General features: G+C 47.0%; 48 protein-coding genes, 1 tRNA gene, 1 rRNA gene and 1 pseudogene (1 of these 51 running past the window's edge). 10 read left to right on the top strand and 41 right to left on the bottom strand.

The window, feature by feature from the left end:
- A protein-coding gene (locus tag HYX70_03715) for a hypothetical protein (protein ID MBI2798372.1) crosses the window boundary here: on the top strand, positions 1-8 show its 3' end. The gene continues 370 nt to the left of window position 1, outside the view; the window shows 8 of its 378 coding nt (coding positions 371-378); its start codon lies beyond the left edge, outside the window; the stop codon is at positions 6-8.
- A tRNA-Ala gene (locus tag HYX70_03710) sits at positions 8-83 on the top strand. Before HYX70_03715 ends, HYX70_03710 begins: the two co-directional genes overlap by 1 nt.
- Before the next feature lie 81 nt (positions 84-164).
- Here the strand turns inward: HYX70_03710 and HYX70_03705 are convergent.
- Positions 165-836: a hypothetical protein gene (locus HYX70_03705; protein MBI2798371.1), complete on the bottom strand. Its 672-nt coding sequence runs from the start codon at positions 834-836 to the stop codon at positions 165-167.
- 96 nt (positions 837-932) lie between these two features.
- Between HYX70_03705 and HYX70_03700 the strand changes: the two genes are divergently transcribed.
- The 3 genes from HYX70_03700 (at position 933) to HYX70_03690 (ending at position 1,937) form a co-directional block, all read left to right on the top strand.
- A complete protein-coding gene (locus HYX70_03700; protein MBI2798370.1) occupies positions 933-1,118 on the top strand; it encodes a hypothetical protein in 186 nt (61 codons plus the stop codon).
- 133 nt (positions 1,119-1,251) lie between these two features.
- Entirely contained in the window at positions 1,252-1,695 is a 444-nt protein-coding gene (locus HYX70_03695; protein MBI2798369.1) for a hypothetical protein, read from the top strand.
- Entirely contained in the window at positions 1,692-1,937 is a 246-nt protein-coding gene (locus HYX70_03690; protein ID MBI2798368.1) for a hypothetical protein, read from the top strand. The genes HYX70_03695 and HYX70_03690 overlap by 4 nt, the downstream gene beginning before the upstream one ends.
- A 67-nt stretch (positions 1,938-2,004) precedes the next feature.
- Here HYX70_03690 and HYX70_03685 read toward each other — a convergent pair whose 3' ends face one another.
- The gene (locus HYX70_03685; protein ID MBI2798367.1) at positions 2,005-2,406 is read right to left on the bottom strand and encodes a hypothetical protein; all 402 of its coding nucleotides are present in this window, start codon (positions 2,404-2,406) and stop codon (positions 2,005-2,007) included.
- 157 nt (positions 2,407-2,563) lie between these two features.
- On the opposite strand from HYX70_03685, the gene HYX70_03680 reads away from it, so the two are divergent.
- Entirely contained in the window at positions 2,564-2,737 is a 174-nt protein-coding gene (locus tag HYX70_03680; protein ID MBI2798366.1) for a hypothetical protein, read from the top strand.
- A 186-nt stretch (positions 2,738-2,923) separates the two neighbouring features.
- Here the strand turns inward: HYX70_03680 and HYX70_03675 are convergent.
- Positions 2,924-4,580 (bottom strand): 16S ribosomal RNA (locus HYX70_03675).
- A gap of 467 nt (positions 4,581-5,047) precedes the next feature.
- Complete coding sequence (locus HYX70_03670) at positions 5,048-5,449, bottom strand: hypothetical protein (protein MBI2798365.1); 402 nt, start codon at positions 5,447-5,449, stop codon at positions 5,048-5,050.
- A 79-nt stretch (positions 5,450-5,528) separates the two neighbouring features.
- Here HYX70_03670 and HYX70_03665 point away from each other — a divergent pair, with 79 nt between their 5' ends.
- Entirely contained in the window at positions 5,529-5,855 is a 327-nt protein-coding gene (locus tag HYX70_03665; GenBank protein MBI2798364.1) for a hypothetical protein, read from the top strand.
- Position 5,856: 1 nt separating this feature from the next.
- Here HYX70_03665 and ligD read toward each other — a convergent pair.
- The 33 genes and pseudogenes from ligD to HYX70_03500 all read right to left on the bottom strand — a co-directional run bounded on the left by ligD (position 5,857) and on the right by HYX70_03500 (position 49,621).
- Positions 5,857-8,284: pseudogene (ligD, locus tag HYX70_03660) on the bottom strand (DNA ligase D).
- 9 nt (positions 8,285-8,293) lie between these two features.
- A complete protein-coding gene (locus HYX70_03655; protein ID MBI2798363.1) occupies positions 8,294-9,061 on the bottom strand; it encodes a Ku protein in 768 nt (255 codons plus the stop codon).
- Between the two features lie 42 nt (positions 9,062-9,103).
- Positions 9,104-9,937, bottom strand: a complete 834-nt coding sequence (locus HYX70_03650; protein ID MBI2798362.1) for a divergent PAP2 family protein — start codon at positions 9,935-9,937, stop codon at positions 9,104-9,106.
- 51 nt (positions 9,938-9,988) lie between these two features.
- Complete coding sequence (locus HYX70_03645; GenBank protein MBI2798361.1) at positions 9,989-10,558, bottom strand: hypothetical protein; 570 nt, start codon at positions 10,556-10,558, stop codon at positions 9,989-9,991.
- Positions 10,559-10,636: 78 nt separating this feature from the next.
- Positions 10,637-12,802, bottom strand: coding sequence for a hypothetical protein (locus HYX70_03640; protein ID MBI2798360.1), 2,166 nt, complete (start codon positions 12,800-12,802; stop codon positions 10,637-10,639).
- Positions 12,803-12,925: 123 nt separating this feature from the next.
- On the bottom strand, positions 12,926-13,501 hold the full coding sequence (locus tag HYX70_03635) for a hypothetical protein (GenBank protein MBI2798359.1): 576 nt from the start codon (positions 13,499-13,501) through the stop codon (positions 12,926-12,928).
- Positions 13,502-13,614: 113 nt separating this feature from the next.
- Positions 13,615-14,229 carry a hypothetical protein gene (locus HYX70_03630; protein ID MBI2798358.1) on the bottom strand — a complete coding sequence of 205 codons (615 nt, stop codon included), beginning with the start codon at positions 14,227-14,229 and terminating at the stop codon, positions 13,615-13,617.
- Positions 14,226-15,149 (bottom strand): hypothetical protein, encoded by a 924-nt coding sequence (locus tag HYX70_03625; GenBank protein MBI2798357.1) that lies wholly within the window; start codon positions 15,147-15,149, stop codon positions 14,226-14,228. Before HYX70_03625 ends, HYX70_03630 begins: the two co-directional genes overlap by 4 nt.
- A gap of 335 nt (positions 15,150-15,484) precedes the next feature.
- Positions 15,485-16,066 carry a hypothetical protein gene (locus HYX70_03620; protein MBI2798356.1) on the bottom strand — a complete coding sequence of 194 codons (582 nt, stop codon included), beginning with the start codon at positions 16,064-16,066 and terminating at the stop codon, positions 15,485-15,487.
- A 105-nt stretch (positions 16,067-16,171) separates the two neighbouring features.
- Entirely contained in the window at positions 16,172-18,739 is a 2,568-nt protein-coding gene (gyrA, locus tag HYX70_03615) for a DNA gyrase subunit A (GenBank protein ID MBI2798355.1), read from the bottom strand.
- 138 nt (positions 18,740-18,877) lie between these two features.
- Positions 18,878-20,941 carry a DNA topoisomerase (ATP-hydrolyzing) subunit B gene (gene gyrB, locus HYX70_03610; protein ID MBI2798354.1) on the bottom strand — a complete coding sequence of 688 codons (2,064 nt, stop codon included), beginning with the start codon at positions 20,939-20,941 and terminating at the stop codon, positions 18,878-18,880.
- Between the two features lie 120 nt (positions 20,942-21,061).
- The gene (locus HYX70_03605) at positions 21,062-24,268 is read right to left on the bottom strand and encodes a tail fiber domain-containing protein (GenBank protein ID MBI2798353.1); all 3,207 of its coding nucleotides are present in this window, start codon (positions 24,266-24,268) and stop codon (positions 21,062-21,064) included.
- A gap of 87 nt (positions 24,269-24,355) precedes the next feature.
- Positions 24,356-24,841 (bottom strand): hypothetical protein, encoded by a 486-nt coding sequence (locus HYX70_03600; GenBank protein ID MBI2798352.1) that lies wholly within the window; start codon positions 24,839-24,841, stop codon positions 24,356-24,358.
- Positions 24,834-25,082: a F0F1 ATP synthase subunit epsilon gene (locus HYX70_03595; GenBank protein ID MBI2798351.1), complete on the bottom strand. Its 249-nt coding sequence runs from the start codon at positions 25,080-25,082 to the stop codon at positions 24,834-24,836. The genes HYX70_03600 and HYX70_03595 overlap by 8 nt, the downstream gene beginning before the upstream one ends.
- 2 nt (positions 25,083-25,084) lie before the next feature.
- Positions 25,085-26,392, bottom strand: a complete 1,308-nt coding sequence (locus HYX70_03590) for a F0F1 ATP synthase subunit beta (GenBank protein MBI2798350.1) — start codon at positions 26,390-26,392, stop codon at positions 25,085-25,087.
- Positions 26,389-27,231, bottom strand: coding sequence for a F0F1 ATP synthase subunit gamma (locus tag HYX70_03585; protein ID MBI2798349.1), 843 nt, complete (start codon positions 27,229-27,231; stop codon positions 26,389-26,391). The genes HYX70_03590 and HYX70_03585 overlap by 4 nt, the downstream gene beginning before the upstream one ends.
- Positions 27,231-28,631: a sodium-transporting two-sector ATPase gene (locus HYX70_03580; protein MBI2798348.1), complete on the bottom strand. Its 1,401-nt coding sequence runs from the start codon at positions 28,629-28,631 to the stop codon at positions 27,231-27,233. Before HYX70_03580 ends, HYX70_03585 begins: the two co-directional genes overlap by 1 nt.
- A 6-nt stretch (positions 28,632-28,637) precedes the next feature.
- Positions 28,638-29,477 (bottom strand): hypothetical protein, encoded by an 840-nt coding sequence (locus HYX70_03575; GenBank protein ID MBI2798347.1) that lies wholly within the window; start codon positions 29,475-29,477, stop codon positions 28,638-28,640.
- A gap of 96 nt (positions 29,478-29,573) precedes the next feature.
- Positions 29,574-30,191 carry a hypothetical protein gene (locus HYX70_03570; protein ID MBI2798346.1) on the bottom strand — a complete coding sequence of 206 codons (618 nt, stop codon included), beginning with the start codon at positions 30,189-30,191 and terminating at the stop codon, positions 29,574-29,576.
- Between the two features lies 1 nt (position 30,192).
- Positions 30,193-32,475 (bottom strand): PKD domain-containing protein, encoded by a 2,283-nt coding sequence (locus HYX70_03565; protein MBI2798345.1) that lies wholly within the window; start codon positions 32,473-32,475, stop codon positions 30,193-30,195.
- A gap of 76 nt (positions 32,476-32,551) precedes the next feature.
- Complete coding sequence (locus tag HYX70_03560) at positions 32,552-34,996, bottom strand: type IV secretion system DNA-binding domain-containing protein (protein ID MBI2798344.1); 2,445 nt, start codon at positions 34,994-34,996, stop codon at positions 32,552-32,554.
- 15 nt (positions 34,997-35,011) lie between these two features.
- A complete protein-coding gene (locus tag HYX70_03555) occupies positions 35,012-35,452 on the bottom strand; it encodes a hypothetical protein (GenBank protein ID MBI2798343.1) in 441 nt (146 codons plus the stop codon).
- 39 nt (positions 35,453-35,491) lie between these two features.
- A complete protein-coding gene (locus HYX70_03550; GenBank protein ID MBI2798342.1) occupies positions 35,492-36,964 on the bottom strand; it encodes a peptidoglycan binding domain-containing protein in 1,473 nt (490 codons plus the stop codon).
- 57 nt (positions 36,965-37,021) lie between these two features.
- Positions 37,022-39,646, bottom strand: coding sequence for a phenylalanine--tRNA ligase subunit beta (locus HYX70_03545; GenBank protein ID MBI2798341.1), 2,625 nt, complete (start codon positions 39,644-39,646; stop codon positions 37,022-37,024).
- A 1-nt stretch (position 39,647) separates the two neighbouring features.
- Entirely contained in the window at positions 39,648-40,640 is a 993-nt protein-coding gene (pheS, locus tag HYX70_03540) for a phenylalanine--tRNA ligase subunit alpha (protein ID MBI2798340.1), read from the bottom strand.
- Positions 40,637-41,107, bottom strand: a complete 471-nt coding sequence (locus tag HYX70_03535; protein ID MBI2798339.1) for a hypothetical protein — start codon at positions 41,105-41,107, stop codon at positions 40,637-40,639. Before HYX70_03535 ends, pheS begins: the two co-directional genes overlap by 4 nt.
- A 302-nt stretch (positions 41,108-41,409) precedes the next feature.
- Positions 41,410-42,171: a class I SAM-dependent methyltransferase gene (locus tag HYX70_03530; protein MBI2798338.1), complete on the bottom strand. Its 762-nt coding sequence runs from the start codon at positions 42,169-42,171 to the stop codon at positions 41,410-41,412.
- Positions 42,172-42,806: 635 nt separating this feature from the next.
- On the bottom strand, positions 42,807-43,805 hold the full coding sequence (trpS, locus tag HYX70_03525; protein ID MBI2798337.1) for a tryptophan--tRNA ligase: 999 nt from the start codon (positions 43,803-43,805) through the stop codon (positions 42,807-42,809).
- Positions 43,806-43,814: 9 nt separating this feature from the next.
- Positions 43,815-44,885 (bottom strand): DNA recombination protein RmuC, encoded by a 1,071-nt coding sequence (locus tag HYX70_03520; GenBank protein MBI2798336.1) that lies wholly within the window; start codon positions 44,883-44,885, stop codon positions 43,815-43,817.
- A gap of 52 nt (positions 44,886-44,937) precedes the next feature.
- Positions 44,938-45,786 (bottom strand): prephenate dehydratase, encoded by an 849-nt coding sequence (locus HYX70_03515; protein ID MBI2798335.1) that lies wholly within the window; start codon positions 45,784-45,786, stop codon positions 44,938-44,940.
- 21 nt (positions 45,787-45,807) lie between these two features.
- Positions 45,808-46,140, bottom strand: coding sequence for a hypothetical protein (locus HYX70_03510; GenBank protein ID MBI2798334.1), 333 nt, complete (start codon positions 46,138-46,140; stop codon positions 45,808-45,810).
- Positions 46,141-46,283: 143 nt separating this feature from the next.
- Positions 46,284-46,787, bottom strand: a complete 504-nt coding sequence (locus HYX70_03505) for a hypothetical protein (GenBank protein MBI2798333.1) — start codon at positions 46,785-46,787, stop codon at positions 46,284-46,286.
- The gene (locus tag HYX70_03500) at positions 46,784-49,621 is read right to left on the bottom strand and encodes an ATP-dependent helicase (GenBank protein MBI2798332.1); all 2,838 of its coding nucleotides are present in this window, start codon (positions 49,619-49,621) and stop codon (positions 46,784-46,786) included. The genes HYX70_03505 and HYX70_03500 overlap by 4 nt, the downstream gene beginning before the upstream one ends.
- Positions 49,622-49,703: 82 nt before the next feature.
- Here HYX70_03500 and HYX70_03495 point away from each other — a divergent pair, with 82 nt between their 5' ends.
- Positions 49,704-51,746 (top strand): hypothetical protein, encoded by a 2,043-nt coding sequence (locus HYX70_03495; GenBank protein ID MBI2798331.1) that lies wholly within the window; start codon positions 49,704-49,706, stop codon positions 51,744-51,746.
- Here the strand turns inward: HYX70_03495 and HYX70_03490 are convergent, their stop codons facing one another.
- Entirely contained in the window at positions 51,747-53,333 is a 1,587-nt protein-coding gene (locus HYX70_03490) for an arginine--tRNA ligase (GenBank protein ID MBI2798330.1), read from the bottom strand. It lies immediately after the preceding gene.
- Between the two features lie 176 nt (positions 53,334-53,509).
- On the opposite strand from HYX70_03490, the gene smpB reads away from it, so the two are divergent.
- Positions 53,510-53,959, top strand: a complete 450-nt coding sequence (gene smpB, locus HYX70_03485) for an SsrA-binding protein SmpB (protein MBI2798329.1) — start codon at positions 53,510-53,512, stop codon at positions 53,957-53,959.
- A 99-nt stretch (positions 53,960-54,058) separates the two neighbouring features.
- Complete coding sequence (locus tag HYX70_03480; GenBank protein MBI2798328.1) at positions 54,059-55,063, top strand: fructose-bisphosphate aldolase class I; 1,005 nt, start codon at positions 54,059-54,061, stop codon at positions 55,061-55,063.
- Positions 55,064-55,481: 418 nt separating this feature from the next.
- On the opposite strand, the gene HYX70_03475 is transcribed toward HYX70_03480, so the two are convergent.
- The 3 genes from HYX70_03475 to HYX70_03465 all read right to left on the bottom strand — a co-directional run bounded on the left by HYX70_03475 (position 55,482) and on the right by HYX70_03465 (position 57,616).
- Positions 55,482-56,375, bottom strand: a complete 894-nt coding sequence (locus HYX70_03475; GenBank protein ID MBI2798327.1) for a phosphoribosylaminoimidazolesuccinocarboxamide synthase — start codon at positions 56,373-56,375, stop codon at positions 55,482-55,484.
- A 30-nt stretch (positions 56,376-56,405) separates the two neighbouring features.
- Positions 56,406-56,864: a 5-(carboxyamino)imidazole ribonucleotide mutase gene (gene purE, locus HYX70_03470; protein ID MBI2798326.1), complete on the bottom strand. Its 459-nt coding sequence runs from the start codon at positions 56,862-56,864 to the stop codon at positions 56,406-56,408.
- Between the two features lie 182 nt (positions 56,865-57,046).
- Complete coding sequence (locus tag HYX70_03465) at positions 57,047-57,616, bottom strand: MOSC domain-containing protein (protein ID MBI2798325.1); 570 nt, start codon at positions 57,614-57,616, stop codon at positions 57,047-57,049.
- Positions 57,617-57,671: the final 55 nt, after the last annotated feature.

The following is a 57,671-nucleotide window of genomic DNA, read 5'->3' as shown; positions in this document are numbered from 1 at the left end:
ACATTTAGGGGCATTAGCTCAGTTGGCAGAGCGCCTGCTTTGCAAGCAGGAGGTCATCGGTTCGAACCCGATATGCTCCACCATTTTGTACAATCATGTATCCCAAACTACCACTATGTATAGGTGGTTTTTTGATACCTATATTCGATTTCGCATATAGCAAACTAATTGTCAATGCGTGACGGTAATGACATGTAGTCAGTATTGATAGAATTGATCTGCAGGCCTTCGTATGTGTTGAATATGGTCGATGAACTCTCAATCACGAGGCTGATGTTTAGAAAGCTAGCTACCGCGTGATGCGTCAAGCTGTATTCAGTGTACTGGTAACCGGGATCAACGTATCCGAACGAGAAGAAGGCTGGGCTTACGTGGGTGAAGTAAGAATAGTAGTCATAGAGGAATTTGGGTTTTTCACCGAGCACATCGATTCGATGCTGAATTTCTGACGAGGACCATTCGGCTTTCTTCTTAATGTCTACTGGTATATCTTGCAACAGTGTGGGGGCTGCTGTAGTCATGTGTTCCCCAAAGCTCTTTACCGATTTAATGTAAGCTAGCGCCCTATCAGACTTAGTATAGAGCCAGTTTGCGTCTGCCAAACACTCCAGGAGTGCACGGTTTATCATGCCACCAACACGATAGCGACCCAGCCTGGTCTCGCTCATGAAAGACCTAAAAAGCTCATGTGACGTTTCGTCGATTAGCAACATGGCCACAGACAGGTCGTCATATTTGGGTTGGGTCTTTAGCCGTCTTCGCCTGGCTGAGTGGTGCACTCGGTTGAGACGACGAGAGATAGCATTTAGCTTTATGATGTTGTGCTTGCTCTGCATGCTAGTTACATTTTCCTCCCAACTTTTCGCAGTCGTCAAGGACTTCACGCGGAAGTTGTTCGGCGCGATAATAGTCGCGTTAACGGAGAACGCGTCATGCCAAGTAAGAAGCCAAAGCGTAAGGTGGTTCAGGGAGCCAAGGTAAAGATCATTCCTCATTTGCGCAAAGAACCAGACCTCTACCATCTAGCCCAAGCAGCAATGCTTATGATGGAAGACGAAGAGCTTATGAAGCGACTGGCCAAAGAACAGAAGGCCAAGAACAAAGACAAAGCTGCGTAGTGCTCATGCTGTAAATATCTGTCGCTTTGTGGTATAAATAGGCCGTATTCCACCTCATAACTCTGCTCACGGTGGGCAGAACGGTGAGGTGGAAGGTTCCATCTCGCTCGCAATCTCCATAAGGAGGAGTGAGATGCAGCATTACAACAAATCGGCGGAGTTCCACCGCCAAAGAGCTGCGAGGTGGCGTGCGCTGCTTTACCTGGCAGCTGGATTTCTGGTCGTCAGTGCAGTGTGGTCATTCGTATCGCCAGTCACCCTGGTGGCTGCGATTGTCGCGGCACTGGTCGTTTTGGTGGCAGTGGTGGCTGCGTTGAGACTGATGCACCACAACACCAGGGCCAACGAGATACCGGAGGTTGATCCAGTCGTCGCTGCAGTTGACCGACGGATCATGAAGCGGGGTCTCAAGGAGTTCAAGGGGAATATCGACCACATGCGAGCCGATTCCTCGTGGGCACCTCGACCGATCGACCTGGATCAAGCGGGTGTCCCGGCCGAAGACCAAGAGGCCGACCTGTTCATCCCCGAGGACTTGAAGGGTCAACACTGGCCCGATGGCGGTGAGATCCGATGACCGGTGCGGCAGAGAACAAGCCTGACTACTGGCGGCTCTACTACGCCTTCGGCTGGACCGTTGCCATCGTATTTGGCGGATTCGGCCTCGGTGCAATCATCGGTGACATCATCGACGATCCAGGCTCACTATGGACACTGCTGCCACTCACGGTTGTGGTCGTGGCGTTCGTGATCTTCCACGCAGTCTTCTATGCACGGCACCCTCTGCGCCCGGCGGAAGACAACACGGAGAAGAACTGACAACACTTTCGGCAGGTCAATCGACTGAGCCCGGGGGATTCGTTCCCCGGGCTCACGCTCGTTTTAGCTAGCGACGTAGCTCTACGCTGACTCGTTTGAGCGCCCGACGAATGGTCGCGGCGTGTACCCCAAACTCACCAGCGATAACTTCGGTTGGCACTCGCTGCTCATACATCTCAGCAATTATCTTCACCTCATCGGCAGTCAGAGCTTGAGCCGTCTCACGCCTGGCGACGCCGCGTCGTTCCAAGTGAGCTCGAGCAGTTGCCCTGTTGATACCAAATTCTTCGGCAAGCTGAACTAGCGTGCTACCGCTCTTATAGCTGGCTACCAACAAATCGATCTCCGCAGGAGTTAGACGTCGTTGATGCTGTCGGACCCTCCTTGGGCCAAGGGCTTCCTGACCTGGGTGTTCGTCCAAAATACTTTCCACTGTGGGGTGTGAGTACTGCCCCGCAAGGACCACCATAAGGTCCTTATTCAAACCCCGCTCCCCATGAGCGGGGTTTGTGCTATAATTCCCCTGTTAATAAGTCCAGATCAATCGGCAATCTTCGCCTCGAGAATAAATTGCTACTGGCAAACGAACACGAGTAGAGGCTCATTATTAACAATAAGGAGCATCTATGGCTAAAAAGTACTCCGAAGAGGACTATCAGAAGTACCAAGAAATGAGCGATCGCCACTGGAGACGCTGGCGAGCTTGGGGTTCTTGGTTCAGCTGGGGGCCGCCCGTAGGTCTAGGATTATTTTTCCTGGCGCTAGCCGGAGCTATCTGGATCCTCACTAAAGCATTCTAGAACACCAAAAAGCACCCATTAACCCGGGTGCTTTTTGAATTGATATTGGCAAAATGTGCTAGTAAAATCCACTGACTCGACCTAGAAGTTCTGAATTTATCTCGGGAGCAACTTTTAAGGGTTGCTCAAACCTCGAAAAACTCATTCCAGCCTCATGTCTGGAAAACGCATTGCTGCGTCGACTACTCCCTAGAAAGGAGGTGATCCATCCGCACCTTCCGGTACGGATACCTTGTTACGACTTAACCCCAATCGCTGGATTTACCTTAGGACCAGAAACACTGATACTTTGGGTACTCCCAACTTTCGTGATTTGACGGGCGGTGTGTACAAGACCCGAGAACGTATTCACCCCGGTATGGCTGACCCGGGATTACTAGCAATTCCAGCTTCATGAGGGCGAGTTTCAGCCCTCAATCCGAACTGAGACAACCTTTGATGCGATTAGCTCCACCTTACGGTTTGGCAGCGCATTGTAGTTGCCATTGTAGCACGTGTGTAGCCCAAGACGTAAGGGCCATGCAGACCAGACTTCGACCCCACCTTCCTCCCGGTTGGCCCGGGCAGTCTCGCCTGAAAATACAACAGACGACAGGGGTTGCGCTCGTTGCGGGACTTAACCCAACATCTCACGACACGAGCTGACGACGGCCATGCAGCACCTGTTACCGCGTTCCCCGCTCCTATTTTTAATCTTAAGTTAGACGAGCAGACCTAACTGTGAATCTCTCACAATTATCATCTACAACAACTGGCAAAGCCAGCATAAAAATAGGGGCGGGGCACAGCTCCCTTTCGGGTGCCTTCGCGGAATGTCAAGTCTTGGTAAGGTTCTTCGCTTAGCCTCGAATTAAACCACATGCTCCACTGCTTGTGCGGGTCCCCGTCAATTCCTTTGAGTTTTAAGCTTGCGCTCGTACTCCCCAGGCGGATCACTTATCGCGTTAGCTTCACAGCACAAAGGGTCGAATCTCCATACTGTTAGTGATCATCGTTTACGGCGTGGACTACCGGGGTATCTAATCCCGTTCGCTCCCCACGCTTTCGTCTCTGAGCGTCAGGTGTGGCCCAGCAAGCTGCCTTCGCCATTGGTGTTCCTGGCGATATCTACACATGTCACTGTTACACCGCCAATTCCACTTGCCTCTACCAACCTCTAGCTAAACAGTTTTAAGCACAGTCCATACGGTTGAGCCGCAGGATTTCGCACCTAACTTGAATAGCCGCCTACAGACGCTTTACGCCCAGTAATTCCGGATAACGCTTGGACCTTACGTATTACCGCGGCTGCTGGCACGTAATTAGCCGGTCCTTATTCTTCACCTACCGTCATAATCTTCGGTGATAAAAGCAGTTTACACTCCGAAAAGCGTCTTCCTGCACGCGGTATTGCTCCATCAGGGTTGCCCCCATTGTGGAAGATTCCTTACTGCTGCCTCCCGTAGGAGTCTGGGCCGTATCTCAGTCCCAGTGTGGCTGGTCAACCTCTCGATCCAGCTACTGATCGTCGCCTTGGTGGGCTTTTACCCCACCAACTAGCTAATCAGACGCAGGCCCCTCCCGAAGCACATAAAGCTTTAATCCATACGAGATGGATATTATGGGGTATTAGCTACTCTTTCGAGCAGTTATTCCCCACTTCGGGGCAGGTTCCAACGTGTTACTCACCCGTCCGCCACTAACAAGATTAGGCTTTAGAATCTGGAATTTGGAAAGTAAGGCATTGAGAAGGTCCTTAATTTCTAATTTCTAGTTTCCAAAGAACTAAAAATGTTCGTTCGACTTGCATGTATTAGGCATACCGCCAGCGTTAATCCTGAGCCAGGATCAAACTCTCCAAAAAATTTAGGTAACCCGGTCAAAAGACCAGATTGTCTCTAAAACAGTTTTTAGAGTCTGAAACTAGTTTGGTTTCTTGTTTCAAAGAAATTACAGGTTAAACCCTGTTTTAACATCAGGGTTTTACTAGCACATTTTACCTTATCAATGTGCTTTGACAGTAGATTGCTATTTAGACCGAAAAGAAAATCCAGTCGACTCTCCTTTTACGAATCGCTGATTTTCTGTTTTACGAGCCTTGGCGAACTATCAAAACTATATATATTGTATCTGTTTTATCTGTAAGTGTCAACACTATCGCTCTGTCATTCCCGCGCAGGCGGAAACCCAGGCTATTCGTTCTCTGGATCCCCGATGTCGAATGCTTGCGCGTCGACTCGAGGGATGACGAATAAGGTTGTCATTCTGTCTACCTCTCTATTGTCACCTCGACCCTTTTCCTGTCACCCTGAGTGAAAGCTGAAGGATCTGCTATTGCGGCTGATCTGGAGTGTCTTCGGAACCTTTTTGCTGGTCTGTATAGGGCGGGTAACTCACATCCTTGCCGGCCTTTTTTGCGTCGTTGACTGCAGACTGCTTATAAGCCTCTTCATTTTCACGAAAATGTTGTTGGGCCCTCCACATAGTTGCATCATATTTTTCTTCTGCTTTGGCTCTTTGACTAATAGCTTCCTGGTCAGCCTGCTGCCGATCTTTAGGATAGTATTCCCTATCAGCTCTGGCCATTTGTTCAGACATCGTTCTTTCTCTTTCCAATTTCTCCCGTTCTCTCGCAACTCCCAGTTGATCTGAATATTCTTCGTGTTCCTTCCGCAGCATCTTTGCCTTGTAGTCCTCCGGCCCCGTCAAGCCCTTTGGTTCTTGCTCACCCATTTTGCAGTTCCTTCTTTAGTTATATCTAGTTTCTAATAAGTGCAAAAAAAAAAGCAAATTGAGGTGGTATAATAAAAAAATGAGCAAGTTTGCCACAGCCGATGATGTATTGGAAGTTATCCAAAATCTAAGCCAAATGGTTTCAGATGAGTTTATTAAAGTAGGCGAGCGTTTTGATAGTGCTGATAAGAGATTCGAGAAGATTGAAGACCGGCTCGACCGAATTGGAACGACTCTTGCTTCAATTAAAACAGAATTGGCCGAAATCCGATCAAGACTCGACTGCCTAGACGAGCGAACTCACGAAGATACCACAGCCGCACTCGAAGATGTGGCCGAATTAAGACACCGTCTGACAGCTGCCGAAAAAAGAATAGAAATTTTAGAATCTCAAAAGGCAAGCTAGGTTATTTCTCGATTATATTTTCTATCTTAGAAATCATTTTTTTAAGCTCTATGCCCTTACCTAGCACCGGTCTCCATAAGTCGCCAACTTTGGCTAAACGCTTAGGTGTGGTCTTAATTGTAAACCGCATAGGGTCTAAGCGCTTGTTTACCTCATCCCAGTGAAGGGGAGTCGACACGCTGGCGAATTTGGTGGGCCGAGCAGAGTAGGGGGCTGCGAGAGTTTGGCCTTGGCTGTTCTGCAAAAAGTCCAAATATATCTTATGAGGGCGCTTTTTGAGGCTGCGTTCTATGCTAGTGAGCTCTGGGGTTCGTTGATTGACTAGTGTTACCAGCAGGTGCGCTAAGTCCCTGCCCTGATCGTAGCTATATTTGGCCTGCATGGGTATATATATATGAATGCCGGTTTTGCCCGAAGTTTTGGGGTGGGCTGGAATCTTAAGCTCATCGCACACCATCTTCACACACAGCGCAACCTCAACCACCGATTCAAAATCAACTCCCTCTGGGTCTAGATCGATTACTATCCAATCAGGTTTGCCTGGGTGACCGAGTGTAGAGCTCCAAGGATTAATCTCTATGCAGCCTAACTGCACCATATATAAGAGAGAGTCTTGGTCATTACAAACCAGATAGTTAATGTCCTCGCCTGTTGAGTCGGAGTGGATTTTTTTAGTTTTAACCCAGGCTGGCAGTTTATCGCCCATGTCTTTTTGAAAGAATGATATGCCGTTATAGCCGTCGGGCTGACGCAATAGTGATTCTGGCCGGTTTTTTAAATATGGCAACATAGTTTTTGCTACTGTTTGATAATATTCAACCAGGTCACCTTTGGTAAGCCCAGCCTCTTTAAAAAAGACTTTGTCTAAATGTGTAAATTCGAATTTACTCAAAGTATCTCCTCTTTGGCAGTTCACGCTTAACTGCTTTGGCTGGTTTGTCGTTGCGTAAACCTACAAATATTGGCTGGCGCATTTGCCCCTCACTAGTCCATTCACCAAATTTAATTTCGCAGACTAGCTTGGGCGCTACCCAGTGAACCTCACCATTCGGCTTTGGTTCGGCAGCGAATGGAAAAACCTTGCGCTCTAAGCTCAAAAGTTTTTTGCGTAGCGGCTCTAGTTGGTTGGGCGGGATGCCGCCACCGACATGGCCAGCGTAAACTAGCTTACCCTTTTCGTAAACACCAACAATCAAGGCCCCAATAAACTGCCGGCTCCCTTTGGGCTCAGTAAAGCCGCCTATCACAACCTCTTGGCGCATGTGGGTTTTAATCTTTAGCCAATCGCGACTACGCTTACCAACTTGATAGGTACTGTTAGCAAGCTTGGCCATTATCCCCTCAAGACTCTTGCGTTTGGCAGCCGCAAAAAAAGCCTTGCCCTTAGCCCCAACATGATCACTATAGCGAATTAGTGATTGTTGGGGGATTAGGCTTTGCAACACCTTTTTGCGTTGCAAGAGTGGTAGCCCAACAAGATCACGACCGTCACACCACAAAATGTCAAAGGCGTAATACAAAAGCTCACCCTGCGGGGCAGTGCCATAATTCTGCAGCCATCCAAAATGCGAGCGCCCACTTTTGTCGGCTGCTACAATCTCGCCATCTAGCACAACTCTTGGTTTTATAGAGCGAACTGCCTCAGCTATGGCTGGATATTTTTTACTAAAGTCCAAGCCATTGCGCGAATACAAATCCACGCGTTTACCGTCCCAGGCGGCAAGTGTCCTATAGCCGTCCCATTTAATCTCGTAAATCCAATTTGGGTCGTCGAAAGCTGCTTCGGTGAGAGTAGCCAGCATAGGCTTAACGTGAGAGGGCATCGCGACCCCGGGAGCTTTTTTTATATCAACATCTTCGCCATCGCCAATTTCCTCAACGGTCTTGCCACTAACTACGGACGTGTTTTCTTTGGTAACATCACGAGTAGCGGCATACTTATCGCCTTTTTTAATCAGCAGCCAGTTGTTTTTGCCAATATGTTCGCTGCGAATTAGGGCAAATTCGCCCTTAAGTTTTTGGCCATGTAAAATAAAGGTAATGTGGCCTTTTTTGAGCTCAGCCAGCAACGTCTTCTCTGAGTCGTCGGTTTCTACTCGTGGCTCATAAGCCCCGCTATCCCAAATAATTACATTGCCGCCACCGTAGTTGCCTTCAGGAATCATACCTTCGAATTTGCGATATTCAAACGGGTGATCCTCAACCTTGACTGCTAGATGTCGCACATGCGGATCGAGCGAAGGGCCTTTGGGTACCGCCCAGCTCTTAAGTACGCCGTTCATCTCCAGACGCAAGTCATAGTGCAATTGATTTGCCTGGTGTTTTTGAACCACAAATTCAAGCTTCTTTGATTTGGAGTGCTTAACTTTCCCCTTGGGCTCAGGCGTCTGTTTAAATTTTCGCTTTTTATGATAGTCGTTTAAAGCCATGGCTTAGGATTAGCTTTTGCCGAGACTCTCTTTGAGCTTGGCCATTAGATCGTGGGCTTCGGTTTTGGCTGGTGCTTTGCCGTGAGATTTTGGTTTCTTGCCCTTGGCCTTTTGTTCGATAATTTCTTCGAGTTCTTCGGTGTAGGTATCGTGCCAATCTTCGGCAATATAGTGTTTGGTGAGCTTGTTTATCAGGGTGATAGCCATCTTCATTTCCCCAGCGTCGACTTTCTCTTTCGGCGGAAACTTGAGCCCAGTTGGCTCTTTAAGATCAGCTGGAAAACGCATTTGGATTAGCACCAATGCTTTGCCAACTGGCTTTATAACGGCCAAGCTTTCTCGGTTGCGTAGAACATATATGGCCACCGCCAGTTTGCTAGATTGCTCCAGTGCTTCGCGCAAAAGTGCATAGGCGTGTTCGGCACCTTTTTGCGGCTCTAAGTAATATGGCTTTTCGAAATAACGAATGTCGATTTCGGCTTCATCGACAAACTGCTTTATATCTATGGTTTTAGTTTTGTGCACATCGGCTTTTTTAAAGTCTTCGTCGGTCAGTTCTATATAATCGCCTTTGCGAAATTCATAGCCTTTTACAATGTCGTTGTAGGGAATTTCTTTGCCATCTTGGCGGCAAACCCTGGCGTAGCGGATAGGCGAGTGGTCGGATTTATGCAGCATGTCTAAATCCAACCCCTCGTGCGCAGCACTACCACTATAAAGACTGACCGGAATATTCACCAGCCCAAAACTTATCGAGCCATTCCAAATTGACCGCATAGGCTTATTATACTACTTGAGTCCGTTTTGTCTGCAAGCGCTCTATTTCTTTTTCTTGCCAGCTTTTTTGAGCCAAGTGTCGCGGCCTTGGGTCTGCGACACGGTCTTTTTGTGGGCACGATCTACCACGATAAGACGCACCAAGAAGATAACAAAGCCAACCAGCCAAATCGCAACAACCAATGTTGCAACCATCTGCGAAGAAAAGTAGGCAACTTGTTCATAGCCAGCAATGCCAACTAAGGCGATTGCTAAACCAGCTATCATGTTCCAATAAAAAACATAGTTTAGAGCCGTACGAACTCCCTTACTTTTAGGCTTATAAAAAGCCCTAAACAGCACAGCACAAATAATAACTACTAGGCCAAGGCCGGCCAATACCTTGGCTTGATCGCTGGTAACGCCCGCATAAAAGAATGCCGAGCGAAGCTGCAGATTCTGCACACCAAAAACAATACCCATAATTACCCCCAACACCACGCCCACCAAAACTTCGAGAGGCTTATGGCCCAGAATTTCTCTTAAGTGCCCGTAAGCTGTCTTATCACGCACACCGCCAGTTTCAGCTAGTTCATCTATAAGCTTATTGAATGCCCTGGCGTTATCACCTGCCGAACGTCTTACACCAAAGCTATCATAAATAACAATGGCTGCAAAAACTGCCACTACGCCAAACAAAGGACTGTTCGGCCCCCCTTGCAATAGAGCATAGGTAACTAAACTCGAAACCACGGCCGAATGCACACTGGGCATGCCGCCACTAGCATACAGGTAACGAACATTAACATCGCCACGCAAAAGCGCTAGGCAAAACTTAACGGTTTGCGCTATCACCCAAGTAATTAGCGGAACATATAAATAAGGGGTAATATTCACCTAGAGCTCCTTTTTTATATTCTAATAGATTATGCCCAGATAGGCAATTTGTTAGCCATGTGGCATACCAAAAACCAGGCCATAGTGATAGCCCGGGATATTCAAAACTCTTTTAAATTGCATACCGCATGCGGTTAGCAGTTTAAGAGCATCTTCTCGACTCACGCGTCGCTCGGCTACTGGACCAACATGTTTGGTCTGAGTGGCATCCCAATCAATTAAAACGACTTCGCTATCTGGTTTTAAATATTGGCCTAAGCTTAAACAAAACTTGTCGGGGTGATAAGATTTTGAAAGTAAGTTAGTTAAAATCACTAAGTCAATACTATTCTGGGCTAAGCCGTGCCCGGCTAAAACATCAGCGAGCATAACTGGGTGAAAGTTTTCTCTAGCAGTTAAATGGGCTAGCTTTTCTAATGACTCCTGATTAGGCCCTGTAATGTATACCCGACCCTGATCACCAACCTTACCAAGCAAAGCAGTTGCAAAAAATCCAACCGGTAAACCAATTTCGAGTACATTAGCGCCTGCCCGCACATTTATTTCGGCTAGTATCTCTGTGGGACTATAAAAGTGGTGGCTAATTCTTTTGAGAATTTTCTTGGGCAGGGCTTGTAACACAAGTTGTTCCTTTTGATTCTATAATACAACAGTTATTGAACTTCTGCACCTTGTGCACTGGCCAGATGAGTAATAGATCTACTCTTTTGAGAACTTATAAAGAACACTTGCAACAAGTAAGGCCGCAAGCGCAAATATAGGCCACAAGTAGCTTGATAGTGGTAGGCCCGTAGATTTTTTAAAGTTATTTACACTGTTTACTGGCGAGGTTTGGTTATATGGGTTGCCATTTAGGCTTGAGTTGGCGGTGTTGTTTTGGATGATAGAATTTAACAAGCCACCACCTGCTGCCCCAGCCTCAGAAACTGACGAGCTATTGCTGGCGGCCTTTGTGCTGGTTGCGACTGACTGGTTTAGCTGATTTATGGCTGCCTGCTCAACAGCCGCTGGCGGGTTTCCGGCAGCGGTATCGACTCCAAAGCTCCCAACCCAGTTGCCAAACACATTGATAAACAGCACCCCAAACCAATCAGAGAGGCTAAAGTTGGAGTCAATAATGTTACCTATGTTGGCGGCTATATCGGCCCTGCCGCTGGTAGCACTGCCAGCCTGGGTGTTGTTAGTAACACTCACATCGCCTGAACGGGCTGATAGATCTATGTTGTTATTAATAGTGTTTTGCGTCGTGGCATTGAGGGTTGTGTTGCCGGCTGGCAATACAGAATTACTAGCTACTCCGCCCCCAACTAATGCACTATTGCTACCCTGGGGTGCATTCATTATCAAACCCACCCAGCGGCCAAACACATTCACAAAAACCAAAATGGCATTTTTAGCAATCACTTGGCGGCCAGTTAGATTAAGCAGGGTAACCTTGGCGTTAACATCGCCACTGGTAGCACTGCCAGCCTGGGTGTTGCCACTGACGTCGGCGCTACCGCTCTGGGCACTGGTGTTGATGTTGTTGTTTATGCTATCAACGCTGTTTGTATTTGCTAACAAACTGCTTTGCTGGCTAGCAGTAATTGTGTTGTTAGAGCTTGGCCCGGTATTGCTAATTCTTCCCTGATTGCCGTTCGGGCTGCCGCTAGAGCTCGAGGCTAACACACTTTCCAAAAATCCTGGCGGGAACAGAATATCACCGTTTAGATTGCCAAAAATGTTTAAAACCCCAAAGAATGATTGGCGGGAGGATATAGCACTGCTAATCAGGTTTATGAGATTCAGTAATACCGCTGCATCACCCGACCGGGCACTTCCGCCAATGGTATTGCCGTCAACAGAAGCGGCACCAGTTTGTGAATTTAGTTTTAGGTTGTTATCGATGCTATTTAGGCTGGTGCTGTTAATGCTCAGGTCGCCGTCTTTTGTAGAATCAATCGTATTATTGGAACTTGGCCCAGTATTGGCAATATTGTCGTTAACCCCACCAAGTGCAGTGAGCGCACCCGAGCCCCGGCCTTGACCGGTGTCGAGTAAAATATCACCGTTCATGTCGCCAAAGAAGTTCTGAAAGAAGGTCACTAGGTTGCCACCTGTAATACTCCAGGCCGAACGAAGCAGGTTTAATATATTGGCCGCAGTCGCAGCGCTGCCACTGGTGGCGTCGCCAGCCTGGGTGTTGCCGCTTACACCAGCGTTGCCGGTTAGCGAATTCATATTAAAGTAGTTGGCGATCTCAGAGCGAGAGAACAAATTGAATGCACCATTGGCAGTGTCGTGATTGCTAATTTGGTTGTTAGAACCAGGGCCGGTGTTCGAAATGCTAGGGTCGTTGTCTAAAAGAGCAGCTTTTTGGGGGTCTAGCCCAAGTGCCGCAACCAGCTCTGGCGAGACTGTGCGAACAACCGGCTGATATTTGCCACTAGCTGGGTCGTAAGCCCAGTCTTTGGTGCTCCAAGTACCTGTGCTTGGGTTGTAAAAATAATCTGGCACCTCTTTGGGTCGAGTTTGGCGAGTAGTTGGATCCCATATATACTGGTCGTTTTCCCACATACCCGTGTCGCTGTTGTAGGTATATGTATTACTATCGGCACCATTGGGTTTCTGAGGTCCCGGCGTAGCCATAGGGCCGACCGGCGATGTTGGCCCTGTGACTGGCTGGTTTTGATCGGTGCTAGTTGTTGGCAACGAAGTTTCTGCGGGCGTGCTGGGCTGGGTGGTCTGGTCACTTGCCGGAGGTGTAGAGCTGTCGGTTGTTGCCGTATCAGCGGCCATAGCTATCGATACTGGCTGAATCACTGCCAAGCTCAGTATGGTCAGTCCCACTACAAGTTTAGAAAGTGTGTCGAAGTGTTTTTTCATAGTTGTTTGTCCCTCCGGTAATTCTCTAATGTTTGTTTTAGTAAAGTGATAAATCAGGATAATTGCTGGCAGGCCAGATTCGTTAAAGAATCTGCGGCCTTGCCACCTCATCGCTAAACGTTTCTAGTTGGTAACAGAAACCGTTGTTGAAGATGAGCTTGTGTTGCTAACGCTGCCGCTGTTGGCAGAACCAGCAGTGGTGTTGTTGCTCACATGAGCCGAGCCACTAGTGCCGCTCTGGTCGTTGTTGTTGGTAACTCTTACAGTGTTTGTGTTGTTAACTACACCTGTGGCGGTGTTAGTAAAGTTCACAGTGTTGTTAGAGCTTGGTCCAGTAACGTTGATGCTGCTTGAGTCGTTGCCAAATGTTGGCCAAGCCATGCTACCGCCAGCTGCGTTATTCACGCTGAACGAGCTTGTGGCTGAGTTCGAGTTATTAACATTACCGCTTACGGCAGAACCCGCAGTAGTATTGTTGTTTACGTGAGCCGAACCACTTGTACCGCTTTGATCGTTGTTGTTGGTAGCGGTTGCGCTGTTGGTGTTGTTCAAGACTGAAGTCCAGGTGTTAGTACCGGTTACCTGGTTGTTCGAGTTCGGGCCAGTAGTGCCGATTACGGCAGAGCTAGCTGAAGCTACACCAGCCAAAAGACCTACGCTTGCAACTGCTACAGCAGAGTATCGTAGTACGTTCTTCATTGTATTCACCTCCCTTCTTTTGTGTAGATTTCGGGCTCTTTTGGACCCGGCCACTATCTATCTTGGAGATTTACAGTGGTCGAGCCCAAAAAAAGACTCGATTTTAAAATTACTTAAACAGTTTGCGCCAATTGAGCTGCAAATTTGCGATTCTGCAGTTTGCTATAACCGTAAGTAGCTGCCAGCGCCAACATGCCAGCTAGTAGTGTTAAGCTCCAGCTCCAGTTGGCACCTGTTTTGGCCAGTGGCGAAATTACACCTTGGCGAGCGTTCATTAGGGCATTGAGTAGCATGTCGTTAATGCCGCCGCCGCCAGTGCGGGGCAGTGTTTGGGCTTCTGGAGCCGAACCGCTACCGCCCCCTTGACCGCCGCTGCTTGGTGTTACATTGTTGGGTGGTGTGTTACTACCACCCCCCACACCACCAGCATTGTTGATACTAACACTGGTAGCAGTGGTGTTGTTGTTAGTAACACTACCACTTATGGCACTGCTACCTGTAGTATTGTCATTAACAGTAGCATCACCACTGGTTCCGGCTTGGGTGTTGGTATTTGTTACAAACCCCGAGTTGGTGTTGGTCACAGTTTGGGTATAACTGCTGCTGAAACTAACAGTATTGTTACTGTTAGCACCGGTGTTAGTTATTGTGCTAGTGTCAGCACGTGCCACGCCTGTCAGCCCAAGCGAAAGCATCATGCTCAAAGCGATGATGAGTTTGTTTCTCATAAAGCTCCTCCAATTAAATTAGTGTTGCACATAATTTTTGATTTTTGATTTTGCAAACTAGATTGAAATTGGGCAATAAAATGAGAGCTTGCACTACGACTGTTCGATTTCAGCAAGCCCCCGACTAATTTACTGGTAGAAATATTTTGGTAACTCAAGTCGGCACGGGCGGCATGTACAAAGCCCTTCTTGCGCCAGCGTACAATTAGCTCGCTCGTTGCGAGCAAGGCGAGCAATGCTAACACTGCGATTATGATTGCGGTCCAGTCGATGTTGGCTGTGTTTGTCAGAGAAGCTATTGCTATAAAGTCTGGCCAAGAATAGCCAATAGTTGTGTTGCTCAAAAGTTGAGCTAGTGCGCCAAGCGTGTAGCCAAGATCGGCTCGGTTTTGTATGGGGCTTTTTGCCGGCACGGGCAGCTGAGCGGGCGTAAGCCTAGCACCATCTTGCTGGCTTGGCGCAGTGCTTGGCGCAATTGCATGATAGCTACTGCTGTGAGCTATTTGCTCGACTGCAGACTTGCTAAGCTGGCTGTCGCCTGCTTGGATCCGCTCGCCAGCTGCTAACACTGTATTAGCGATGGTACCGCCCGGAGTATTAGTTAGCGTATCGGAATTTTTGGTTGGCAGCTCATTATCACCACCGGTGGTTGTGCCAGCTGAGTAGCCAGTACCGGAACCGGTTGATCCTTCATCTTTGGAGCCGGCAGTAATAATACTTGACGAATACACTGAAGACGATTCGCTGCTCTGGGCTAACACAGAGTTGCTGGAATTATTATTGCGCGACACTGACGAGCTAGTGTCTACCAACTTATTATTAACTGTTTCCGAAGCTGCCAGAGCTCGGCCGCTTAAAGCAAGCAAACCAAGTGCTGCGCTCAGCACCAAAAACAGATAACGAGTCCCGCGAGAATACATCAAGTATTGCCCCTCTCATTTAAATGATGTGGCCCGCCCAGGTTTAAAACTGACTCCTCCACTGCTGCACACAAATCTCAATCTAAAGCGTAAATCAGCTTTCTATTGTCGACTATACCAAAGCTATAGGCGTTCGACAATGAAATCTTTTACTTTTTGTGTTTATTATTTTTTGATGTTCTTTTGCGCTCTTTTGGTAAAAGCTTTTTTTGTTATACGCTTTTTAATTGGTTGGTGTCAAGCAGTAGCGGAATCTTTTTTGTAAAATTGTTTAATTTGTTTAATTGCAAAAGAGCGGCTACAGCCGCTCTTTTAACCGTTTTGGGCTAGCTTAATTAATTAGCTACAGTTACGGTTGTGTTCGACGAGTTTATATTATTGACCGAGCCGCTTACAGCCGAGTCGCCAGTCGTGTTGTTGTTTACAGTGGCGTTACCGCTGCTTGAGTTTTGGCTGCTTAGGTTGTTTACGCCCACTACATTGGTGTTGGTAGTAACTACGCTTGCAGTGTTTGTTGTTTGAACCCAGTTATTCGAATTAGGGCCGGTTAGAACAATGGTTGCAGTGTCGTTCGGGGTTACTAAATTAACCGAGCCGTTTGGCGTATTTACTACTGTTGCCACGGTCGTGCTGGTATTGTTGTTGCCAGCATTACCAGTAACCGCCGAGCCAGCGATCGTATTGCGGCTAACACGGGCATTGCCGGTAGTTGCTGTTTGGTTGTTTATGTTGTTAACACCAAGACTGTTGGTGTTGCTTGAAAACCAATTCAGTGAGTACACAAACTGAACCCAGTTGACCGAGTTAGGACCTGTGGTACTAATGGTTGCGGTGCTAGCCGATGCTACACCAGCACTTAGACCAACTAGTGTTATGGCTGTTGCGCCAAATGTTAAAATTCTTGTTTTAAGTGACATATAGTGCCCTCCCTTTAAATTGCTACTCTTAAGAATGCTTCTTGCTGAAGCAACCCTTGCATAATAACATTGGCATAAGCTTTAAGCTGTGAAATTTTCAACAATTTACTTAACTGGCTTGTTGGCTTGGAGCTTTTCGTCTGGCACCTGTTCTATCGGCAATATTGCTACCGAAGCTACTTGGTCGTTGCCCCGGAGCCGCATTATGCGAACCCCCTGGGTCGAGCGACCCATTTTGGGTATGCCCCGGAGACTTAAACGAATAACTTGACCCTGGCGCGATATCACCATTACGTCATCCTCTATGCTAGCCACAATTCTAACATCGATTGTTTGGCCGGTTTTTTGATTGACCACACCAGCCCGTATACCAACACCGCCGCGGTTGTGAGTGGCAAACTGATTACTTTTGGTAATCTTACCGTAGCCGTTTTGGGTTACAACCAAGAGAACACCCTCTTGTCCGCCAAGCACATCCATACCCACCACGTGATCTTTTGGTCGCAAACGGATACCCCTTACACCTCGTGTAGCCCGGCCCATTGGGCGAGCATCGGCTTCTTTAAACCTAATGGCCTGAGCCATGGCGGTTGAAATAATAATATCGTCGTTGCCAGAAGTCTTTTTGACCCAACGCAATTCATCGCCACGATCAAGTTTAATAGCAATAATGCCGCTGGTACGAATATTGGTAAAATCATCGAGCTTGGTTTTCTTAATAACACCGCTACGGGTAGCCATAAATAAGAATTTAGTAGCCTCACCTTTTTTGGTGGTCAGCATTGAAGTTACTCGCTCTTCTGGACCCAGGCTTAATAGATTCACAATGGATTGACCCTTGGCGGTTCGGGCGGCGGCCGGAATCTCATAAACTCTCAGCTTGAATATCCTGCCAAGACTGGTAAAAAACAAGGCCGTATCGTGAGTTCGGCATTGCAACAAGTGCTCAACCACGTCTTCTTCTTTGGTAGTCATGCCAATTTTGCCTTTACCGCCTCGGTTTTGCTGTATATAAGTATTGGCCGGTATGCGTTTAATATAATTACCTTTGGTGAGCGTGATAATCACATCTTCGTCGGGGATTAAGTCTTCTTCAGAGAAGTTGCCAATGGCTTTTTTAACTATCTTGGTGCGACGCCTGTCGCCATAGCGTTCTTTTATTTCAACTAGTTCCTCGCGAATGATCTTTAAGATGTTTGCTTCGGACGATAAGATTTCCTTCAGCTCTTTGATAAAATTCTTTAGCTCTTTAAGTTCGTCTTCGATTTTTTGGCGTTCGAGCGCAGCCAAACGGCGCAGCTGCATGGCCAAGATGGCGTTGGCTTGGATTTCTGATAGTTTAAACCGCTCTACTAAATTCGCTCTGGCTTCTTCTTGGGTTTGCGACTTGCGAATGGTTGAAATAACAGCGTCAATTTGATCCAGAGCAATTTTTAAGCCCTCGAGTATATGAGCCTGGTCTTCGGCTTTTTTGAGCTCAAACTCGGTGCGCCTGCGTACTACAATCTGGCGGTGTTTGAGATATTCGCGCAGGACTGTTTCTAAGTTAAGAACGCGTGGCTGTATGCCGTCGACTAGGGCAAGCATATTTACATGGAAGGCCGTTTGCATAGGCGTGAGCTTATAGAGCTGATTGAGTATTTTGTTGGCATAGGCATCTTTTTTGAGTTCAATAACAATTCGAACTTCTTCTTTGGCTGACTCATCGCGTAGATCTGAAATGCCGACTATTTTTTTGGCTTGGTGCAGTTCGGCAATCTTGGCAATCAAAACCGATGGATTCACCTGGTAAGGCACTTCACTAATGATTATCTTTTCGCGACCTTTGCTATCTTCTTCTATCTCGGCCACCGCCCGCATGGTAATGCTACCACGACCAGTTCCGTAAGCGTGAGCGATTGAGCCATCATCGAAAATTACACCACCAGTCGGGAAGTCGGGGCCTTTTACAATTTTGGCCAGTTCAACTGGTCCGGCATTTGGAGTATCAATTAAACAAATTACGCCATCAATGACCTCTGAGAGGTTATGGGTCGGTATGTTTGTGGCCATACCAACAGCAATACCCTGCACGCCGTTGATAAGCAGGTTTGGTAGCTTGGCTGGCAGCACCTTGGGCTCTTTCTGGCTGCCGTCGAAGTTAGGCATAAAGTCAACGGTATCTTTGTCGATATCGGCTAATAGCTCTTCGGCAAGCCGGGTCATCCTGGCTTCGGTATAGCGGTGGGCGGCTGCCCCATCGCCGTCCATACTACCAAAGTTACCTTGGCCGTCTACTAGTGTGTAGCGCATCGCCCAGGGTTGTGCCATTCGAACCATTGATTCATAAATTGCCGCATCGCCGTGCGGGTGAAACTTACCAATCACCTCACCAACAATCGTAGCCGACTTACGGTACTTTACATTGTGCCGCAGGCCAATGTTGTTCATGGCATATAGTATGCGGCGGTGCACCGGCTTTAAGCCGTCGCGCACATCGGGCAAAGCTCGAGCGACAATTACACTCATAGCGTAATCTAAATAGCTCTGTTCCATCTCGGACTCAACTGTTTTGTCTGAAATTAGCCCGAATTCAGTCTTAACCGGATCACTCAAGCCGTCGGCAATATTTGCTCCAAATTTATTTTCCGGATTCTCTTCGATTGGCCCAGGTATGTTTTCTTTATCTTCCATATTCTACTCTTTCTATGGCTGATTTATTTGTAAGCAGTTCGCGGAAAGACCGAGCAATGCAATGAGACGGACTTAAAGGCACGGCGAATGAATCGCGTAGGTTTTGCCAATGAAATGCTCCAAAGAAATAAGCCATAATTATATGTCCAGATTAGTTACGTTGGTAGCATGAGTCTGAATAAAGCTCTTTCGCAGGCTGACCTCTTCGCCCATTAGCTTATTAAATATGGCGTCGGCTTTTTCGGCGTCGGCTACCGTTACTTTTAGCAAAATCCGATTAGCCGGATCCATAGTGGTTTCCCATAATTGATCGGCATTCATCTCGCCCAAACCCTTATAGCGCTGTACATTAATACCAGCTTTCTTTATCGGGTTGTCTTCGGCTGTCGTCTCTTCGCTTTCATCCTCACCCGAGACACTCTCGGCAAATTTGGCCAAATCTTTGGCACTTACCACTTCGGGCTTTTTAGTGGCAAGCTTGGCTTTGGCCTTGGACTTGCTGTCTTGGGCACTGGCAATAATCTCAGCAATAAACTTGTCGCGCTCCTTATCGCTAAAGGCCCAGTAACCAGTTTTACCTTTACTGACCTTAAACAACGGCGGCTGGGCTATGTAAATATTGCCATTTTCGACCAGCTGCGGAAAATGTCGGTAAAAGAAAGTTAGCAAAAGCGTACGAATGTGAGCCCCATCGACATCGGCATCGGTCATAATTATAACCCGGTGATAACGAAGTTTGGAGATATCGAAAGTTTCGCCTATGCCAGTACCCAGCGCAATGATTAAGTTTTTAACCTCGTTGTTAGCAAGCATTTTGTCTAAGCGAGCCCGCTCAACGTTTAAGATCTTGCCGCGCAGTGGCAGTATGGCCTGAAAATCTCGGTCGCGACCCTGTTTGGCCGAGCCGCCGGCACTATCGCCCTCAACTAAGTAAACTTCACTTCTGGCTGGATCCTTACTACTGCAGTCGGTTAGTTTGCCAGGCAATGTCATGCCCTCTAGCGCGCCTTTGCGGATTACGCTGTCTCGGGCCGCGCGAGCCGCCAGACGGGCCCGAGCACTTAGCACGCCTTTGCCAATAATCTTTTTGGCTTCGTTGGGGTTTTCTTCTAGATAATAGCTAAAATACTCGCTTAATACTTTCTCTACAACTTGCCGGATTTCTGGGTTGCCAAGCTTGGCTTTGGTTTGGCCTTCAAACTGCGGCTCGGGCAACTTAACCGACACCACGGCCGTTAAGCCTTCGCGCACGTCATCGCCAGTTAGGTTTTCTTCTTTTTCTTTAATCAATCCATTTTTGCGAGCGTAATCATTTACTACCCGGGTTAGGGCGGTACGAAAACCCACCAAATGGGTGCCGCCTTCGGGCGTTACAATATTGTTGGCAAAGGCTCGGACTTGCTCGTTAAAACTATTACAGTACTGAATAGCAATCTCAACATTAACATCGCCAACCTGCCTGTCGACATAGAAGGTGGGTTGGTTAAGGGTTTCTTTGCCTTTGTTTAAGTGCTCAACGTAGCTCTTAATGCCGCCCTCGAAATAAAACTGATAGGAGTTGGGCTGGTCGCCTCGCTCATCGCGCAAGATGGTGCGCACACCTTTATTTAAGTAGGCTTGGTGACGCAAGCGTTCCAAAATAACGTTATAAGAATAGTTGGTGGTCTCAAAAATCTTGTCATCGGCGTAAAAAGTAATCTCGGTGCCAGAGTCTTTGGTTGAACCAACCTTTTTGATTGCACCTTTTGGATTACCTTGGTCGTATTCCTGAATGTATTCAGTGCCATCTTTAAACACCCGGGCTGTTAGCTTGGTAGATAAGGCATTCACCACGCTCACGCCCACCCCGTGCAAACCGCCCGAAACTTTGTAGGCACTGTCGCCACCAAATTTGCCACCAGCGTGCAGTACCGTAAGCACTGTTTCGAGCGCCGACTTACCAGTAGCTTTTACCTTGTCGACTGGGATACCAGCACCATTATCACGCACTCTTAGCCCATCATCGGGCAACATAGTAACCTCAACATAGGTAGCGCGGCCGGCCAGAGCCTCGTCGATACCATTATCGACCACCTCCCACACCAGGTGGTGCAAGCCGTCAATACCAGTACCACCAATATACATGCCCGGACGTTTACGAACTGGATCTAGCCCTTCTAAAACTTGGATCTGTTGTGCACTATATTTTGCTTTTTCGGCCATAAAAGAATCAAACCCTTCGCTATATATAGTAGAATCAGTAAACAAATAATAAGCCAATTTGCAGCTTATATCTACTCTTCATTATAGGTGAATACCAGGTTAGTTGCAAGTTAATTTAGACTAGAGAGCGTGGTAATTCAAAACCGTATCCTGATCTTGTGGCGACTCCAAGATTACATCGAACCCGGTAGTTGATTCGTTATCAACAGCGTAGCTCACTTTTGTTAAGGCTTTGGCTGTCAGCGTAACATTTGGTGCCACCTGGAATGGCCTATTAAAGCTCATGCGCACACGGGTTTGGCCAGCCGGTACCCTAATTACGCCCGTGTTGTCGCCTTTGAGCTGCAAGTTGCCAGCTACCACGACTTGGCCATTTACAGTTAGGTCGCCACTTAGGGTTACGGCCTGGGCATCGGCAAGGATCTTAATTACGTCTATCGACGTAGCGCTGCTAGAAGCAATATTTTTTAGCTGGTCAATTTGACTCTGTTGTTGCTGAACGGCTTTAACAAGATAAGCTAAAATACCGTCTTTATTAAGGCTCTGGTAACCATTTGTATCAGTGCTTACCAGCTCTGGCAAAACTTTTTGAACCTCCTGGGCTATAAATCCATCTTGCTGTTCTCCGTTCGGATCGCTCACCCAATTAAACGTTACGCCGCGCAGTTGCATAATCTTATCCAAACCATCATCAATCGATAGTATATTGGTTTTTAACCGTTCGTCGGAGCTACAGCTCCAACCGGTGCCAGTAACCACCGTGCATTGGGTGCTGCTTGAGCCATTAAACTTGGCCACACTAGTGGTGCCTGTGTTGGTAACAGTTAGAGTGTTGGTTGGTCCACTAGCACCAATGCCAATTCGGGTATTGGTGGTATCAGCAATTAGCAAGTTAGAAGTTCCCGCAGCATTTTGAATCTGGAATGCCGCTGTAGAGTTAGTTTTGTTTTGGAATGTGGCCGCACCTTCATTTGCCAGTGCGAACACTTGGGTGCCGCCGTCTCTTGCGCGCATAATATCGCCAGTAGAAGTTCCGTTGTCGAAGATGGCCGTTATTTCAGTACCCGAGCTACCACTAACATCTAGGCGAGCAGTGGGGTTTGTGCTGCCTATGCCTACCTTGCCATTCATTACCGAAAATACATTGCTTGCCGAAGAACTTACTGCCGTAGAGCTTAGGTTAATTATATAGGCATTGCTACCCGTGGCAGTAATGCTATTGCCAAATAACCTGTTAGAGCTGCCGGTGCTGATTGAGTTGCCGTTACCAAATACTACATTGCCGCCGGTACCAATCGTGTTTATTACAGAGCTAACACCACTAAACACATTAAACACGGCATTGCCAACGCCGGTCGTAGCACTAATCGTATTTGGGCCAACACTAAAATTTCCAATTCCGGCAATTGAAGCACCAAAACCAGTCGCATCACCAAAAACTGCATTTGCAGAACCAGTAACGTTGAGGTTATTGCCAGCCACAAAGTTATCGCTGCCAACTGCGGCGCTGTCTTTGCCAAACACAACCGTCCGGTCGCCAATATTGGCATCGTTCCATTCGGCACCAGCATACGGACCACTGCCTGTAATAATACCCGCCCGAAAGGCTGCTTTTTTTGGATACACAAAAGCTCTAGTGCCGATGCCAGTAGTAGTTAGGGTGTCGCCAGAGCCAAATGTGCCTTTTATCATTAAGCCACCGTTGAGGCTAGTATTGCCTACGTTGAGCGCAAATTCCGAACCCGAACCTTGAACATTCAACTTGCCGCTCGAACTAATGCTATCCAGCACCGTGCCACTACTATTTGTCCATCGGCTTAGGTCGCTGGTCTGACTAGCAGTCCCTGCAACGGTCAACCTAACTTGATTTGCTGTAGAGCTTAAACAATTGGTTCGGTTGGTAGGATTAGCAATATTAAGTAGCTCATACAGGTTAACCGCACTATATGTGTTGCACTGACCTATTATGAGCGAGCCCTCCATAAGGTTATTTGAAGACTGGCCTTCTGAATATAGATTTAAGTTGGCAAACGTACCAATTGCGCCAGTAGCCGAGTGTTGCCACTGTATATCTATGCCAGTTTGGGTAAACAAACTCCCGCCAGTTATCAAAGGCTGCAAACCATAGCCAGTTAGGGCTGAACTCTGGGGGTCAAGTGCGGTATAGCCGGTGTAGTTGGTAATGCCGCCCTGGGTCATAGTTGGCGCCACCACATTTGCCAGCGCCGCCGTAATTGATCCAGCACCTACATTACTCACCGTACTAAACTGACCAATATCTACCAAAACGTTGCCCGACCCAGCATGTGTGGCACCACTAAGGTTGCCACCAACAATAAAATAGTCCTTACTGTTAGTGCTGGCTGTTTGTACGGCCGAATAGCCGCCAGCAAAGATATTTTTATTACCAGAAACAGTTAGCGGGACGTTGGTCGGAAAACCAGGAGGAAGCGGATAGTAGGTGATAGCAACCGGATCAATTTGTGGATCGGCCAATAGCTCGGCACTGGTTCCAACGTAAATTCGGCCAGGCACATTTGTGCTTGGCTGAGTAATGTCTTGGACCGTCAATACGCGCTGAATGTCGTTGCTAAACAGGGTGCCGGTATTCAAAATCGAAACACTGGGATTTGACTGGGCGCCCACCTGGAGTGTGCCCGCAAAGCGGCCATTGCCGTTAGTTTCAAATTGTAGTCCATTCTGTGAGGTTACCGTCGAATTAATCGCCACTGCACCCTGGCTAGTGTCAACGCTAAAAATCGGTGCTGAGGAGGCATTTTGAATCTCAAAAGCCGCTACTGAGTTACTACTATTACGAAAGAATTGATTGGTGCCCACAAAGGTTTGAAAGTTCCGGTTGAGAAGCGCCACATTTGGGTCGAGCTGACCAACGGGTATAACTCCAGAAATATTGTTTGGGTTTATGTTGGTAATGCCGCTGCCGTTGCCGTTTATACTGCCACCGACTGCAATATCACCTAAAACCTGGAGGTCACCATTAATGTTTACCTGCCCCAAATTAACCGCGGTCGGATTGCCGGTATTAGTCAAATTAACTCTGGTCGGGCTGTACTGTTCGGCAACACCGGTAGTACTAATTACCTTGGTATTATTGCGCAAAAAAAGCCAAACCGCCAAACCAACTAAAAGTAGAGCAATGGCAATTAAAACCGCCCACAATAGCTGAAAGTAGCGATTGCGCTGATGTAATGCCTGAACTTGATTGTTGGCACTAGCAACATCCGAAGGCAGCAAACCTTCGGGATTCACTTGAGATGAAAATGTTGAATCGAGTGTTTGATTATTTGTTTGTGCTGTCGGCTCCACCTTGACTCCATGTAGTTAAGGCTACAACAATTGTATCGCTTATGGTTAGCTTTAGCAAGCTGATTTCCAGATAAAAATAGCTCAATTTTAATAGCCGGCTGGTGGTTTTTTGGGCGATCGGAGCCTATTTAGGTCTAGCTTCATAGCATCGGCCAATATTTTCTCTAGTTGCTTATGAAACTCGGCCAAGTTAAAGTTTGGGTGCTTTTTGGCTATTTCTTGCTCAACAAAGGCATCTATCTGATTATAATCGTGCTTAAAACGACCAGCCATGTCTTTCCACATAAATCCCTTTAAATATTTAGCTAGGCCATGATCAAATTCAACCAATCCCTTCTTGAGTAAAAAGGCTATGCAGGTATAGCCCAAGTAGCCCTGCCAAAAGCTACCGTTGTCGTTGGCGGTGATTGCATTTTTTTTGGGGCTATAAATTACTTGATAGGTTTTATTACCGCTGCTTGAGACGATTTGAGCTGTATTGCCAGTTATTTTAATTCTGCCATCAGCAATTACAGCCAATGCCTCGTAGACTTTGTTTAAAGGTGGCTTCTTCCACTTCATGGCTTTAAACATTGGCGAACAGTGTAACTTTACTCTGATTAACCCTAACAATTCCACGCGTCAGATTGTACTCACGCTGGCCATAGGGCGTATCAATGCGCACTGGGCCTGGTAAAAGCAGGCAGATAAAGTTAGCGTGGCCGGCCAGCACATCAAATGGTCCGCTGGCATTATTGGCCGATAAGCTGTAAGCTTGGCCTTGATAGTATGTCTCAAATGGTGAGAATATCTTGACTTCAAAGGTTGGCCGCATAACTATCCCGAGGTTAATATCTCCTCAACTCCCGACAACATGGCCTCGCGGTCAACATACTGGCCCTTCTTGCCGGTTAGCTGTTCGGTCACAAACAGGGACTGTGAAAAGTAGTCGATTAATCTTTTGGCCTTGTTATAGTCAACGCGGTCGGTTATAGATAGTTCGCTCTCACCAATAATCGTAATAATTCCTTGTAAGGCTTGGTATTTTTGCATTATTTGGGCCACTTGCGAAGCCAAAAAGTAGTGGCGTTCACCAACAATTTCGGGCGAGAGCAACGACGAGCTGGTGTTGACCAAATCTACAGCTGGCAATATGCCAGACTCCATAACCTCGCGGCTCAGTACAATTACACTATCGAGCTGCTGATAAACCTCAACAACTGCTGGGTCAGAAAGATCGTCGGCCGGAATGAAGATCGACTGGACCGAAGTTATGGCTCCAAATTCATTGGTATCTAGACCCTCTTCAAACTGAAGCAAATCAGAAAACAGAGTCGGCTGGTAACCCCCTTCGCTTGGCAACTCACCCAGGGTGGTAGCAAGCTCATTGCCAGCTTGCAGGTAACGGTAAATATTGTCTACAAAAAATATCACATCGCGTTTGGCTTGGTCGCGAAAGTAACGAGCACTGGCGGCTGCACTCAAACCCACCAATGATCGCATAGCCGCCGTTTCATTCATTTGGCCAAGATACATAACAGTGTTTTTTAGTAGGCCGCTGTCGCGCAGATTATTATACAGCTCATGGGCTTCACGTATGCGCTCACCAATCCCAACAAAAAACGATAAGCCCCGATCGGCGCTGGCTACGTTGTGCATTAGCTCGGTTGTAAGCACAGTCTTGCCCACTCCTGCGCCACCAACTATGCCGATCTTGCGGCCTCGCACAAACGGGGCAAAGAAATCAATTACTTTTATGCCTGTTTCTATTAGATCTGTAGATGTACCATAGCCACTTTTGCCGCTGCCGTGGTAAGGCTTAAGCTCAATGGTAGTAGTTGACTTAGGCGTCGGCAGGCCATCTACAGCTGTGCCAGTGGCATTAAAAACCCTGCCTAGAGCGTCGCTACCAACCGGTAGTGTAATGTGCTTATTCAAGCTGGATATTTTTTCGCCCAAGGCTACGGTAAGATTGGGGTCTAAACTAAGAGCCAAAAGCCTAGTCTCTGACTCTATGCAGTAAACCAGCAGCAAACTTTTACTGCCGGTGCTTAACAACTCAAATATCTGAGGCTTATCGCCTGTGTACTCTACTGTAACTAGCAGCCACCGCATTTTTACCACTTTGCCAACAAAGGTTTTCATTTAGCCTGCTCCCGACTAATAAATATTTGGTTAAATTGGTCTTTGCCTCGGCGTTGAGCAATTGAGTAGGCTCGCTTGAGCTGGTTTTTTCTCTGCTCGGCATTGTCGTGAGCCGAGCTCATGGCTGTATAGCGACTGGCTAGCTGAGCCAATCTTGACTCCAGAATCATCTCGGTAAGGGCAGTGGCCTGCATCATGGATTCCAGATAAAGAACTACCTCAGCCAGGCTAGGCTCGAAAATATAATCACTGGCATACATTAAGTTTGTGTCTACGCGAATCGACTCGGCTTCGCTTAAGCGCTTTACGCTCTCCTGAAGCTCAAAGGCAACTATCTCTTGGTGCGACAAAGACACGAATCGTTCATAAAATATAGTTACTTTTTTATATGGCGCCAGATAGTTCACCAGCGGCAATATCCGAATTGATTTGGTAATGTCGGGCAACGGGAAAACGCTAACGGCTTTCATGTGCTTTTGGGTCAATAATTGTTCCGCACGCCGACCGATAACCACCACATCTACTAAGCGAATGTTGACCTCTTGCATCATGGTCTCAACTAGACGTTCATCGATCGAACCCGAAAGGCCGCTGTCTGAGCTGATTAATAGCACGGCTTGGTTTTTGGTTTTGGCTGGCCCAAAATCATCTTTCAGCTTACTATCTAACCGTAGCTGCGAGTACATTCCCCACAGTTCATGAAAAAACTCCCGGCTTGCAATAACCCTGCTTTTAATTCGTCTAATCTGGACAGAAGCAACATTTTCAAACACCTGGGCGACCTCTTCAACCACGATAGTGTCTTGGTAAGCACGTAAAATTTCTGTTGGTTTAGCCATTATTTAACCACCGGGTTACTTTTAATCAGCTCTTTGGCCAAGGCTTTATAATCACTGGTAGTTTTGAGGTCATACTTAACAACGTCGTGGATCACACTCTTAAGCCAGCCAACATTTAAAGAATCGATGTCATTGGTTAAAAATATCGTTTCTAACATTACTCGTTGCTCAGCTAGGCTAAAAGCTTGGTCTGGCGCTTGAGCAAACAGTTCATAAAGTTTGGCTCCAAGCTTAAGCTGCTTGGCGGCTACCTCCGAAAGCTGTGAACCAAACCTTGCAAAACTGCTAGCCTGTCGATAACCTGCCAAAACCTCCATAACACGAGCCGAAAGCTCTTGAATTTCGGGCTCTTGGCTGCGACCACCTACACGACTAACCGACAAGCCAATATTAACCGCCGGCTTAATTCCCTTGCGCATAGTCTCGAGGTCGAATACGATCTGACCGTCGGTCATAGATATTAGATTGGTTGGAAAATAACCAGTTATATCGCCGTTGGGTGTTGTACCAGCGGCTAAAACTGTCTGGCTAAAACCGCTTTTTTTAAATTTACCGGCTCGCTCTAATAACGAGGAGTGGGTATAGAACATATTGCCCGGATAACCCTCTCTGCCCGGATTCGTCCGAAGCAGCAAACTAAGTTCACGGTATATTTTGGCGTGATTACTCAAATCATCATAAATAACTACCACATCGCGACCGGTGTGCCAGAACCATTCGCCAATAGTACAGCCGGTGTAGGGGGCCAAAAACGATAGCGGCAAAGCATCGAAGCTGTCGGCCACCACAATCACTGTGTTCTTAAGTGCCCCCGACTGATATAGTCTATATTTAAGTTTTTCGACACTGTGCTTGGCCTTGGCTATCACAACGTAGATTATTATGCAATCGTTCTGGGCCTGGTGAATAGCAGCTTGGCTTAAAAAAGTTGTTTTACCCGACTTGGCATCGCCCAAGACCGCTATGCGTTGGCCTTTGACTATGGGGAAGAGCGTATCCACCAAGCTTACGCTGGTTTCAAGTTGTGCGTCCACAACGGCTCGCTCATAAAAGCTTGGCGCCAGATTAAAAACTGGCAAAGCTTGGCCTGCAGTCGCTTTGGTTTTAGCATCGAGCGGCCTGGCCAAAGAATCGACTGTTTGACCCAAAAGGTGCTCGCCACAATCGATTGCAACCTGCCGGTGTAGTGGCTTGAGCTTGGAGCCAACAGTGGCCTTTTCGCTATCATTTAGCAGCAACACCCTCATGGTGTCTTCTATAGCCCAAACCAGGCCGATTGTGCCATCCTCGAATTCTACAGTTGCTCGCAAGTGAATCCCCTCAATCGGGTTCGCTTCTACCACAAAGCCTTGGCGTGAAAGCACTTTTGAAACAGACTGGGTTTTTGTAGTGGTTGTCATAATGTTTTAAGCGATTACTATTACATATACGGCTGCGATTGCCGCGACTATTATTAATCCTACTGCCACTATTACCTGGGCCAAACTTCGCAAAACTGATTTCTTGGCCAATGGATTTCGGCCAATTGAACGTATACTCCCGGTCACCGAGGCATACAAAACAATAATGGCCAATATAATAGCGAGCGTTATGACCCCAAAAGCCGCCATAGCTCTGGTTGCCGATACTGACCGGCCAGCGAGATTAGAAACGGCCGACTGTACGCCGCGTACAACCGCAGAATTGCCAGAATAATTGCTGGGCTGATAATCGCCAACGTTCACCAAGACCGGGATTAACCCAACTCGGACTTGCTTAGATTGACCCTGCTTATCTACTAGATTTTTTGACTGTACATTTGTAGCCGACTTAAAATCGGCTTGAGCAACACCAACTATTCGCGTTGGTTGCGTAGCCTTCATCCCTACACCTGCTATAGGAGAAATGGCAACTGCGTCACCTTTGCTGATATTGCCATTAATGTCGCTGACAAAGCCATTTGCAACACCGCTGCTTGCCACCTGAGCTGAGCTCGAGGTATTGTCTATGCTGAGCAGAGTAGAATTCGGCGTCACCACTATACCCAAAAGATTGTTAAAATTATCAGTAGTAGCAAGCTGAACCTGGTAATTGTTGGCATTGCTATTTGTGCTCACAATGTTGCCAGTAACCAATATGTCGTTGCTTTGATAGCCCTGAGAGACCGTTGCGGCAGTAGAGGCTTGAGCCACAAGTATTAAAACTAAAACAGTGCCAAAAAAGCACCCCAAAAACCTCAAGCCACTCTTGAAAACACTAAGATTCAAAGCCCAACCTATAATTGAATATTCTTATGCTTACAATATTACCATTATAAGCACCAGCAGGCCAGGTCAAACCACTATGTTGCTAGATGTAATATATTACTTAGTAGAGCGTGTGGCTTTGAGTAAAAATTCAATTACTACACCCAATACACCACCCATTATTAAAAAGAATACCAACGACCAATTGGGCAATCCGTAACCATACCGATTAGCAGAAAAGTACACTAGGCCGCCAAGTATAATGCCCACAACCGTACCACCAATCAACACCGACGAACGAACAACTGTTTTTTCGGCCACATTGCTGGTGACCTCTACGGCTCGGTTATGTACAACCTTAGAAAACATTCTAGAGCCTGGTGAGAGTTGCGCCTGAACCTTGCGCATTTCTTTTTTGTAGGCTCGATTACGCTCTTTGGGTGTGGCGGCTACTATTGGTTCTTTTTTTTCTGATTTTTCGGCCTGCTTAGCCTTTTTGGCTTCAGAAGCTTCAGATTTTTTGGCTAAATTAGCTTCGGTGGCTTCTTTCTCGGCCTCACGAGCTAATTTTTTCTCGGCTTTTTCACCGCTTTTTTCAAGCTCTGCTTTAGAAGATTTAATCTCGCGCTCTGTGGCCTTGGCACTTTTCCTTTCGGCACTTAATTCGGCCTGAAGCTTCTCGCCCTGCTGCTCGCTACCTACTCCCTGGAGTTCTTCGCCACCTTTTTCAGCCATCTTATGCTCCCTCCGTTAGTGTTTCAACTAATTGTAGCTCACGCTTGAGCAATCGGTTGCGCAATAACAAGAAGAATGAAGCAGCCGCTAGCATAGCCATAATTACTATACTCCAGCCCGCACCAGTTTGCGGAAGCTGCTTGGTTACGCACTCAATTTGCTTGTTGATATCAACGCCTAGCGGAGTTACAACCACTTTGCTACGAAATGTATTGGTTAATTGGCAGTCGTTTGTACCCGGTAGATCGGTAGTCTTCTGGGCAACAAACGGGATAGGGTCTTTAAGTTTAACTGTAAACTGCTTGGTGACTGTTCCTGGGCTACTACTCGTGCCCACCGGTATGTCAATCGGAGCCCAAACCAATTTAGTGGTTGCGCCTTGCTTAACTGCCTGGGCACCACCTGGATCAACTACATCCGCGTAGACCAATATGTCGGTTATATCATCATCAAACACAAAGCCCCTTATAACATCGCCGCCCTTGTTTTGAACACCGATCGTGTAGCGCAATTGGTCGCCTGCCCTTGCTACAGCACCATTGGCATCGGTCGGCTGCCTGTCAGACGTAAGCAGGGTTATATTGGCAGCAATCTTGGCAAAATCACTTTCGTTAACTGTTACGACCGCCTGGCAGACCGGAACTACAGACGTCGTCCCCGCAGCAGTTTGCATAATTACTGAGGCCGTGTATCTTCCTCCTTTGGTATATTTGTGAACTGCCCTGGCGGTTGGCTGGTTGGTATTTACGGTTTGATTTTGGCCATCACCGTAATCGAACTTAAAAGCTGAAACAGTGGTGTTGGTAGCTATGCCTGCAGCATCGAAGTTAACGTCGAGCGGAGCACTACCACTGGTTGGATTCGCCTTTAGGCTAGAGCAAGCAAAGTTCTGTACTGGTGGCACTGTAATTTCTTTTTGGCAGGCTGGCACACTAAAGGCATCGGAAACAGTCTGATGGCCACGCCAGTATATTCTTAAGAATACCTGGTACGTTTTTTGCTGTGTGCTCGTGGGCATAAAGAATGTATCATTTGAATCGCCTGAACTTGGCTTGACAGCGGTGTAAATACCGGTGCCGCTAGGCTGTAATCCAGCTGCCTCAAGCCTACTCTTACCTTTAGCATCAGGCACCTCAGTAAAGCTGCCATCGGCTTGTTTTTCACGGAATATAAACGACATGTCAGCTAGCTCATTAGGGTCGTTGGAATTTTTTAGCTGTGCTGTACCGGTTAGATTGGACAGCGGCTGTCCACCTGCAAGCGTAGTAGGGGCAATGCTCAGGTTCTGGCAAACAATTGTGGGCTGTGCCGGTTGCTTTACGGTAACAACTTTTTGGCATTCATTTACACCTGAGCCTGGAGCTAGCGCAGGTGCTCCATTATTGTTATAGCCAACGGCCAATAAAATAGTATAGGTATCAGGCTGATCTGTCTGGAACTGCTTAGGCGGATTGTCATCGATAAACTCTGTGCCGTTCCACGGTATTCCTTTGGACTCAAGTTTTGTAACTAGTGGCGTTGTATTTACAGATGGATTGGTGCCTCTGTATACAAGGTACGACATATCGACCAGTTCGCCGTTGGGAATATTTTGGCCACTTGCCCGGCCAGTTAGTTTTATAGGCTGGTTTACGTCGACTGCCAATGGTGCCGCTTCTAGGGAGGTACAAGCTATTGATTTTGAAGGCGGGCTGGTTGGTATAAACACCAAGTTGCCACAAGCATATAGAATGCCGACCTGGTACCACTGGTTGGGATCGCCAGTACCAATATCGCTGCCTCGCACCTTGTTGCCGAGTAATTCTGCCGAGAAACATTCTTGCTGCCATCTGCTGCTGGCAGGCCCTACATAAATGTCTGTATGCCCCGGGAATAACCAGGAACCACCGCTACCGGCCTCCCGACCCATAGAAAGCGGATTTTGACCTTTACAAACGGTTTGATTAGGGGTGCCATTTAAAACATCGCTGTCTGTCACCCCTAGCTGATTCATAAGCTGAATTGCATTGTCGGGTCCCTTAAGAGCATTTAGCACTCCCTGATTACTAGTGTCTGTTATGCCACAGGGTCGAATGATATTATTTTCTGAGCACTGGTTAGCCCTGGCCGAGGTTGGCGGGAAAAGAAAAACCGCCACCTGAAATATAAGCAAGCCAATCATTAAGACTGTTGCAATCTTTCGAGTTGCCGCCTCTTGGGCTAGGCGGCTGCCATAAAACTTCAGTCTGCTAACGGGGGTAGTACCCGAACTAACGCCGGTTACTAATTTTCGAAATGTATTCACGTGTTTACCCTCATATACAGCTTTATTACTTTAGCTTTGATTTTAGACTGGTTGACGATGGTTTGCAAGTTTTTTGTTATTTGTCGGCCAGGCTACTGGTAATTTCGGCTTCGACTTCGTTCTTGGGCCGACCATACTTACTACGGCTTAGATCGCGCATGGCTTTTAAAATTTCTTGATTAGGCACGCCTATTGGTGGTGGGAAATGAATACTAAACGGTGTGGTTGGCACACCATTGGCCATAACCCTGCCAACACCTTGGCCATTGGGTATATTTATAAGGTCGGCCTGATTAAATTGTGGCTGGAATTGTTTTTCCATGTATTCAGCATCGTCGGTTCCTACCCGAAAGCTTAAAATTGAGCCGACATTTCCAAATACGGCGTCACGCACCTGCTCGTCCAATTGCGATATAAATTGATTGGCCACAATTAGGTTTAGCCGGTATTTTCGAGCTTCCGAGAGAATGGTTGCAAAACTATCAGTACTAAAGTTCTGAAACTCATCTACGTACACAGAAAAATCGGGGCGCTGATCTTCGGGTGTATCGCTTCGACTCATAGCCGCCATCTGAAACTTAATAACCATAATCATACCTAGCAACTTGGAGTTGAGGTCGCCAAGTAGGCCTTTGCTCAAATTCACCAGCAAAATCTTGTTGCCATCCATAACTTCGCGAAAGTTAAAAGCTGAATGTTTTTGGCCAATAATGTTTCGCATGATCTCATTGTTGGCAAAGGCTCCAAATTTAGACACAAACCAACCCAGCATTTCAGATTTAGAGTGGGCATCGGTTTGAGCCATTTCACCGGTCCAGAAGTCTTGGACAGTGGGGTCTGTTAAATACTTGAATTTCTTTTTCAGATATTCATCATCAGTAAAGACCTTGGGTATCTCCACAAAGGTACCGCCCTCGGGGTCAGCCATGACTGTCAGGGCAGCGTTTCTAAACCAGTGTTCATAGCGTGGTCCAATTATCCCTTGATGCTGTGGGTCGTAGAGCTTGTAAAGCATCTGAATGGCTTCTTGGATCAGAAAGTCTTTTTGCTCGGGCTTGTTAGGGTCGTATTCCATGATGTTAAAGCCCATTGGCACCTCTGTATCGCCCGGGCTAAAGTAGATTACGTCTTCGGCTCGTCCGGGCGGCAACATCGCCAAGAGCTTCTCGGCGGCATCGCCATGGGGGTCAATAAACGCAAAGCCCTTACCAGCTGCGGCATCTTGCAACATTAAGTTCTCTAACAAGGTAGATTTACCGGTACCAGTTTGACCCAATATGTATAAGTGCCGTCGTCTATCGTTATCGCTTAAATGAATGGTTGCTTCAACACCACGAAATATATTGGTACCCAATACCAATCCCAGCTCCGGCAAGCCTGTCGGAGCCGCAACTTCCTTTACGCCCTTGCGCTGCAGCGGGGTAGCAATCTCAATAATTTCACTTGGTAGGTGAAATATGGTGGCCAACTCAGTCGAATTTAAGACCATCTTATGAAGGTGTAAAAAGCGCTCATTAAAAAATCGGAATATAAAGTCGGTGGCGATCTTTTGTGGTGTATCAGCTGGATGGAACTCAAACCTATTAGCATCTTGCTGGGTCATTTGCGCAAAGCCAAGCAACATATCCTGCAACAACACTTTGGCTTTGGCCGGATCGCCACTGCTAGCTACGAGCCGAATATTAGTTTCAAAAGCCGGCGTTCTAACTTTTTCTTCAATAATTTCAGATCGTTTTTTTTCCATGTCGGTAACTTGATGGTTTTCGGCGGGGGACTTTTCACCACCCGACCCACCACCAGCAGCTCGAACTGATTCACTAACAGCCGAAAAAGCTTTGGCGCCACCGGTTTTTTTGCCTGTCAAATAGGCTCGGGCTTTGCGGTGGGCTCGTTTTACCCAGCGCTGAGATACCGGACGAATTAAAATCTGTATAGCCGCTCCCTCATCGTCTCCTAGATTAGATAAGCTGGAGAGAATACCGCCCAGCGCATCGCTATCAGAATTGCGAAATGTGTTTATAGGCAGTATGCTATCGCGTTTGAGATCTAATTCACCGCCCTGAACGCCTGAGGCCTTGCTAACTTTAGAAAAAAAGTTTATATCCTCGGCTTTCTCGATCTGGATTCCTGGATACCCGGAAGCCAGGGCTTTTTGAACCGAGCTCAAAAGGCTAGCCGGCACGGCCATATAAAAGTAAATCATGGGCCCTTCAGCGATAATCTCCAAACTAATGTGTCGGCGGCCATAAATTTGAGCCTTAGAAGTTGTTATGCCAGATAGTAAATTGAATACACCTTCGGCCTTAGTAATGTTTTCTTTGATCATTTCGCGCACATCGCGATTGGTGGCCTCGTTGGCCTCTTGGGGCGGTAGCCTAATCAGTAACGGCACAAACTTCAAACTTCGCTCGACATTTTTGGCATGATGAATTATGCGTCGATAAACCAAAAAACCAACTGCTAAGAGTATAAACAGAAACAGTGCAAACAGCGTGCTAGTTAGTAGTATAAACTGATTCATGGCTGGTTCGACTTATTAATCAACATCAATCCCAAAACGCTTTTTTAGATAGGTTTTGCTTAAGCTCTGTTGAGCTTCCTCTTCAGTGTACGGATCATCCTTAGTATGCTCAATCACATCATCGACTGTGTCGACCCATTCCTTTTCTATAAGATCAATATCGTCAGCATCTAGAGTTTCGGGGCGGGTCTTTACACCGGCCTGCGCGAGCGGGTCGGGCTGGGCAGCTGGCTGCTGTGTAAGTGGAGAAGCTGGTGCTGGTGGCGGTGTGGCAGCTTGTGGCGCTGGGTTAGCTTGTGGTTGTTGCTCCACACCAGACGGACGAACCTCTGGCTGCTGCATCTGAACTTCTGGAGCTTTTGGTGCCACCTCAGGCTTTAATACCGGCTTTCGTTCGTTGCCCTGGGGTCGCCTAGGCTGCTCTGGTATTGGCAGATTTTGCGTACGGTTATCCATACTAAAATTATACCAGTTATGGTTCAGCTTTGGCTAATTTTAGCTATGTACCCAAACGGGTGTACCAATTGGCGCCCAATCATACAAGAAGACTGCTGCTGCCAATGGCATATTTACACAACCGTGGCTGCCGTTCAACCAATAGTCTTGTCCACCAAAGCTATTGCGCCAACTAGCATCGTGTAGGCCATAGCCCTGATAAAAAGGCATCCAGTATTGAACAAAGACATTATAGTCGTAGCCATAGACGGCGCCATTAAGGTAGCGGTTTCTTTCTTTGGCGTAAATAGCAAATGTGCCCGTTACAGTCGGAAACCCTTTGCCGGTAGCGCCGCTTGTTATTGGTGAGCTATAAACGACCTGCCCATCTTGGTAGGCCCATAGGCGTTGGCTCGATAAATTAATCTCGATGTACATGCGGGCATCTGGACCATTGCTGTTGCTAGTTTGAGTTTGAAACGGCACCGGCGAATCAGTTAGCGCTATCGTTGTATTCTGACCATTTTGGAGTGCCGTAAATATCGCATCGGCGGCCGGTTGTTGGTTTATGGTCGTGCCATTTTTGCCTTCCTGCTCTACCGAGTTGGCACCGTTTCTAACAACTACAATTTTATTTTGGGCAGCCACATCCACTTGGTTAGCCACAGATTGTAGATAGCCCAAAATTTGCTCTTTAGAAATGTCGGCTTTTAACTCTGGCCTGCCATCGGATCCAGATACAATATTGAAAACTATCATATACCCCAAAGCGGTTCTATCTAGCACAAATGTCTTGCCGTTATAGCTTAATGATATTTGACGACTCAAATAATCTTCGGCTCGTTTTTGGGCGGCAGCGGTATCTTTTGCCAAAATGTCGGCTTTTTTGGGCACAGGCTGCAAACTAATTGTTTGGTCTTTTCCGTCGGCCAGAGCATTGGCAATTAGATCGTTAAGGTAACGCCGGTCTACCCGTAATCCGTCCCGATCTGGCACTACATTTATATTGCCGTCAGTTATTTGCAATGTTGCGTTAACCGGATCACGCCCGACCGAGCTAACTACGCTGTCTGTGAATTTACTGAGCTGGGTGTTATTAATGTTATAAGCATAACCAACCGTGCCTTTATTGCTGGCTTCTATTAGCCCAGCCAACGGCAAAGGCCAGTTGCGACCGACATTATAAGCAGCCTCAATCGTAGCTCCTAGCTCATACTCAGCCCCCAAATCACTATTGGTAGCGATGAATGTTTTATCGCCAACTCGCAAATCAAAGCGGCGGTCAAGATTCTGTGAGCGCAAAACTTGTAATGCCTGGGCTCGATTTTTGAAACTCAAGTCGTGCCCTGCGACTGAAACGCCCGGGTAAATTACGCCCTCGAACAGGGCAGCTACCAGAGCATTGAGTACTACAACAGCTGCCAGAACTCCAATCGCTACAAACCACAATCTGGCTTTCATACTCGGCCTTTGCCCAGATTTAGAAATTTTGGGAGGCAAACTCAAAAAATGGCTGTGGTTTTTGTTTTGCATTCTTAAGCCTAATTATATCGCTTACGCTCCAATGAAGCCAGTACTCTAGGGAGAATGTTAGCGCAGAGTCAAGCTACTAAGTTGGGGGTCAGATTTTAAGGCTTCTACCAAATCTGTTAGCTGTTGGTCAATTGTGGCGGTTTTGGGTTGTGGACCAAGGTCAAATTCAATTTCTACGGTCACACTTTTTCGCTTGGCCGCCTTTAACTCGCTGTTCTGGTAGCTATCAACAAAATCTGCTTTTACAACATGCTTGCGAGAGCTTATTTGTTCATGCAGGTGCTGCCAGCTGACGGCCACCGGCAGCTCTAAGGCCAGGTTGCGACCGACATAGCGGTAGGGCGGTATGGCTTTTGGCTGTGGTGTACCAACACTACTCAAAACTAGTTCAATTTTTATTTCGGCGTAGCTAACTTCTGGGGGAATATTGTGGTTTTTTAGGGTGGCTGGATTTATCTGGCCATACTCAGCCACAAATTTTCCACCCAAAAACATTTGGCCATAACGCCCCAACACGAATGCTGGTTTTTGAGCCGCTTCAATACTAACTTCAATACGACTGCGAGCCAATACCGCATCTAGCAAGGCTTTGAGTCTCTTTAGCGAAGACTCGCCAACACTGCTTATGGCCAGTCGCCATTCCTCGTTGGGGGCAACCGACTTAGAGCCATTCTCGAGCCAAGACACTTTTGATAATTCAAACACATCTACTTCGTCAGTATTTCGGTTTGCCGCAATCGCCTTTAGGTGGCTAGCTAAAAGGCCGCTCCGCAAATAAGCTTGCTCCTTAACCATTGGGTTAACTATTTCTATCTGCCGGCTCAGATCACCACCAACCATATCTACCATTTCTGCACTCACCAAAGAGTAGGTCATGATCTCGGTACAACCGATAGTTACCATGGCCTGCTTGAGATCTGTGAGTTTTGGTAAAGCTTGGAATTCATGTGTATCCATGGGCGGCGACTCAGGCAGGGTAGGGGGCATAGTATCGTAGCCAAATATCTTGGCGGCTTCTTCGTATAGATCCTCGGCCATACTCACATCTGTGCGCCACCAAGGCACAGCCACCGCTAGTATATGATTAAGCGATGGCACAACTCTGCGAACCTGCTTAATCTTGTCGGGCTTTACCACCACCGGCCTGCCCTTTTCCACCACCACAGCCGAATTCTTATCTTGACAAATAGCCATATTATTGCCCAACCACAATATGTCGCCGGCCCGATATAAATTTGCGTCAATTATTTCACCGGTTTCACTCCAACCGGTCTTGGAATCTAACTCAAGACCCAAAGGGCCAAAAACAGTAGTTAAAAGTTCTGAATCAGTCTTGATATTACGACTAAACACTTCTTTAATAGAATGAGCAAGTGAAAAATGGTTAATCTCGAAGCCGCGGGCTTTTAGCCCATTGGCCAACTGCCTTTCACCGAGCTTCATGCCCAAGACCGCCTCGGCTCTGCGCAGTCGCAAACCAATTTGAACGCCATGAATTTCGGCAAACAGCTGATCGGCAGGGGAGTCAACGATCTTTGCTGCACAGATTTCTTTTAATAGGCCAGCCAAACGATCGGCCGCCAGAACCGGCAAGGGGAGGGGGAGTCCGCGCTCAAAGCGAGCACTAGCCTCGGTGCGCACACCATGTCTCAAGGCTTGGCGCCGGACCGTGGTTTTGTCGAAATTTGCGATCGTGAGCACAATTTCGGTAGTGTTCGGTTCAACTTCGGCTTTTTGGCCACCCATAACGCCAGCCAGATCCAGCGGGCCGTCATCATCGGCAATTACCAAATCTTCAGATACGAAGGTAATTTCTTTACCATTTAATAACTTCAACTTTTCGGCGGGGGATCCATAGCGCACCTGCAAGTTGCCAGATATTTTATCAGCCGCAAAAGCGTGCGATGGTTGGCCGTATTCCAACATAACCCAGTTGGTAATATCGACCACCGGGTTAATGCTATTCATACCATTGGCCTCTAAGTTATCCACAAGCCAACTTGGGCTGGCCATATCATTTTTCACAACATATTTCACAGATATAAACCGCCTGCAGCCGCCCTTTTCCTTGACTTTTGTTACTTCCCTGTTCTGGTATTCATTTTTGGCAATATCAGGTTCAACTAGGCTATTGTTGAGCGAAAATGCGGCAATTTCCCTCGCCAACCCTATTATCGACAGATAATCCCACCTATTTGAGGGGGTGGTAAGGTCTAGGCAATCTCCTAATTCGGCTATGTCGCACAATGACTTTCCCAAGGGTAGAGCAGGGTCTAGCTCAACAATACCGCTATGGTCTTGCGATAACCCTAGCTCGCGCTCAGAACACAACATGCCATCCGACTTTTCACCACGGATCTCTGCTGCTTTAATTTCAATTCCGCCGGGTAAAATTGTGCCAACTTGGGCAAATGCCACGACCAGGCTGTTCTTGACATTGGGTGCACCACAAACAAGCTTTTTAGTACCGACACCAGTATCTATGGTTACCAATCTTAGACGATCGGCATTGGGGTGCGGCTCAACCTTGGTGATCTTTGCAATAATTACCTTAGAATCGATCTTATTCGCATACAAAATTTCCTCAACCTCAACCTCGCTGCGCTCCAGAGCCGCCACCATATCTTCGGTCGAAAGCGGCCTTTCCAAATATGAATTGATTGATTTTACGCTTACTTTCATCCTAAAACTGCTCCAAATAACGAAAGTTTGGCCGCCACAAACTTCGCAGATCATTTAAGCCATACTTAATTACTGCCAGGCGCTCATAGCCCCAACCGAAGGCAAAGCCAGTGTACTTTTCGGGGTCTATCCCGCCGTTGCGTAACACCTGGGGGTGGATCATGCCGGCCCCGCCTAGCTCTAGCCATTTACCCTGATATTTGCAATCCAGCTCGACCGAGGGCTCGGTATACGGAAAAAAGCTTGGTCGAAACCGAATTTCGGCCTCTGAACCCAATATACCCCTCACTATTCTAAGTAATGTGCCTTTCAGATCGGCCATCGACACGCCCTCGCCCACCACCACTCCCTCGATCTGAATAAAAGCCCAGGAGTGAGTAGCATCTTCGTTTTCGTTTCGGAACACCTTACCAGGAACAATAATCTTAAACGGTGGTTTATTATGCTCCATAAACCTCACCTGCATATTGCTGGTATGGGTGCGCGGCAGCCACTTAGCACCGTTTTTATCCTGATAAGTGCTATAAAAAGTGTCTTGCATTTCGCGCGCCGGGTGCTCGGGTGGCATGTTTAAAGCCTCAAAGTTGTACCAATCGGTATCAACCTCTGGGCTATCAACGATTGCAAAGCCCAGCTCTGTAAATATACGAAAGCTCTCGGCAATTACCGAGGTTGTGGGGTGAGCGTGGCCATAACCAGGGTATTCCCTCTTACCTGGCTCGGTTATATCTACGGGCTCAAAGTCTTGAGCTGTAACAAGCTCTTGCTCGGCAGCGGCGAACAACTTCTCGAGTTGCTTTTTTACCTGGTTTAGAGCTTGGCCAGCCTTGGCCCGCTCGCCTGCTTCCAAACCTTTAAGCTGCGACAACCCCATCGCCACCTGGCTCTTGGCGCCCAAATAGCGAGATTTGAGTTGCAAAAGCCCGTGCCTGTCTTTAACCCTCGTAAGCTCCAATTTGGCACTTTCTAATTGTCCTAACAGGTTACCTTTCACCCCTTTGCCCTTCTGGTTCGAAAGTAAAACTCCACAATAATGATTGTTAGCACAAACAGTATTACATCGCGCCAGCTTAGGCTCTTGAGGCTAGCGAGAGCTAATAAAACCACCCCGGCAAAGCTTAGTAAAAAGCCTGTTCTCAGTGCCTCATTGATCGACCACATCGGTTTTTCACGGTTTTTCACCTTTCGCATCTTCCAAGCAAAGCCAAGTAAGCTCAATACACTACCGGCAAACAAAAACACCCCTATGAACCAGAAGGTTACCCCTGCCGGACCAAGTTTTTGCGGGTTTGTGGCAAATACCATGGCCGTACACAAAATACCTGTAACCAGGAGTGTTAGAAACAAGCCAGATACAATAAATACGATTTTTTGTCTTTGTGCTAGTGCCATATCTGTAAATACGCCGTTCTTATCTGTTACATTATCCCACAACAGTCGCTGAGTGTGCAAGCGAACCAAAATTGTTCTTGTTGAACAACTTTACTACTCTATTCTGAATACATTTATTGACTTGTTTTTTGAGCTTTGTGTATTGAATAAATTCTATGATCAAGATTGTTGTACGGGTTGTGGCTAGCAATTTGTGCGACGTAGCCAAATATCAATTAGTCTAGCCAAACAATCGCTACATAGACTAGATTGACGACGTCATAGTTGAGTTTGTTCGGTTTTTTGGTGGGTAAACTTTTGCTTGGATTAGCTGTGGATAAATAAAACTGTGTCAGAAAATGCCAACAGAGTATGTAGGGTAATGTTGGTAACTAAGGCTTAGTCGCTAGAAACAAAGTGAACTGTGGTAACTTACTAAATCTTGCGTAGTAATTTGGGTCTACCGTTTTTGTCTCTTCTATAGCTTTTGTTTCTACAAAGTCCTCTATCTTAAACCCGGTTTCTTTTAATAGCCGAAAATGCATGCTCGGTGAACCCACCCAGAAACGAATCGGGTCTTCATCTGATATTGTGAGCTCGTGTGAATACTCTAGATAGTCGTTATAATTGCCAAAGACTCTACTCTCACCCTTTACTTCTTCGAAACCGAGTATCCGAGCTGGCTTTCCTTCAATTATTATGCGTTCTGAAGCCCACCTAACAGGATGTGGTACTGAGAATTGGAATTTACCGCCTTTCTTGAGAACTCTGTAGGCTTCTTTATAAACATTCTTTGGTTTACCCGTGTAATTAATTGCTAAACTGCTATAAACAAAGTCGAAGGATTCATTATCAAAAACAAGGTCATTTATATCTCCTGACCTAAAGGTGTGGCCGGGATAAGTCTTTTTGGCCAGTTCTATCGACACTGTTGATTTATCTATGCCAACTAATTCAGCTGCACCTTTCTCTTCAAGAAGCCTCGACTCTTCCCCTGTGCCACAACCCAGCATCAGCACTTTTTGCCCTAGTAAGTCAGGAAGCATTTTGCGCATAGCCGGCTTCTCTACATAGGAATGAGGCAGGCTCTGGCCTTTAATTAGCCTTTGTTGCTTGTCTGCTGCAAAATGGTCGTACTGATTGTATTTGCTCATATAACTATTATAACCAAAAACCGCCCTGGCTGGGCGGCATTGGTACTATCAGATCTTAAATAAATGCTTTGGTTACGGGCCGATGCATCCACTCTTAAATGTTATGAAACAATATTAGCGGGCACCGGCCCGGGTTAGTACTCCTAGAATGGGGGCCCTAGGATTACCGGGTGTGTGCTTGTCGGTGGTTCTCTCGTATAAAACAGTCGCAAGAAACGGGAGAATGTTGCCGACATATTCCCAACCATCCTTGCGGTAACCTACTCGGCTCAAAGGTTCTTTGGCTTGTTAAGCATAAAAAGCCCTTAGGCCGAGCAAGTCCCAGCGGGATGTGTGATACGCCTTCTTAGCTTTTGAGGGCCAAGCAGGCAACTACCCTCGAACAGTAGGGAGATCTGGTACTAAAAAACAAGGGGGCTGTTTTTTAGTACCAAGTCGCCCCACTGTTACAAGTGGTTAAAGCAGGATTTTTAGAGTTCAAATCCTTAAGCTCTTTTATGAGTTGTGGCAAGTTTTGTTTTTGTTTTTTTAAGATGCGCTTGAGATTGATACTAGTATAGCACAGTGCTTATGCTTATGTCAATAAGTTTAATGGTATTTTTTACTATGTAACCTGAAAACCCATGTTGTTTTTATTACAGCAAGCCAATAGTTTGCTTTATTTGCTCGAGTTTTTTGTTGGCAATTTTAGAGGCTTTGACATTACCAGACTCAATGATTCGCATTAATTCACTTTCGTTAGAGCGGATCTTGTTAAATTTAGCCTGCAACTCTTCTAATTTGCCGGCCACTAACTCCCCCAGGTCTTTCTTGAAGTCGCCGTAGCCCTTACCCCTATACTTATTCTCAATTTCTTCGATCGGTTTGCCAGAAAAGCCGTGGTAAATCTCCAGCAGATTGGAAACGGCTGGCTTTTTTGCTTTGTCGTACTTAACTTCACTACCTGAATCAGTCACCGCCTTCTTAAACTTAGTGATCACCTCTTCACTAGTATCTTTAAGGTAGACCGTACCCGGCCCCGGATCGCTCTTGCTCATTTTCTTAGAAGGGTCGGCTATGTTCATGATCCTCGCTCCAACTTCATCGATACCTGGTTTGGGCAACTTAAAAACTTCACCGTGCAGATTATTAAAGCGCTCAGCAATATTTCTAGTTAGTTCAATGTGTTGTTTTTGATCTTCGCCAGTAGGGACCTCATCGGCATCATAAAGCAATATATCGGCAGCCATTAGCACCGGGTAGTCAAAAAGCCCGGCTAGTTGCCCAGCCTCTCCAAAGCGAGCAGTTTTATCCTTATACTGAGTCATGCGGTTAAGCTCGCCCATAGTCGTGTAGTTATTTAATATCCAGGCCAATTCTGTATGGGCTGGCACCATCGACTGTATAAAAATGATGCATTTATCTGGGTCAAGTCCGCCAGCAATCAACCAGACATAGCTGTCTAAGCTGCAATTTCGTAAGTGATCTGCCTTTTGGCGCACTGTTATAGCGTGAGAATTCGCAATAAAGTAAAGCTTATCCTCATCTTGTTCTTGAGCCCAACGCACCATAGCACCCAGATAGTTGCCGATTGTCGGAATGTTACTAGACGTAATGCCTGATACCACACGCTTATTTATGTTTCGAACCTTCATATTAACAGTTTACTCATCTATTGAGGGCTTATCAACCAGTAGCGGCTCAATACCAGCATCGGCACCAGCAATCTTAACCACATCTTTATCGATCTTTTTGAGCTCTTTGTGGGCGTTGTTGTAGTGATTCACAGTCACGCCCAGAGAATTACCCAGTTTTTGCATAAACTGATCGTAATTTTTAATGTGTACACCCAGCTGACCTACTCTTTTTTGGATTTCTTTGGCCTGTTCTTCTATCTGTAGTGAGCGTAAGCCCTGCATTACAGTCTGCAGGTAGGCCATGAATGTTGTAGGGCTTACAATAATCACCTGTTTATCACGAAAGGCGTACTCGATTAGGTCGCGTGAGCTGGTATCGGCTAAGCCAATTTTGTTAATCAGTAGATCGTTGTAGATAGCCTCCGAAGGAATAAACATAAAGGCAAAGTCCATGGTGCCCTCGTTGGGACGAACATATTTGCTAGTTTCGTCTATGCGGCCCTTAAGGTCAGTTTTAAACTGTTTAATCAGTCGCTCGCGACTAACTTTATCTTTCTCGTCTATCAGGCGGTTATAGTTTTCCAAGCTGAACTTAGAATCGATTGGCAGTACCTTTTTATCTAGCAAAATTACCGCATCAACAATTTCGCCGTCTTTAAACTTGTACTGCAGCTTGTACTGATCTGGCGGCAATACGTTTTTGAGAACGGTGTCTAGATAGTATTCGCCCAAAACTCCGCGCTGCTTGGGATTTTGGAGCACATTTTGCAGAGTTTTGAGCTCGGTCGCGACATCTACCACCTGGCGGTTAGTGTCGTCGAGCTTGGTTAGGCGCTCGGTAACATCGGTGATAAGCTTAGCCGACTCGCTCATTTGCTTATGCAGGCTGGCTTGCATGGCGGCGTTATTACGATCAATGCGCTCGCCCATCTGGGACTGAGTTTGACTAAGTAGTTGCTGCAACCCCTGAAGATCGGTTTTTAACAAATTAGCAGTCGGGTCGTCGGTGGTATTAGACAGTTTTCGCTGCAAATAAACTATTACTGCCACGAAGCCCAGCACCATAACCACCAAAAGTATCACCACCGATGTATTCATATGCCTATTATACATCTTGGGTCTACGAACACAATACGAAAAAACAAAACTTTTACGCTTGGTCGATAACTTTACCCTTAATGTAGGTACCAAGAATATTAATCTCGCCAGTATAGTCTTTGAGCTCGCTCAGAGCCTGTTTGCTTCTGTGCTCATCTAGGCCAGCATCGAAGTCCAGATAAAAGTAGTAGTGCCAACCCTTACCAATAATTGGCCTGGATTCTAGCTTGCTTAGGTTAATGTTGCGCTTGGCAAACACCCCAAGCGCATTGTATAGCGCGCCTGGCTGATGATTGGTGGTAATAATAATCGAGCTTTTGTTGGCTCCGTCGGGGTTCTTGCAGCCTCGGGGAACAAGCAGCACAAAGCGCGTGTGATTCTGCTTGTCGGTTTCAATATCGGCCGCCAAAACCTTCATGCCGTACAGCTTAGCCGACTCTTTACTGCTAATTGCGGCCAGACTCTTGTCTTTGGACTTGGCTATGTAGGCCACGCTGCCGGCCGTATCGTGGCGCTCGTGCACATCTACACCGCTTAAATTAGCTAGATATTGTTCGGCCTCCATTAGAGCCACAGGGTGGGAGTAAATCTGCCTAACATCACTAATCTTTGCATCGGGCTGGCCGATGAGATTAAGTGAGATGCGCATATAGACCTCACCAATAATCTTCTGGCCGTCCTCGCGCAACAAGTCATAAACTTCGTTAATGCTGCCAGCTAGCGAATTTTCAACCGCTACCACGGCAAAATCTGCTTTTGCTTGCTGCAAATCCGAAAATACCCCAGCAAAGCTGTCCCGTGCCAATATTTCTAGTTGCCCACCAAAGAAGTGCCTAGCCGCTATGTGGTGAAACGAGCCGGTCTCGCCCTGAATAGAAACAATGTGCCGCTTTGTGGTCATGCCTTTTAGCTTAGCAATTGGCTATATAGCCCGTATTAAGCCCCTAAGGGCTTTTATGCAGGCTATTATCAAGAAGCCGAAAGCTGAGAGTAGTAATACAATCTGCACGTAGACCACAAAACTAAAGACAGCCCCGGCCGGCGTGGCCTCGCCTCTAAATATGATCGAGTACAGCACAAACTTTATAACCTGAGTAAGTAAGAAGCAGAGCAGAGCCATCATTAAGAAATGGCGGGCTTTAAAATGACCAGTAGCACCAAAAGACTGCGTGGTTCGTTGATATTTAACCGATTGGGGCATGTTTTTTAGCGATCGGGCTGAAATATTCTTAACTTGACGTTTGGTTTTCTTCATTTGGCAATATTATACAACTTGGACGGCTACTTTGCAATAATAGTCTGGGATTTGAATATAATAAACTATATATTTACTCAATATTACTAATCTCGATATCTGTATATAAAGCTTATGTAGCGGTATAAAATATAAGGTAAGCACTAAATTCTAAACCACTTTGGGATTGGTACTTTTTTGGGGCTTGTATATCTAAACTTAGGCATTTGAGGACCAAAATATCGTTCAACCATGGTGGGCCAATTAGTTTTTAACCATTTACGCTGCTTAACAAACATATCTTCTAACCCCCGTTCAGCAAATTCGGCCTTAATAATTCCGCCACTGTGTGGATGCTGGTGCCTTTGATCTAGCGGAGAATTAAAGCCATGAGCATAGTGGGTCATCTCATGTACTATTGTGGCAACCACAACGTACTCAGGTACACTAAGGTCTTGATATATCGGGTTGATAGTTATTATGCTGGTGAGCTGGTCGTTTGGGTCTAATGATATTGAACCGAGGCGGCGCTTGGCCTTGCGCCCATACCTTATTACAACTTTGTTAGATTGATCCACGTCCGAAAAATATCTATACCATATATCGGCAAGCAAGTTTTCCAACCACTCTTGATCTCTGTAGGTCGAGTCTATGCTTTTTTTGTTCATACTAACTTTTCAAAGTTAATTTGACTCTGTCCAACTTTGCTAAATTCTCGATTTTTTATACCATTACAAACCATTGTTAGCTTGCTGATTGTTGTTTCTGCCGCAGGTGGTGGTAGCTTAGCTATAATTTGTCGCTCTACAAATTGGAGACCTATTGTGTTCACTACTTGCCGATGGTTTTTTTCCCAGGCTAAGGCATAAATAGCCATTTGAATACTTTCTCTTAAGCGTTTTTCAGCATCCTTTTTGGATCCTACATCGCTGGTTTTAAAGTCATATATATCTATTTTATCATTGTTTTTATAGACAGCGTCATAACGGCCAGAGACTGCCACCTTTATTTCAGGCAGTCTAAGTAAAAATGGCTGCTCTACCATTGCTGGGCAGCTCTTTTGTCGCTGCTGATTGGCGTAAAAGTGTTTTAAGGTATTTTTACCCTGGTTAAAACGATCTATTTGGTGTTGGAGCGATACAAACCCCTCCTGCAACCAACTAGCCTCAAAAGTTTCATAAAGGTCTTTTAAGCCGATGTTTTGGTGAGCAAGTTTGGCTCTAAAATAGCGCTCTATAGCAGCATGAATTGCTGTCCCATAAACCAGGGCATGAAATGGCCCCTTGGGTAAGCTTAAAACATGAAAATACCAGAATTCCTTGGGCGAACGTAGATAATCGGCAACCTGGTTGGTACTAAGCTGCAGCCATCCGTCAGAGTAAAACCTAGCTAAGGGATCAAATTTAGACTCTGGCAATCTGGAGTAATTTATCAGGCTATCGGCTGTTGATTTTAATATCACGGGGCGCTTTTTGGTGACCACAACCTCGCCTAGAGCCTCCGTGATGAATCGCGAGGGGCGCTTTAGCCTTTTTCCGCCATGATTATAAGCCGCCGACAGTCTTAAATACTCTTTGGCGCGGGTCATAGCCACATAAAATAGGCGCCGCTCGTCCATAATGTGCCAATCAATTGCGCCGTCTTGCGAATCGAATAACCCTTTTGGCATGCGTATCAACTCAGCTCGATTAACAGCCGGAAAAGTCGCCTCTACCGCATCAACTATTAATACGACTCTAAATTCTAAGCCTTTGGCCCGGTGAACCGTAAGTATACGAACGGCATCTAGATCGAGTGGCGAGGCTTGCACCACAATGTCATCGGTGCTTTGTTGCAGCTCAGCCAGATGGCTCCACAAAGAAACAATGTTTGGGTCATAACTAACTGTTTCAAAATCTCTTATTAGCTCAAACAGTTGGGTTATGTTTTGAATTTGCCTAACAGCTGAGTTATCGGTTAGAGCTTGCTTAGTTAGTCTCACCAAATAGCCAGAGTGTTGTAAAAAATCATACAAGAGTTCACCGCCGCTCATCTGGTGTGCTAAGCCTCGATAGTAATTTATGGTTTCTATTATTGAGTTAATCTGCTTGGCGGCTGGCTTGTTCTCAGTAAGGTACTGTTCTAATGGCAGCCTCGTCCTGGCGGCTTGAGCGCTAGCAGCAACCAGCTGGCTCAAAGCTATGTTATAGACTTCACTAGTCAGTAGTCCATATAGTGCCTGCGAATTGCCGGGGTCATTGAGGCTATTTATAAAATGTAATAGCACCTTTACCTCTGGCTGCTCCAATAGATTTGTGCTTTCAGATAAGACATAAGGAATTAAGTGACGATTTAAACAGTGTGCTAAGTTGCACGACTGGCTATTTTTACGTATTAAGATCGCCATATCTTTGTAGCGGTAGCCGTTTTTATGGAGTTTTTTTAATTCAGCGGCAACATATTCGGCTTCTTCTACCTGAGTATCGAATATCTTAGCCCTAGGCAGTTGACCTTGGCGACTGCCTAGTAGCTTTTTACTAACTTTTTGCTGCTTTTCTAGCCGGTATGGATTGTTGTGCTGAATTAGCCTATAAGCTGCGTCTAGAATTTTTTGGCCCGAGCGGTAATTGTTGGTTAATACAATCCGCTTAGCATCGGGGTAGTGCTCAACAAAAGACAAGATGTTGGTGATAGCAGCCCCACGAAACCTATAGATCGACTGATCGTCGTCTCCCACCACCATCAGGTTTCTATGCGCTGCTGATAATAATTTAACCAACTCAAATTGGGCAAAATTAGTGTCTTGAAACTCATCGACTAAAATAAACCGAAACTTTTGTTGATAAGTCTTTAAAACGCTGGCTCTAGATTTAAAAAGCTCCAAAACTAGCAACACCTGGTCGCCATAGTCAATTAAACCTCTTCGCCTAGATTCTGCCTGGTAGGTCTTATAGATTAGGCTAAGCTCTTTCAACCGTCGCCGCTCCGCCAGATCGTCTTCTGTCTTAATCTGATCCGATACAAACTCAGCAAATTGCTCAGCCGTAATCGCTTCGTCTTTGAGCCTCGATATAAATCTGGCAGCTGCACTGACAAAGCGCTTGGGATTACCTAGCGGGCGATAATTCTTTAGCTTGCCAGCTAAGTTCTCAATCACCTCACTTAAGAAGATCCCCTGGGAAAAGTTCGACATAACCACAAAATCACTAGTTATGCCGAGTTCTAAGCTGTGCGCCCGTAGTATCTTGTCGCCCAGAGCGTGAAAAGTCGATATGTCGGACTCCACATAGCCGTGCGGCAAAAGCCTGTCTACTCGCTCCTGCATTTCAGTTGCTGCCTTGTCTGTAAAAGTCAGAGCCAAGATCTGCGATTGTGGTATTTTTTGCTTGAGTATCAGGTTAGCAATCCGAAATGTTAAGACCGCCGTTTTGCCGGTGCCGGCACCAGCCGCCACCAGCGCTGGACCCGTGCCATGCTCGACCGCGGCTTTTTGCGCCTCATTGAGCCCCCCTAAATTCCTCATAAACTCCATTATAGCCTACATAAATGGCGCTAGATAGCCTGTCTCAGATCTGTTATGCTTGTTGGTAGGAGGGTTTAAATTTTTGTCTAAGACTTATGTGCAGACGGCAGCCAAACTCACTCCCCGGCCAGGCGAAAATCGAGCAGCGGCTTTTAGTTATTGGTTCGATCCACCAGTAGATGAAAACAACTTGGTGGGCAGCTTTTATGTAGTTATCGATATCGAGGGCCATAAGCGCCTGGCCGAAGATATCACCAACACAATCATTCAAGATTTTGGCGAGCTGTACTACCACAACCAGTTTCGAGATGAGCCCCAGGAACGTTTCGAAAAAACTCTGTCACAGATCAACGAAAATCTAGAGGAGCTGTTTAGACACAACAAAACTCTTCCAGGCCACATTAGCATTCTAATAGCGGTAATCGACGAGGCTCAGCTATTACTATCACTCTTTGGCCGGGTTGGCGCCGTACTGGCTCGGCCCGGTGAAGAGCTCAGACAGCTAAACCAGGCTGATAGTCAAAAAGATCTAATTTTTTCGGAGATTATCGAGGGTAGTTTGCAAAAAAGAGATAGCTTGTTGTTTTATACTCAAGCTGTCTTTAGCCAGCTCAAAAAAACTGACCTAAGCAGTCTGCTGACCGAAAACAGCCCCAGTACCTGCATACACAAGCTCGCTCAGCACATGCCTCAGGGTGAAGGCGCCAGTCGGTGTAGCGCCATTGCTGTAAATATAACTACGATCAAGGATCTTTCCGAAAAGCCCCTATCCGATGAGCCAAATCAAACATTTATTGGCGCCACTACGTCGGCCGCTGGTGCGATTGCCAAAAAAATTCAGCCCCATGCCCAAAAAGCCATTCAAAAAAGTGTGTCTGGTGCCAAAAGGCTTGGTGGCGAAACCAAAGACCGTGCGCTCAGATCGGCCGGTAATGGTATCCGTGAGGGCTGGAACAAGCTTTGGTCTAAATACATTAACCGCAACCCGCGGCTGGCTTTGGGAATAGTTGTGGTTGGCGTTATCCTGATTTTCGTTGGATTCTACTTGTTGTCACTGCAATCACAAAAGAACGATAAAAACCTGGCTGTATTTAGTCAGGCTTATCAAATTGAACAGCAAGCAGCTACTGACCTGTCGCAGGGCAACAAAGAACAAGCCGAAGCTAGTCTACAAGATGCTCAAACCAAACTCAACTCTATTCCGGCCAGCTCTGTCGAAAGAGTTAACAAATTGGCCTCTAAGCAGGCCCAGTTTAGCCCTCAGCTCAATACTATAGCTAGCCTCAACACCCAAATCACCTCACTTTTGGACACCATTAGGTCGGTCGTTCGAGTCAACGCCCAGGCCGTTTACGGCGCCAAAGACAAAAACACAGCTAGCTTTTCACAACTATTATTATTTGGCAAAACCATATACACCATCGACACCAAGGCCAAGAACCTGCTGCGAATCAATCTAGATTCTAAGTCTGGCTCGGTGGCTACCAGCAACCAGGTTTTGGCTAATGTTCAGGCTAGTTCGGTCGCAAACGATGGCTCAACCGGCTACATTATGACCAAAAACCCAAACCTGTTTCTGCTCAGCCCCGATGGCAGCTTAACAGAAGCCAAGAACACCTCAAACGAATGGAGTCGTGGTGTGGATATAGCTAGTTACCTGGGCAACATATATATCCTCTCGCCTGTCGATAATCAAATCTATCGTTATACCAAAAACCTGGGCGGCTATAGCACCAAAACGCCTTACTTAAAAAATCCGGCTGAAAATCTGCTACAAAACGCCACTTCGATGGCTATAAATGGCAATGTTTACGTCGGTAATAACGACGGCTCTGCATTAAACTTTCAGCTTGGCCAAAAACGAGATCTCCAGATACAAAACTATCCCAAAAACAGCCAGAATATAGTTAAAATATTGTATTCAGAAAACTTAACTAGCCTATTTTTACTGCTAAATGATGGTCGGATACTACAAATCCAACTTGGTAGTAATTCGGCTCAATATATACGCCAGTATGTTGTAACCGACGCAACAAACATCAATTCTTTTGCCATAGACGACAGTAATAAACAAATATTTGTAGCTAATAGCAATACGATTTTAAGCTTCCCGCTCCAAAAGTAGCTAATCTGACCTACTGTCCATTTTGGCTTGCGCAGTTATACCAATTAGCTTAAAGTATTGCTCCATAAAAAGCTTATAGGAGTTAATTAGGCCTAGCTTGCCGGCCGCAATAGGATTATCTAATTCTATTATCTTTTCTGACTCATAGTAGGCATGGAATAATCTAGCAGTTTCGTGTCCATAAAAGCTTAGCTTGTGCACTTCATAGCTATTTGCAACTTGCAGTAATAATTCCTGAAACTTATCCAGCTGCTTAATTAAGTTGCGCTCGTGGTTATTGGGCTTATCAAGTCTGCCAACCGGCTTAAGATTATTCTGAGAAGCCTTTTCTAGAATTGAGTTGGCGCGCGCGTATGAATACATGACATAGTACAGTGGATTCTGCTGAGAATGCTCGCGGGCTAGATCTATATCGAAGTCCATCTGACTATCTGAGGAGTGCAGCAAAAAGAAGAATCGTACCACATCGCTGTTGCCCACTTCATCTAGCAGCTCATCGACCGTTATAAAGTTACCGGCCCGTTTGCTACTCTTGAATTCTTTACCGTCCTTAATAATCCTTACCATCTGTAGCAAGATAAAATCAAGCTGGGAGCTGGGGATCAACTGCTTTACCCCAAGCTTGAGAGATTCAACCTGGCCGGCGTGATCTGCGCCCCAAATTTTAATTGCCCTGTCAAACTTACGATCTGTAAATATCTCGTAATGATACGCGTAGTCATTAACTAGATAAACATATTCGCCAGATGACTTTACTAATACTCTATCGCGGTTATCACCAAACTCAGTGGTTTTTAGCCAGGTTGCGCCGTCTTTCTTGTAGATCAGCCCTTTTTGATCGAATACATCAATAACTTTTTTGGTCAGCTCTCTATCTATCAGGCTTTGCTCGCTAAACCAAACGTCAAAACTTATCCCCATTCGATCAGCCGTAGCTTTAATAAGTTCAATAATTTCTGCTACTGCTCTCCAGCCAAGATCATCTTTGCCCAGCTCAGACTTGAGCTTAGCAGCCAACTCAGCAACATACTCACCCGTGTACTGACGTTCACCTTCTATGGCTTGGCCAGATTCGGCCTTGATAGCATTTGCCAGGTGCTCTACCTGGCCACCAGCATCATTGATGTAGTATTCGCTGGTTGTATCGTGCCCCACCTGTGAAAGCACGCTAGCGAGTACATCGCCCAGGTAGCCGCCTCTGGCATTTGCAAGAGTTAGGGGTCCCGTTGGATTAGCTGAAATGAATTCCACCTGCACTCTTTGAGGCTTATTTACAAGTTTGCGGCTTAGATTTGACTCTAGATTAGCTAGTTTTTTGAGCCAGTAGTTATCTACCATGGTTAAGTTAATAAAACCTGGCCCGGCCATCTCTACTTTCTTGATGTCAGCATGCTTAATTTGATTGGCCAGCTCACTAGCAATCTCTTGGGGTGCTCTTGATAGTGGCTTGGCTAGCTTAAAGGCAATATTGGAGCTAAAATCACCAAATTTCTCTTCTGGGTAGCTGACCTCGAAATCGGGCACTTCCACTTCGAATGTTTTGGCAGCCGTTCTTGCAATGATTTTTTTGATCTCTTCGGTAGTCATAATGTCCATATTATACAAGACTTCTGATTTGAGTGCAGTACAAGGTGCGAGTAAGCAACGGACGGCAGCGTACAAAATCGTACGCCAAAGGAGTAGCGTAGTGAGCAACACAGTAATGCGCCAAATGCAGAAGTTGTTGTATCTGATTGCAGGGTTTATACGCTATAATTGAGCTTATGAAGATTGTAGCCAGCAACAAACGGGCCCGCTATGACTACGACATCGCTAAAACGGTCTTGGCTGGCTTAGTATTGGCTGGTCACGAAGTTAAAAGTGTAAAATCTGGGGCTATCAGCCTCAAAGGTAGCTTTGTAAGCTTTCGCGGCGGCGAAGCTTGGCTTACCAATGCCCACATCACCCCCTATAAACACGCTACTGGGCTCAAAGACTACGAGCCCACCCAAAGTCGCAAAATTCTGCTGCATAGGCGTGAGCTCAATGAGCTGCAAGGCTTAGTGCAGTCTGGTGGCATGGCCGTGGTGCCACTAAGCGTTGGTGTTGAGCGCGGTTTGGTAAAAGTTGAGCTTGGGGCCGGCCGTGGCAAGAAGCAGTTTGACAAACGCCAACAGATTAAAAAACACGATATGCTGCGCGATGCTGACCGTGAAGTTGGGCAGTCAAAGTAACTTATACTTTGTGCTATAGCATAAACATTCTGTAGAGATTACAAGATTGCTCTATCAAAATACTTAATATTTCCTGGTGTACGTGCTAATATTGTAAGCATGAGCGCTAATAGTGATTTAGCCAAGATAGCCAAGGATCTTATGGCCGACCCTAGGGGCCTGCTGGCAGCCGATGAAAGCAATAAGTCGGCCGAGAAGCGGTTTGCAGCCTTGCGCATACCCAGTTCGCCCGAAATGCGGCGCCGATATCGCCATTTGCTATTTACTGCACCTAACTTCGCACAATATATTAGTGGAGTTATTCTATACGACGAGACCATTCGCCAAAAAACCAACTCTGGTATTAAGTTTACCAAATATTTGCGAAGGCAAGGTATAGCTGTGGGCATTAAGGTCGACAAAGGCTTAGTCCCCTTCACCAACTTCGAGCCCGAGACCATTACCGAAGGCCTAGATGGCCTGGCCGAACGCCTCGACGAATACTACAAAATGGGCGCTCGCTTTACCAAGTGGCGGGCAGCTTTTCAGATAGACTCTAAATTACGCCTGCCAACTGCCGCGGCTATTCACGCCAATCTCAACCAGATGGCTCGCTATGCCTGCTTGGTTCAGTCGGCCGGTATGGTGCCAATCGTCGAACCTGAGGTGCTATATGAGGGCAATCACAGCCTAGAAACCTGCGAGCAAGTGGTTTCCCAGGTGTTGCGAGTGCTGTTCGATCTGTTAATTGCTTATCGGGTCGATCTTAAGGGTGTTATTTTAAAAACCAGTATGGTTTTGGCTGGCCACGACAGCTCTAGGCCGTCTAGCCCATCAGATGTGGCCAAAGCTACTGTAAGGGTGTTACGCCAGCGGGTGCCCAAGGAGGTAGCCGGAATCGTCTTTCTATCTGGTGGGCAGACTCCTCGGCAAGCTACCGAGGATCTCAACGCCATTGCCCGGGCCGGCAAAGAGCCTTGGCCAATTAGCTTTTCGTATTCACGGGCCGTGCAAGAACCAGCGCTGAGTACGTGGCGTGGCAAAAAGCGTAATATTGCGCCGGCTCAAATTGCATTTATTGAGCGCTTGGCGCTCAACTCACTCGCCCGCGACGGCCAATTATAATTGTTGGGGGGTGCACGAATAAAATTTTGTATTAAAAAACTTATAAAAAAGTTCAAAAAAGTTGTTGACAGGTACTCAGCATAAGCGCTATTATTGTATTAGTGCTGCACACATAAATTACTCAAAAACAAAAACAAAGCTCTTCCAACAGGTTAGCAACGCCCCCGGGCAAACGCTAACCTGCTTTTTTTATACTGTACTAAATTTGCCCAAAACATTTTTAACAATTTTTACATTTAATTTTTTAGACGCTACGAATTTTATTTGGCCTTGGCCAACTTTTTGCACAACGCCAAATGCCGACATGCCAATAGCAAATTTTGCTTAAACGAAAAGAACCCCGAAATGGGTGACGGAAAATTCCGAAGTCCTTTTCGGGGTCTTGCGACCCATTGCTTGCGATATTGCTGTTGTTGGCTCAGGCGGCCAGTGGGAGCGTGCTGCCGGTGATCCGCTTGTATGCCTCGACGTATCGGCCGCTGGTTGCCTCCACCACCTCATCTGGAAGATCGGGTGGTGGAGGTTCCTTGTCCCAGTCTGAGGCATCCAGGTGGTCACGCACAGGCTGCTTGTCGAAGCTAGGTGGCGTTGTGCCTGGCACCCATTGATCAGCCGGCCAGAACCGGCTGCTATCAGGAGTCAGGATCTCGTCGCAGACGGTCAGCTCACCGTCTACCACCCCGACCTCGAACTTGGTGTCGGCGATGATGATGCCGCGTTCGGCCGCCCACTCCGCACCCTCCTCGTAGAGGTTGGTGGTCATGGTGCGTGCCGACAACACCAAGCTCTCCCCTCTCCCCGAGAATCGCTCCTCTGTGAGCGACATTGCCTCGTCGAGTTCGATGTTGCGATCCTTGGCTTCGAACTTGGTAGAGGGCGTGAACAGCGTCTCGGGCAGCTTCTGCGACTCCAGCAGCCCCTCGGGCAGTTGGTGACCACAGACTGCACCGTCGCGCTTGTAGTCCTTCCAGCCCGAACCAGTGATGTAGCCACGCACGATGCATTCGATGGGCAGCATCTCGGCCTTGCGGCAAAGCATCACTCGACCCTTGAGCTCAGGAACGCGTGGCACTCCTGGTGGCATCTTGGCCAGATCGGTGGTGATCATGTGGTTGGGCGTATCACCGAAGAAGTTGAACCACCACTCCGACATCAGGTTGAGCACTATGCCCTTGTACTTCACCTGCTGATTCATCACAACGTCGAAGGCACTGAGGCGATCGCTGGTGACCAGCAGAAGCCTCCCGTCGCCGGCGTCGTAGACATCCCGCACCTTGTTCGAGGACAGCAGCGGCAAATCGATAGTGTTCATGGAATTTCCTTCCGTTGGGTTGGGGTCGGACTACTTGTTGGCGAGCTCTTGGCGATACAAGTAGAGAGTGTCCTGCAGGGTCTCGTCGGTGATGGCCAGCATTTCCGCCACCAGTAGGGCGGCGTTCATGGCACCATCGATGGCCACGGTGGCCACCGGGATCCCCTTGGGCATCTGTACAGTGCTGTAGAGCGCATCGACGCCGTTCAGAGCACCACCGCTCAAGGGGACCCCCACCACCGGCAAGGTGGTGTGGGCGGCGCATACGCCGGCCAGATGAGCCGCCATGCCAGCACCGCAGATGAGTGCCGCGTAGCCGTTCTCACGTGCGGTGCTCACCAGCTCCACCACCTGATCGGGGTTACGGTGAGCGGACAGCACCCGCACATCGGCCTCAAGTCCGAAGCGCTCCAGTGTGTCGGCCGCCGGCTTCATCTTGTCCATGTCGTTGGGCGAGCCCATCAGGACTGCTACTTTTGGTTTGGCCATGACAGGCCCTCCTTCTTTCGATTCACTTGTGGGGTCAATTCGCAAAAAGCGGGCTGATTTGCCCGCCCGTTGTCTCGTATATTATATGCAAAGCCTCTATAAATAACAACAGCCGCCCGAAAAGCGACTGTTGTCACCCTTCTGACGGCTTGTGAAGACCTCTACGCGCCTGCGTGGTGTCCTTAGGTTTCGAAGGTCTTTCCAGCAAAGACCTCGGCAACTGTCGGCCCATAACCAGGGGTAACTGAGATGTCACCGCTGGTGAGACCCCTGCCCGGCTGCAGCACCCTCAGATACCAGCCACAGAAACCGTTGTTTTTCATCCTCAGCCGGATGTCTTGAATCCCGGTGTGATGTCTCAGAGTGTTGCAGGGCTGACGGGGCTTGGTGATGATCAGCCTTACACCGTTCCACCACCACTTGTCGTCGATCCTCGCAGTCTCTTCTGTCACACCCTCTACTAGCAGGTTCACTCCTAGCTCAGCCGCGGTGATCTCACGACCGACTTCCTCAGCCCACGCCTTTAGGTGCTCGCTAGGATATGCATACACTGCCTTGTCGTCACCACCGTGCACCCTCCTGTCTACCTGGGTATCCCCTTCGAGGCCGTTGCGATCAACCCATAGGCTACGAGAGCTGACAGGCTCCTTGTGAATGGCCGAAGACCATTCCTCTCCGCTTGGCTTGGCGCCAATCACCTGCGATTTGCCCACACCTACAGATACGACCTGGATTCGATATGGTCGGGTCATGTCCCTCTCCCTTGTCTTGGAACGGATAAGCGGCCTGTTGGCCGCCCTATAGATC

The sequence above is a fragment of the Candidatus Saccharibacteria bacterium genome (assembly GCA_016191105.1).
In the GTDB taxonomy this organism is placed as follows: domain Bacteria; phylum Patescibacteriota; class Saccharimonadia; order CAILAD01; family BJGX01; genus JACPPH01.
This window is presented reverse-complemented; position numbering and strand designations above follow the sequence as displayed.

Bases quoted from the DNA above. Each gene is read 5' to 3' on its own strand.
- HYX70_03520 (MBI2798336.1), bottom strand. From the start codon at position 44,885: ATGAATACATCGGTGGTGATACTTTTGGTGGTTATGGTGCTGGGCTTC.
- HYX70_03620 (MBI2798356.1), bottom strand. From the start codon at position 16,066: ATGTCACTTAAAACAAGAATTTTAACATTTGGCGCAACAGCCATAACA.
- HYX70_03465 (MBI2798325.1), bottom strand. From the start codon at position 57,616: ATGACCCGACCATATCGAATCCAGGTCGTATCTGTAGGTGTGGGCAAA.
- HYX70_03490 (MBI2798330.1), bottom strand. From the start codon at position 53,333: ATGACTACCGAAGAGATCAAAAAAATCATTGCAAGAACGGCTGCCAAA.
- HYX70_03630 (MBI2798358.1), bottom strand. From the start codon at position 14,229: ATGAGAAACAAACTCATCATCGCTTTGAGCATGATGCTTTCGCTTGGG.
- HYX70_03515 (MBI2798335.1), bottom strand. From the start codon at position 45,786: ATGACCACAAAGCGGCACATTGTTTCTATTCAGGGCGAGACCGGCTCG.
- smpB (MBI2798329.1), top strand. From the start codon at position 53,510: ATGAAGATTGTAGCCAGCAACAAACGGGCCCGCTATGACTACGACATC.
- HYX70_03570 (MBI2798346.1), bottom strand. From the start codon at position 30,191: ATGGCTGAAAAAGGTGGCGAAGAACTCCAGGGAGTAGGTAGCGAGCAG.
- HYX70_03590 (MBI2798350.1), bottom strand. From the start codon at position 26,392: ATGAAAACCTTTGTTGGCAAAGTGGTAAAAATGCGGTGGCTGCTAGTT.
- HYX70_03530 (MBI2798338.1), bottom strand. From the start codon at position 42,171: ATGAGCAAATACAATCAGTACGACCATTTTGCAGCAGACAAGCAACAA.
- HYX70_03700 (MBI2798370.1), top strand. From the start codon at position 933: ATGCCAAGTAAGAAGCCAAAGCGTAAGGTGGTTCAGGGAGCCAAGGTA.
- HYX70_03690 (MBI2798368.1), top strand. From the start codon at position 1,692: ATGACCGGTGCGGCAGAGAACAAGCCTGACTACTGGCGGCTCTACTAC.
- HYX70_03685 (MBI2798367.1), bottom strand. From the start codon at position 2,406: ATGGTGGTCCTTGCGGGGCAGTACTCACACCCCACAGTGGAAAGTATT.
- HYX70_03640 (MBI2798360.1), bottom strand. From the start codon at position 12,802: ATGAAAAAACACTTCGACACACTTTCTAAACTTGTAGTGGGACTGACC.
- HYX70_03500 (MBI2798332.1), bottom strand. From the start codon at position 49,621: ATGAGGAATTTAGGGGGGCTCAATGAGGCGCAAAAAGCCGCGGTCGAG.
- gyrA (MBI2798355.1), bottom strand. From the start codon at position 18,739: ATGGAAGATAAAGAAAACATACCTGGGCCAATCGAAGAGAATCCGGAA.
- HYX70_03560 (MBI2798344.1), bottom strand. From the start codon at position 34,996: ATGAATCAGTTTATACTACTAACTAGCACGCTGTTTGCACTGTTTCTG.
- HYX70_03595 (MBI2798351.1), bottom strand. From the start codon at position 25,082: ATGCGGCCAACCTTTGAAGTCAAGATATTCTCACCATTTGAGACATAC.
- HYX70_03555 (MBI2798343.1), bottom strand. From the start codon at position 35,452: ATGGATAACCGTACGCAAAATCTGCCAATACCAGAGCAGCCTAGGCGA.
- HYX70_03635 (MBI2798359.1), bottom strand. From the start codon at position 13,501: ATGAAGAACGTACTACGATACTCTGCTGTAGCAGTTGCAAGCGTAGGT.
- HYX70_03680 (MBI2798366.1), top strand. From the start codon at position 2,564: ATGGCTAAAAAGTACTCCGAAGAGGACTATCAGAAGTACCAAGAAATG.
- HYX70_03510 (MBI2798334.1), bottom strand. From the start codon at position 46,140: ATGAAGAAAACCAAACGTCAAGTTAAGAATATTTCAGCCCGATCGCTA.
- HYX70_03550 (MBI2798342.1), bottom strand. From the start codon at position 36,964: ATGCAAAACAAAAACCACAGCCATTTTTTGAGTTTGCCTCCCAAAATT.
- HYX70_03585 (MBI2798349.1), bottom strand. From the start codon at position 27,231: ATGGCTAAACCAACAGAAATTTTACGTGCTTACCAAGACACTATCGTG.
- HYX70_03655 (MBI2798363.1), bottom strand. From the start codon at position 9,061: ATGCGGTCAATTTGGAATGGCTCGATAAGTTTTGGGCTGGTGAATATT.
- HYX70_03625 (MBI2798357.1), bottom strand. From the start codon at position 15,149: ATGTATTCTCGCGGGACTCGTTATCTGTTTTTGGTGCTGAGCGCAGCA.
- HYX70_03580 (MBI2798348.1), bottom strand. From the start codon at position 28,631: ATGACAACCACTACAAAAACCCAGTCTGTTTCAAAAGTGCTTTCACGC.
- gyrB (MBI2798354.1), bottom strand. From the start codon at position 20,941: ATGGCCGAAAAAGCAAAATATAGTGCACAACAGATCCAAGTTTTAGAA.
- HYX70_03665 (MBI2798364.1), top strand. From the start codon at position 5,529: ATGAGCAAGTTTGCCACAGCCGATGATGTATTGGAAGTTATCCAAAAT.
- HYX70_03705 (MBI2798371.1), bottom strand. From the start codon at position 836: ATGCAGAGCAAGCACAACATCATAAAGCTAAATGCTATCTCTCGTCGT.
- HYX70_03600 (MBI2798352.1), bottom strand. From the start codon at position 24,841: ATGTTTAAAGCCATGAAGTGGAAGAAGCCACCTTTAAACAAAGTCTAC.
- HYX70_03545 (MBI2798341.1), bottom strand. From the start codon at position 39,646: ATGAAAGTAAGCGTAAAATCAATCAATTCATATTTGGAAAGGCCGCTT.
- HYX70_03505 (MBI2798333.1), bottom strand. From the start codon at position 46,787: ATGAACAAAAAAAGCATAGACTCGACCTACAGAGATCAAGAGTGGTTG.
- HYX70_03475 (MBI2798327.1), bottom strand. From the start codon at position 56,375: ATGAACACTATCGATTTGCCGCTGCTGTCCTCGAACAAGGTGCGGGAT.
- purE (MBI2798326.1), bottom strand. From the start codon at position 56,864: ATGGCCAAACCAAAAGTAGCAGTCCTGATGGGCTCGCCCAACGACATG.
- trpS (MBI2798337.1), bottom strand. From the start codon at position 43,805: ATGAAGGTTCGAAACATAAATAAGCGTGTGGTATCAGGCATTACGTCT.
- HYX70_03670 (MBI2798365.1), bottom strand. From the start codon at position 5,449: ATGGGTGAGCAAGAACCAAAGGGCTTGACGGGGCCGGAGGACTACAAG.
- HYX70_03480 (MBI2798328.1), top strand. From the start codon at position 54,059: ATGAGCGCTAATAGTGATTTAGCCAAGATAGCCAAGGATCTTATGGCC.
- HYX70_03695 (MBI2798369.1), top strand. From the start codon at position 1,252: ATGCAGCATTACAACAAATCGGCGGAGTTCCACCGCCAAAGAGCTGCG.